Raw genomic sequence first — 55326 nt, 5'->3', positions numbered from 1 at the left:
AGACGACCGCAAGCAGTTCGACAAGGACCTGCGCCGAGGCCGCAAGCCGTTCGAGCCGGTGACCCTGATGGTCGGCCTGAACGAGGAGCAGATCGCCCTGGTGGCGGTCAACCAGTTCCGCCTGCCCGGCCTGGACGTCGAGCCGCAGTTCATCCGCGAATACCCCCTGGCCGAACACTTCGCCCACTCGGTCGGCTATGTCGGGCGCATCAACGAAAAAGAAGCCAAAACCCTCGACAGCACCGAATACCGCGGCACCCAGTCGGTCGGCAAGACCGGCATCGAACACTTCTACGAAGCCCAGCTGCACGGCCATGTGGGCTACGAAGAAGTCGAGACCAACGCCCAGGGCCGGGTGATGCGCGTGCTCAACCACCAGGCACCGATCCCCGGCAAGGACATCATCCTCAGCATCGACAGCCACCTGCAAGTGGCCGCCGAGAAGGCCCTGGGTGACCGCCGGGGTTCGGTGGTGGTGCTCGACCCGGCCAACGGCGACGTGCTGGCGATGGTCAGCAACCCCAGCTTCGACCCCAACCTGTTCGTCAAAGGCATCAGCTTCAAGCAGTACGCCGCCCTGCGCGACTCGATCGACCGGCCGCTGTTCAACCGCGTGCTGCGCGGGCTGTATGCACCGGGTTCGACAGTCAAGCCGGAAGTGGCCATCGCCGGCCTCGACAGCGGCGTGATCACCCCCGGCAACCGGGTGTTCGACCCCGGTTACTACGAGCTGCCCAACTACGACCACAAGTACCGCAACTGGAACCGCAGCGGCGATGGCTGGGTAGACATGTACACCGCCATCATGCGCTCCAACGACACCTACTTCTACGACCTGGCGCACAAGCTCGGCATCGACCGCCTGCACGACTACATGGCCGAATTCGGCCTCGGCCAGAAGGTCTCGCTGGACATGAACGAAGAGGCCGCAGGGTTGATGCCGTCGGCCCAGTGGAAACGCGCCACCCGCCGCCAGGCGTGGTTCCCCGGCGAAACGCTGATCCTCGGCATCGGCCAGGGCTACATGCAGGTCACCCCGCTGCAGCTGGCCCAAGCCACCAGCCTGCTGGCCAGTAAAGGCGTGTGGCACCGCCCGCACCTGGCCATGAGCGTGGGCGGCGAAACCCCGGTCGACCCCAACCCCATGCCCGACATCGTGCTGCACGACCGCCACGCCTGGGACCAGGTCAGCCAGGGCATGCAGATGGTCATGCACGACCCACGCGGCATCGCCCGCGCCGCCGCCGCTGGTGCTCAATACCGCATCGCCGGCAAGAGCGGCACGGCGCAGGTGGTGGCGATCAAGCAAGGCGAGCGCTACAACCGCAACAAGACCCTGGAGCGCCACCGCGACAACGCCCTGTTCGTCGGCTTCGCCCCCGCCGACCACCCCAGCGTGGTGGTGGCGGTGATGATCGAGAACGGCGAGGCCGGTGGCCGGGTGGCAGGGCCCGTGGTGCGTGAGGTGATGGATGCTTACTTGCTGGATGAGCAAGGGCACCTGAAACCGGAGTATGCCGGTGGCGCGCAGGCAAAGCCCGTTCCGCATAGTTAGGGCCTGTACAACATCCGAGGTGGGAGCTTCAGCCGCGAAGCAGGCAACGCGGTGGAGGGCACCGGCTTCGCCGGTGATCGCGGCTAAAGCCGCTCCCACAGGGATTGCATGCCGCCTGAGGCATTGCGCTGGTAGGAGCGGATTCATCCGCGAAGCAGGCACCGCGGTGCATGGCACGGGCTACCTATCGCGCAACTTTTTAAGTTTGAGCAAGACAGTTGCTCCCACGGGGATCTTGTCTCACTAATGTGAATGCGGACCCGTGCGCTCCACTGCCAATGCCAGCGCATCCGCCTGCCCCCAAGCAATCTGCATCGCCCGCAGGCCATGCATCAACAACTAACGCGCTTCTTCATCCTCGATACGCTCAAGGGCACGACGACTGTCGCTGTAAGCGAACATCAGGTAGTGGGAGACATTGAGCAGAACGTTTTCCATCGGCACGATCTTTTCGCCGATGGCGCGGGAGAGGGATTTGCCGGGAGGCAGTTCAAAGGAATGAGGTGGATCGGGGACGATTTTTTTCATAGCAATTCCTTGAAGATTAAGGAGCTGCCACCGCCGTTTCCACACGAAGGGCGGCAACTGTACGCGGGGTGGAAAACCGGTCTTCAAGGAACCCCGGTAGGCCTCACGGCCTCCCGCGCACAGCTGCCATAACGGCAGACATCTTGAAGATTGTTCGGGTTTCCACACCCGATCGCTGAACCCTCAGCGACCCGGAAAGCCTAGTGGGTGGCGTTTCCCGGAACAATCAGACGCCTGTCGATAGGTCACGTAGGGTATTTCCCGCGCCCTGATACCACCACCCCGATCTTGTAGGAAGCATCTGAATCCGGAGTAGGATTCACCATCTGACCGTCATATTTCGGTCACGCTACCGTCGTAATCTGCCGGGCAACTCTATGCCAAAGGTCGCCCGGCATGCTCCGCCTGCTGCTCTTGCTGCTTCCCCTGCTCCCCCTGACGGCCGTGGCCGAGCCGGTGCACCTGCGCGTGCAAGGCTCCAACACCATCGGCGCCGCCCTGTTGCCGGCCCTGGTGCAGGGCCAGTTGTGGGCACAGCAGGCAACGGCCATCGAACAGCTACCAGGGGCAGTGGCGAATGAAACCGTGATCAACGCCCGTGGTACGGATGGCCAGGCGCTGCGCATCGACATTGCGGCGCACGGGTCGAGCACCGGTTTTGCCGCGTTGGGCCGTGGCGAGGCCGACCTGGCCGCCGCCTCCCGCCCCATCAGCGATGCCGAAGCGCGCCAGCTCAAGGCGCTGGGTGACCTGCGGGCAGCCAGTGCCGAGCAGGTCATCGGCCTTGATGGCGTGGCGGTGATCGTCCACCCCGACAACCCTTTGCCGCAGCTCACCACCGCGCAACTGGCGCAGATCTTCTCCGGGCAGATCGAACGCTGGGAGCAACTGGGTGTGGCAGGTGGCGCGATCCATCTGTATGCCCGCGATGATCGCTCCGGCACCTTCGAAACGTTCAAGGCGCTGGTGCTCGAACCGCACCATGGCGAATTGGCCGACCGCGCCCTGCGCTACGAATCCAGCGACACCCTGGCCGAACGCGTCAGCGCCGATCGCCAGGCCATCGGTTTCAGCAGCCTGGCCGCCGTGCACGGAGCCAAGGTACTGGCGATTGCAGAAGGCGATGCACCGGCCATGCTACCGGACCGTTCGCTGGTGGCCAGCGAGGACTACCCGCTGTCACGCCGGCTGTATTTCTACCTTCCCGCCAACGCCAAACCCCAGGCCAGGGCACTGGCCGAGTTTGCCCAAAGCCCGGCTGGCCAGGCCATCGTCGCCGAGCAGGGGTTCGTTTCTCAGCAGGTCAAATCGCTGTCCGTGCCGGCCCAGGCCGACATGCCACCGCGCTACCGCAACCTGGCACAGCAGGCGCAGCGCCTGAGCGTCAACTTCCGCTTCCAGGAAGGCAGCGCCAGCCTCGACAACAAAGCGTTGCGCGATGTGCAGCGGGTCGCAGACTATCTGCGTCAGGCAGGCAAACTGCAGAGCAAGGCGGTGCTGGTGGGCTTTGGCGATCCCAAGGAAACGCCAGGGCGCGCCGCCCTGCTCTCGCGCTTAAGGGCCCAAGCTGTGCGCCGTGAGCTGGCCCGCGATGGGGTTGAAGTATTGGAAGTGACGGGCATGGGCGATGAACTGCCGGTTGCGGGCAACGATCTGGAGCAAGGGCGGTTGCGTAACCGGCGGGTGGAAGTGTGGGTTTACTGATCCGCGTCTCCCGGCAAAGAAATGTAACAGCTCACCATTCGGCATCACCCGCAAACAGGTCTAGGCTCAAGCCCATGTGATACCGGGCCCCTCTGACGGCGACCGCGCCGCCATGTCGGATCACTGTTGCCATGCAACGTCGACAATCAAGGAGGGGCTCATGACGGCTCTACACGCATTCCTCACCCAACCATTCCTCGGCACCAGCACCTGGTTGTGGCTGGTGTTCATGGCCATCGTCATCGGCTTGCTGGTCCTCGACCTTGGCGTACTCCATCGCCAGGACCGTGAAATCGAAATGCGCGAAAGCCTGCTGCTTTACTCAGGCTATTTCAGCGTGGGCGTGCTGTTCGGGGCGTGGGTCTGGTACGAGCTGGGCGCACAATCGGCGCTGGAGTTCTACACGGGGTTCCTGGTCGAGCAGTCGTTGTCGATGGACAACGTGTTCGTCATGGCGATGATTTTCGGCTTCTTCGCCATCCCCCGCCGCTACCAGCACCGCGTGCTGTTCTGGGGCATCCTCGGCGTGGTGTTCCTGCGCGCGATCATGATCGGCGTGGGTGCGACACTGGTGCAGAACTTCGAATGGGTGTTGTACATCTTTGGCGCATTCCTGCTGTTTACCGGAGTGAAGATGGCCCTGTCGAAGGAAGACAGCCATGTGGATCTGGCGAACAATCCGGTGCTGAAATTCGTCAGGCGGCACATGCGTGTGACCGACCAGATTCATGGGTCGCACTTTTTCGTTCGCCTGACTCCGCCGGGCGAGAGCAAAGCCTTGCGTTACGCCACGCCGCTATTCCTGGCGCTTGTGTTGATCGAACTGGCTGACCTGGTGTTTGCGGTCGATAGCGTGCCGGCGATCTTTGCCATCACGCAGGATCCGTTCATTGTTTATACGTCGAACATCTTTGCCATTCTGGGGCTGCGCTCGCTGTACTTTGCCTTGTCGGCGTTGATGCACCGGTTTGTGTATCTCAAGTATGCGTTGGCGCTGGTGCTCATCTTCATTGGGTGCAAGATCTTCTACCACGGCATGGTAGGCAAAGTGCCGGCGTTGCTGTCGCTGGGGGTTACGTTCGGGTTGTTGCTGGGTGGGGTGGTGGTGTCTCTGATCAAGACGCGGGGAGAAAAGCCATCGGCAGAAGAGGGGCATGTGGATGAGGCTCCCAACAGCAAACAGGCGAGCGGTAAGTAAATTGCCGAAAACTCCTACAAAATCAGTCGACTCCGCTGGCTATTCAAACCCCGGCTCCTCAACCAGCATGCGCTTTCCTCGGACAAGGAATTCCCATGCAAAAGCTCCCGATACCCGATCTCACCCAACGACGCATCAACCCCAAGTTTGTCGCCGCAGTTGCCATCCCAGTACTCCTCATAGGCGGCGTCGCAGCATTGTTCAACCAGGTCATGTTCTACAACGAAGCAGGCCAGATGACCCACGTGCGAACAATCTTCGGCGAAGAGAAAGTTGTCGAGGATGTAGGTTATGCCACCCAATGGTTTGGCCGCAGCACCGTTTGGCGCCGCACTATCGGTGTGCAGTCGTCCCTGCAGATCGACGGCCAGGACGAGGCCCGAAAAGGCCATCCTTCGATAACGTTGGAAAACCTGCCGATCGTATTTCTCGGCAATGTCGACGCTAAAGCGGAATTCAGTACTCAGTTTCGCCTGCCGTCGGGTGACGACTTCCTGAAGATCGCCCAGGAATACCGCACGCCGGACAACTTCCTGCAACGCGCACTGCTGCCGGCAGTCAAGGAAACGCTGCAGGCCACTGCGTCGTTGATGAGCGCCGATGATTACTACGCCGGTAACCGCAGCCACTTCGGCGCCGAATTCGAGAACCAGCTGCGCAATGGCCTGTACCTGACCAGCCGCAAGGAAACCCGCGTGCAGCGCGATAACTTTCCAGCACAGACGGCCATCCTTCAGGCTGGCACGGAACAGGGAAGTTTCGGCGATAACTCTGCCACCCGCTTCATCATCGAGAAGAAGCTCGACAAAAATGGCCAGGAGTTGCGTAAACAGCAACAATTCCGTTTGTTCGGTGTTGAAGTCGTTGATGCGCGGGTGACTCATATCGACCCCAATCCGCAATATCAGCAAAGGATGGTTCGGGTGCAACAGGCGTTGGCGGAGCTGGCGGTGGCCCGGCAGAATAGGCTGAAGGAAGAAGAAGAAAAGCAGCTTGTCTCAGCCCGAGGCGCCAAGGATGTCGAAGCCAAACGCCAGGAAAGCTTGCGCCAGCAGATCGAACGTACTACTGCCGCCGAGACGGAAAAGCAACTGACCTTGATCAATGCGGAGCGAGAAAAACGGCGAGCCGAAATCGATAAACAGACCGCCGAGCTACTGCGTGACAAGGCTCGGGTCAATGCCGAAGCTACCCGCATTACTGCCGACGCCGAAGCCCACGCCCGTGAAGTTTCGATCAAGGCCGACGGTGCCCTGCAAAACAAGCTCGATGCGCTAGTGAAGATCAATCGCGCTTGGGCTGAGGCGGCGGCCCGCGCCCCTGTACCCAGCGTGATGATGGGTGGTGGGGCAGAAACCGGCATCGGACGCCAGGACGAAATGAGTAGACTCATGGGCGTTCTGGCAACCAAGGCAGCCAAGGATCTGTTGGTGGACCTCAAGGCGCAGTGAATTGTTGATGGCCTTCTAGACGCGACACCATCAAGAAGGCCATCCGTTTCATCTGGAACTACGCAACATCTCCACCGGCACATACTTGCCGATTTCATACTTGCCAATCGCAGCGCGGTGCACCTCATCCGGCCCGTCGGCCAACCGCAGGGTGCGCTGCATGGCGTACATGTACGCCAGCGGGAAATCGCCGCTCACCCCTGCCCCGCCGTGTATCTGAATGGCCCGGTCGATCACCTTCAGAGCCACGTTCGGCGCGACGACCTTGATCTGTGCAATCTCGCTGCGCGCAACCTTGTTACCCACCGTGTCCATCATGTAGGCGGCCTTCAGGGTCAGCAGCCGGGCCATGTCGATTTCCATGCGCGAGTCGGCGATCTTGTCGACGTTCCCGCCCAGGCGCGCCAACGGCTTACCGAAGGCAGTGCGCTCGACAGAGCGTTTGCACATCAATTCCAGCGCCCGTTCAGCCATGCCCACCGAACGCATGCAGTGGTGGATGCGCCCTGGTCCAAGTCGCCCCTGGGCGATCTCGAAGCCGCGGCCTTCGCCGAGGATCACGTTTTCGTAGGGCACACGCACGTTCTCGAACAGCACCTCGGCATGACCATGCGGGGCGTCGTCGTAGCCGAACACCGGCAACGGCCGGACGATCTTCACCCCCGGCGCATCGGTCGGCACCAGCACCATCGAGTGCTGCTGGTGGCGCGGGCCTTGCGGGTCTGAAAGGCCCATGAAGATCATCACCTTGCAACGCGGGTCGCAGGCGCCGGAGGTCCACCATTTGCGGCCGTTGATTACCCACTCGTCACCGTCACGCACGGCGGTGGCGGCCATGTTGGTGGCGTCCGAAGAGGCCACGTCCGGTTCGGTCATAGCGAACGCCGAGCGGATCTCGCCCCGCAGCAACGGCTCCAGCCACTGGCGCTTCTGCGCCTCGCTGCCGTAGCGCACCAGCACCTCCATGTTGCCGGTGTCCGGCGCCGAGCAGTTGAACGGCTCTGGCCCCAGCAGCGAACGGCCCATGATTTCGGCCAATGGCGCGTATTCAAGGTTGGTCAGGCCGGCGCCGTATTCCGACTCCGGCAGGAAGAGATTCCACAGGCCCTCGGCGCGGGCCTTGGCCTTGAGCTCTTCCATGATCGCGGTGGGCTGCCAACGGTCGCCCTCGGCAACCTGGCGCTCGAACACCGGTTCGGCGGGATAGACATGGGCATCCATGAACGCGGTGACGCGCTCGCGCAGTGCCTGGACCTTGGGCGAATAGGCGAAATCCATCGGGGCTACCTTCACGGTTCGAAGTACATGGGCAGAGCCTAGAGCAGCGCGCCTCAATCTACCTAGTCTATTTTCCGCGTGTATAAACATTCATAACCGATATATGATCGGGCAATAATTCCAACAAAGAGCGGCGCGCATGAACCTCAGCAAGGTCGATCTCAACCTGTTCATCGTCTTCGATGCGATCTACACCGAAGCCAACCTGACCCGTGCCGGGCAGATCGTCGGCATTACTCAGCCTGCAGTGTCCAACGCGCTGTCGCGCTTGCGCGAAACCTTCAATGACCCACTGTTCGTGCGCACCGCCCAGGGCATGGTGCCCACGCCCATGGCGCAGAACATCATCGGCCCGGTGCGCAACGCCCTGGCGCTGCTGCGGACCTCGGTGCAGGAAAGCCGCATCTTCAACCCGCAGCAGGCCAACAAGACCTTTCGCATCAGCATGACCGACCTCACCGAAGCGGTCATCCTGCCGCCGCTGTTCCAGCGCCTGCGCCGCCTGGCACCGGCAGTGCTGATCGAGAGCTTCCTGTGCAAGCGCCGCGAGACCACCAAAGAACTGGCCGCCGGCCGCCTGGACTTTGCCGTCGACGCGCCGCTGAACACCGACCCGCAGGTGCGTCACGTCAAGCTGATGCAGGACCGCTACGTTTGCGCCCTACGCCAGGGTCATCCGCTGGCCGAGGCCAAACTGACCCTCGACAGCTACCTTGGCATGACCCATATCCATATCTCCAGCCGCCGCAACGGCTTGGGCTACGTCGACCTGGCGCTGGGCAAGATGGGTGTGCAACGCAAGGTCGCGCTGCGATCGCAGCATTACCTCATGGCCTCGCAAGTGCTGCAGCAGACCGACATGGCGATGACCGTGCCGGAACGCTTCGCCCGTCGCCATCAACTGCGCTACCACCCATTGCCGGTGGACGTGCCGCCGCTTGAAACGCATCTCTATTGGCACGAGAGCACCGATCAGGACCCTGCCAACCGCTGGATGCGCGAGCAGATCATCGAGTTGTGCGAACGGGTGGTGGCGGAAGAAGAACGTGCGCTGGAGTCGGCTTAGTTCAGAAAAATTTCCCACTCAACGTATTAGATCGAGAAAGTTTTACCGGATTAGCCGGGTGAATTTGAATAAAAGGGCGAAAATCTTCTTCGCCCGCACGGTTACGCTTGCTGCATCGATCGCCGAACCCACGGTGACATCCCAGGACCCGCCAGCATGCATAGCGCCCCGCTCTATTTCGACTACGCCGCCACCACACCGGTCGATGACCGAGTCATCGAAACCATGCTCACCTGCCTCGGGCGCCAGGTTAACTTCGGCAACCCCGCCTCGTCTGGCCACGCCTACGGCCAGAGCGCCCGCGAGGCCGTCGAACAGGCCCGTCAGCAAGTGGCCGAGCGTGTCGGCGCGAGCGCCGATGACATCGTGTGGACCTCGGGCGCTACCGAATCCAACAACCTCGCACTCAAAGGCATCGCCCAGGGCCTCGGTCAGCCGGGCCACCTGATCACCAGCCAGTTGGAGCACAAAGCCGTGCTCGACACCGTCAACGAACTGGAGCGCCAAGGCTGGGCGGTCACCCGCCTGGCGCCGGACGCCAATGGCCTGATTCAGCCGTACGATGTTCAGGCCGCTTTGCGCCGGGATACCCGCCTGGTGTCATTGATGGCGGTCAACAACGAGCTCGGCACTGTCACCGATTTCGCCGCCATCGGTGATCGCGTGCGCGCCCATGGTGCCCTGTTGCACGTGGATGCGGCGCAGGCAGTGGGCAAGCTGGCCATCGACTTGCGGGCCATGGCGGTCGACCTGATGTCGTTCTCGGCACACAAGGTGTATGGGCCCAAAGGCATCGGCGCGCTGTACGTCGGCGCGCGCGCCCGCGAGCTGATGCGCGCGCAGATCCACGGTGGCGGGCATGAACGCGGGCTGCGTTCCGGAACATTGCCGACCCATCAGATCGTAGGCATGGGCAGCGCCTTCGCCCTCGCCGGCCAGCCCGGTGATAGCGAACACCGGCGCATCGAGCAACTCGCCGGGCACTTGCGCGAAGGGCTGTTGGCGCTGCCCGGCGTGAGCCTGAACGGCTGCGCCACTCAGCGCATCCCGCACACCCTGAACCTGTGCATCGACGCCCCAGGCTTCAACAGCGCGGCGTTGGCCACGGAGCTTGCGTTGTCGACCACCTCGGCGTGTAACTCGGCAAGCAACGCGGCCTCGCATGTGCTGCTGGCCTTGGGACTGAATGAGCAACGGGCGCGCAAGAGCTTGCGGGTGAGTATTGGACGGTTTACCAGCGAAGCCGAGGTTGCCGAGGCGATCGAGGTGTTTGGCCGAGCGGTGGCGGCGGCATCGGTCGCGCTGTGGTGAAAACCGTCACAGGCTGCAGCTTGCTTAAAGGAAGGTAAACACCTTTGAAGCTGGCAAGCGCGACTTGTTCAGCCCGGCATTGAAGTCCGCCTCGCTGCGGTAACCCAGGCACAGCACCACCACACTGCTGTAACCCTGCTCGCGCAGGCCCAGCTCGGCGTCCATGATCTTGCTGTCAAAACCCTCGATCGGCGTAGCGTCCAGGCCATGGGCTGCGGCGCCGAGCAGCGCGGTGCCCAGGGCCAGGTAGGTTTGCTTCTCCATCCAGTGTTGCAGGTCTTTCTGGTCGAAGCGGTGCAGGTTCACATAGTGACGACGAGTTTGATTCTGCCCCGCACGGGCCTGATCATCGCGGAAACGTCCATCTGCCGCCTCCTGATCGAGCACGGCGTCCAGGTGCGCTTCGCTCATCTCGGTGCGGGTGCAAAACACGATCACATGGGAGGCATCGAGAATCTTCGGCGTGTTGTAGGCGTAGCCCTCGGCCGTACTCTTGGCCAGGCGCGCCTTACCTTCAGCGCTATCGGCAACGACAAAATGCCACGGCTGCGAGTTGACCGAGGACGGGCTGTGGCGCAACTGCTCAAGCAAGGCATCGATGGTGGCCTGGGGGATTTTGCGGGCGGCATCGTAAGCCTTGGTGGTGTAACGGCGCTTGGCCAGGGAAACGGTATCCATGCTGCAACTCCAATAGGCGGAACGGGATGTGGGGTGCATAGTATCTTTCCTGCAAACAAGAAAAACCGGCAAAATGCAGCAACACTTTCATCGTTGGAGTGAAAATGCTGCGCATCACTGACTTGGAACTCTTCGTACGCAGCAGCGCTTTGGGCAGTTTCACCGCCGCCGCCCACGAGGCCGACCTGCTACCGGGGCAGGTGGCTGCTGCGATCAAGCGCCTGGAACGCGAACTCGACGTGCGCCTGTTCGCTCGCACTACCCGCAGTTTGCGCCTGACCGCCGAAGGCGAGCTGTACCTGCCCACCGCCCAGCACGTATTGGCGACCTTGCGCCAGGGGCATGATCAGTTGCACGGCAGCCACAGCACCTTGCGCGGGGTGCTGCAGGTGTCGGCGCCCTCGGACATCGGCCGCAACCTGCTGCTGCCTTGGCTGAGCGCATTTCGTCGTCAGCACCCCGCGCTGAACCTGCGCTTCTTTCTTTCTGATCAGATGGCCGACTTCAGCCGCGACCCGGTGGACGTTGCCATCCGCTATGGCCTGAACCAGGACGCCAATTACATTGCCTTACCTCTGGCGCCCTGGAACCGGCGGGTGCTGGTGGCGTCCCCCAGCTACCTGGCCCGGCACGGCCGCCCGCGCAGCCCCGAAGAGCTGCAGCAACACGACTGCCTGCTGTACCTACAGCACAACCGGGTGTACGACAAATGGCAGCTTGGCAACCGCACCGTGCAGGTGCGCGGGCCGTTGGTCAGCGACGATGCCGACGTGGTGCGACGCTGGGCGCTGGAGGGCGAAGGCATCGTCTACAAGTCGTGGCTGGATGTCAGCGCCAACATCGCTGCCGGCGAGCTCGAAGTGCTGCTGCCGGAGCACCAGGGCGAGGCCACCCCGGTGACCCTGGTATGCCCGCATCGCAAACAGCTGTCGCCTGCCGTGACGCAGCTTCACCTGTGCCTGCGCGAGCGCTTTGCGGCGCTGCAGCCTGCACAAATGTTCTAAACCGGCGAGTGCGTCTGGGGTAAGGTGAACTGCCCTGCCCATCTGTAGCTACCTCGCCATGCCCAACTGGATCGACCTCAAGCAAGACGCCGACACCGGCATCGAGTCGGTCCGCGCGCATTTCGTCGGCCACGCCTACGACCCACACTGGCACGACAGTTTTCTGGTCGGCTACACCGAACAGGGCGTACAGCAGTTCGATTGCCGCCGGGTGCGTCACCGCAGCACGCCTGGGTATGTTTTCCTGCTCGAACCCGGTGACATTCACAACGGCCACGCGCCGACCGAAGAAGGCTTCACCTATTCCACGCTGTACCTGGAGCCATCCTGGTTGGAGGCCGAATTGCGCGAGCTGTTCGAGCAGGCACCCAGCGACAGCCTGCCGAGCATTGCCGACCCGCTGTGCCATGACCCGCGCCTGGTCGGCGCCACCGCGCGGGCGTTCCAGGCCGTGCATGGCGAAGAACTGCGCATCGTCCGGCAAACCGCGACCGACGACCTGCTCAGTTGCCTGACCGGCCACCTGCTCTGGCGCAAACGACTAAATCCCGACCCGCGCCTGCCACTGACCGCGCAGCGCGCGCGCGATTACCTGCATGCCCATCTGGACCAGGACATCGGCCTTGATGACCTGGCGCACGCCTGCGGCATCGACCGTTTCCGCCTGACCCGGGCATTCAAGGCCGCCTTCGGCCTGGCGCCGCACGCCTATCTGATCCAGCTGCGCCTGGCCCGTGCACGTCGCCTGCTTGCCCAGGGCCAGACACCGACCGAGGTGGCCATGGCTTTGGGCTTTGCCGACCAGAGCCACCTGGGGCGCTGGTTCCGCCGTGCCTACCAGCTGACGCCGGCGGACTATCGGCGCCGCTGCACAAACCTTCCAGACTGACACGCGGCGATGCTTGAGCATGGTGCTCTGTTCAATCGGAGCCATTCAGCATGTCACACGCATTGTTGCCCTTCATTCTCTTCGCCCTGGTCGCCAGCATCAGCCCGGGGCCGACCAACCTGTTGATCCTTGGCCACGGTGCACGCAACGGCATGCGCGCCTGCCTGGCGCCGATCCTGGCGGGATGTGGCGCAGCGGCGGCGGTCGTGCTGCTGGTGGGGTTGGGGCTGGGTGAGTTGCTGCTGCGTCACCCACTTGCCCAGCAGTTGATGAGCTGGACCGGAGTGCTGTGGCTGAGCTGGCTGGCATGGCGCATCCTGCGCAGCGCAGGGCAGCCATTGGATGTCAGCGCAGCCAGACCATTTGGTGCGCTCAGTGCAGCGTCGTTGCAGGTGGTGAACCCGAAAGTGTGGATGATGGCGGTGGCGGTGATTGGCGTGTTTGCCGCACCCCAGCTGCCAGTATGGCAGTTGGCGCTGGTGTTTCTGCTGATCGCCCTGCCCTGCATGGCGGCCTGGGCGCTGCTGGGGGTGGGCAGTGCGCGCTGGCTGCAGGCGCCAGGGCGGTTGCTGTGGTTCAACCGGGGCTTGGCGGGGTTGTTACTGGTGTCGGCCTGGGCGGCGCTGCTAGGTTGATGTGGGTTTGACCGGCCCCATCGCCGGCAAGCCGGCGATGGGGCGCAGGGTCAATCAATGACTAAGCGCTTCTCGAAATCGTCGTGTACTGGCCACCGCAAGCAACAAACCGACCACCGCCACGCTCCCGCCAACCATACCGATATCGGCCACACCCATCTGGCTGCTGACGATACTGCCCAGCAGCGCTCCGCCACCGATGCCGATGTTGTAGATCCCTGAGAACAGCGCCATGGCCACGTCCGTGGCATCGGAGGCCAGCTTCAGGGTCTTGGACTGCAGCGACAGGCTGAAGCTGAGGATCGCAACGCCCCAGAACATGCTCAACGCGGCGAACAGGTAGAAATTACCCGACAGCGGCAGCAGCAACAGCAAGCAAGCCGCCAGCAGGCCGATCGAGCCAACCAGGAAACCATGCGGGAAGCGGTCGCTGTAACGGCTGAACAGCAGCGAACCGAACACACCGGCGCCGCCAAACAGCAGCAGCAACAGCGTGGTGCGTTCGCCACCGATCTGCGCCACATGCAGGGCGAACGGCTCGATGTAGCTGTAGGCGGTGAACTGCGCGGTGATTACCAGCGTTACCAGTACATAGGTGATCACCAGCGCCGGGCGCTTGAACAGGATCGGCAGGCTGCGCAGCGAGCCTGAGTTCTGACTGGGCAGCAGCGGCAGCGACTTCATCAGGCACAGCATGGTGGCCAACGCCACCCCGGCAATGCTGAGGAAGGTCACGCGCCAACCCAGTGCCTCGCCCACCACCCGGCCCAGCGGGATGCCCAGGACCATCGCCAGGGTAGTACCGGTCGCCAGCAAACCCAGCGCCTTGGCCTGCTGGCCCGGCGGCGCCACGCGTACCGCCAGCGAGGCGGTGATGGCCCAGAACACGGCATGCGACAGGGCGATACCGATACGGCTCACCAGCAGCATGGCAAAGCTCTGCGACAACCACGACAGCAGGTGGCTGACAATGAACACCAGGAACACGAACAACAGCAGGCGCCGCCGCTCGATGTTACGCGTCAGCAGCATCATCGGCAGCGAAGCCAGTGCCACCACCCAGGCATAGATGGTCAGCATCAGGCCGACCTGCGCGGTGGTCATGTCGAAGCTGCTGCCAATGTCGCTGAGCAGCGCCACCGGCACGAACTCCGTGGTGTTGAAGATGAAGGCCGCCAGGGCTAAAGCGATCACGCTCAGCCAGCTGCCGCCGCCCGTAGCCGGCGGCAGGTCGGTGGGGATGGGTCCGTTCATGGGTGGTTGTCTGTTCTCCGCAGGCAAGGCGAAAGGACGCGCGTCAGGGGCCAAGTAGCGGCCGCGCTGAGGCACGGGTTTGTTATTGGAGGGAATGCCGGCATGGTACGCGTCCACATCCCGCCTCACAAGCCACGATGCCTGCTACGTCAGCGCAGCCAGCGATCAACCTTGCAGCGTGGCCATGTCGATCACGAAGCGGTACTTCACATCTCCGGCGATCATGCGCTCGTAGGCCTGGTTGATGTTGCGGATATCGAGCATCTCGATGTCGCAGCGGATGTCGTGCTCGGCGCAGAAGTCCAGCACTTCCTGGGTCTCGGCGATGCCGCCGATCAACGAACCGGCCAGCACCCGGCGCTTCATCACCAGGTTGGCGGCGTGCACGGCCGGGTCGATCGGCTCGATCAGGCCCACCAGAATGTGCACGCCATCGAACTTCAGCGTTTCCAGGTACGGATTGAGGTCGTGCTGCACCGGAATGGTGTCGAGCAAGAAGTCGAAGTGGCCGGCGGCCGCGCGCATCTGCTCGGCATCGGTGGACACGATCACGTGGTCAGCGCCCTGGCGGCGAGCTTCTTCGGCCTTGGCCTGGGAGCGGGTGAACAAGGTCACCTCGGCGCCCAGCGCCTTGGCCAACTTGATGCCCATGTGGCCCAGGCCGCCCATGCCGAGGATGCCGATCTTGTGGCCGGGGCCGACGCCATGGTGCTTGAGTGGCGAGTAGGTGGTAATGCCCGCGCAGAGGATGGGTGCTGCGCTGGGCAGGTCCATGCCGGCCGGGATGCGCACCACGAAGTGTTCGCTGACCACGATGCTGCTGGAATAACCACCCATTGTGTTGCTGCCGTCGACCCGGTCAGGGGTGGCATAGGTCATGGTCGGGCCTTCCAGGCAGTACTGCTCCAGGTCCTTGGCGCAGGCTTCGCAGTGGCGGCAGGAATCGACCATGCAACCGACACCGACCAGGTCGCCGACCTTGTGCGCCGAAACCTTGTCGCCCACCGCCGTGACACGGCCGATGATCTCGTGGCCAGGCATCAGCGGGTACACGGCAATGCCCCACTCGTTGCGGGCCTGGTGGATGTCGGAGTGGCATACGCCGCAGTAGAGGATCTCGATGGCGACATCATCCGGGCGCGGGCTGCGGCGCTCGAAAGTCATGGGGGCCAGCGGGCTGGTGGGGGTTTGGGCGGCGTAACCGATGGCGGTGTACATGCGGGACCTCTTGAATAAGTGAAACGATTCAGGCGGCGCATTCTGCGCGCGCGTGCCTGCCGTGCCCACGGCAGATTCTCCGGTATGCATGCCTGATCCTCCGGACCTTCACTGCTCCATCTAGCGCTGGATTGCCAATCTGCGATGATGCGACTGTCTGATTCTCTGCCCTGGTTCATCATGCAACTGACCCGCCACGTCGACGCCAACGCCCCGCTGTGCACGCTGATCCGCAGCCTGGCCACCCGCCCAGGCTTCGTCCCCACGCACCTGCCCCAGGTGCAGGTATTGAGCTGGGATCACTACGTGGCCAGCAGCCCGCAAATCTACGAACCGAGCCTGATGATCCTGGCCCAGGGCAGCAAGCTTGCGCGCCTGGGGCCGCGGACCCTGGAGTACGGTGCCGGGCATTACCTGGTGCAGGCACTGTCGGTGCCGTTCATGTGCGAGACCTTCGCCACGCCCGATGAACCGCTACTGGGCGTGGCAGTGGACATCGACCGTGGCGTGCTCGGTGAGCTGGTGCAGAACATGGGGTTGGCACCCGACGCAGGAGTTCAGGCGCAGACGCCGCAATCGATGACCTCGGCGGCGCTCGATGGCCCGATGCGCGATGCAGTAGAACGCCTGCTGCATTGCCTGCAGGACCCAGTCGACGCCAAGGTGTTGGGCCCTGCGCGAGTTCGCGAGGTTCTATATACCGCGCTGCGCGGCCCGCAGGCCGGCGTATTGCGGGCGCTGGTCGAACAGCAGGGGCATTTCGCCCGCATCGGCGCCGCCCTCGCCCACCTGCGCGAGCACTACACCGAACCGCTGAACGTGGAGACATTGGCCGCGTGCGCCAACATGAGCGTGTCGACCTTCCACGAACACTTCAAACGTTGTACCGACATGGCGCCGATGCAATACCTCAAGCGCCTGCGCTTGCTCAAGGCGCAACAGATGCTGATTGGCGAAGGGCTTGGCGTGGCGCAGGCGGCGCACCGGGTGGGCTACCAGAGCACTTCGCAGTTCAGCCGCGAGTACAAACGCCAGTTTGCCCGCAGTCCTGGGGATGAGTTGCCGTACCAGAGTTTGCCTGTGTGATTGCTGGGGCTGCTGCGCAGCCCAATCGCGGGGCAAGCCCGCTCCCACAGGTTTTGCGTCAAATCATTTCTTGTGGGAGCGGGCTTGCCCCGCGAATGGGCCGCAAAACGGCCCCAATCACTGCCGCCCGACCATGGCAACGATTGCAGCCTGCAACTCATCCTTGGCCTCTCCCGCCTCCAGCTCCCCCGCAGCCGCCGCCTGCGACAACGCATCAGCCGCCCCCACCAACAGGCGCATCCCCGCTGCGCCAATATCCCCGCTCGGCGCGAAACCGCCCAAAGCCGCCCGGCACTTGTCGAGAAACGGCTGCTCGTAATCACGCTTGATCGCCTCCAATTCCGGCGAACCGGCCAACGCAGCCGACACCCCTGGCATCTCCCGCCCCTGCGTCATCACACAGTCCACATAGGCCTCGGCAATCACCCTGGCACGGCTGGCCAACGTCGCCTCACAACGTCCCAGGGCCTGCTCGAGCATGAGCGACTGGCGCGCGTCGTAATCCTGATAAAGCGCCGCCAGCAACCCGGTGCGCGTCTCGAAATGGTCGTACACCACCGGTTTTGTAACCCCGGCCTGCTCGGCCAGGCGCCCGAGGCTCAAGGCTTCGGTGCCCTCTTCACGCACCAGTTGCCAGGCCACATCGAGTAGCTGGCGGCGGCGTTGCTCACGGGAAAGTCGCTTGCGGGGTTGATCTGGTTGATCGCTTGACATCGATTACCTACCAAAAGTAACTTACTAACCGTAACTTACCTTGAGTATATAGCGCTCAAGGCATCAACGCATCCTTCCCTTAGGAGAATCACCATGCACGCCTTGATCGTCGTCGGTCACCATGACCCACTTTCCCTCACCCACGCCCTCGCCGGGCAACTTGCAGAAGGCTTGGCAAGTGCCGGCCACACCAGTGAAATCGCCGACCTGGCCAGCGAAGGCTTCGACCCGCGCTTCAGCGTCGCCGACCATGCCGTGCACCGCCGCCTCGCTGCGCCACCGGCCGATGTGCTGCGCGAGCAGGCGCGCATCGAACGCGCCGATGCGCTGGTGCTGGTCTATCCGATCTACTGGTGGTCGCTGCCGGCGTTGCTCAAAGGTTGGGTCGAGCGTGTGTTCAGCAATGGCTGGGCTTTCGATTATGAAGGTGGCAAGACGGTCAAGAAACTGCGCGGCATGAAGGTGCACCTGGTCGGCATCGCCGGCGCCGATGCCGGTACCTTTGCACGCCACGGCTATGGCGAGGCCATGCGCGTGCAGATCGAGCATGGCATCTTCGACTACTGCGGCGCCGAAGTACTCAGCTCCACCTTGCTTGAAGACAGCGAAGGTCCTGCCGCGTCGTCGTTGCTTCCGGCCGCCCGTCGAGTGGGCGAACGAATGTTTAACCTCAGCCCGACAACGGCCACTGCGCCAGCGGCCAGTATCGGCCCTTGCGCGATTCATAGAGCGTAAGATGCCGGGCATTGACGATAAAGTCCGGCGCCACGCTCGCTTCCGGTGCCTGACCGCGAAAGTCTCGTGACAAGGTCAGGTGCGGCCTGTATTCACGCCCTTGCTCGGCAAAGCCCATGGGCAACATGGCCTGCTGCAGCCCATAGACCAACTGGCGTAGCGCCGCCGGCGTCTCCTGCGGCTCCAGCACCAGTGCGCTGGCACGCGGCCAAACCTTCAGTTGGTCAAGCAGCAAGCGCAACGGCGTTTCGGGCCGGAGCAGGTTGTCCACCGCTGCGCAGATCGCCGGTACCTGCGCAGTCTCCACATCACCAAGAAACAGCAAGGTCAGGTGGAAATTCTCGCTGGGCACCGGTTTACCACTGCGCAACTCAAGGCCCCGCCGCCACTGGGAAATCGCGCGGCGTTGGGCATCGCCCACGGGCAAGGCGAAAAACAGCCGTTTGAAGGGGGCGCCACTCGGGCGAATATCCTGAACCATGGGCACTCCTGAACCTGAAACGTTTGCGCGGTCTGTAGGCCATTACACCTAAGTCGCCCGGTATTCACGTAACAATATGTACAAACTACCCCGACGATTGTTTATGCTGGCGGGCTTATGCCATGGCGCATGGCCATTTTTCGACAAGTAATCGTCCATGAAAATAGCACTCGTACTGATCTTCGCCCTCTCGATCGCCTATGTTCACCTGCGCGGTCGGGTACGTCACAAGCTGACCCGTCAGCTAGGTGACCACTCCAGCTTCCTGGCTCCGGTCAACAGCTTCCTCTACCTGTTCTCCCGACACCCGGCCAAGCCCTACCTGCCGGTCGAAGCCTTCCCCGAGCTGCAGCCGCTGAAGGACCACTGGCAGGAGATCCGCGAGGAAGCCCAGCAGCTGCTGCATGTGGGCGAAATCAAAAAGTCCGATAACTACGACGACGTCGGCTTCAACTCGTTCTTCAAGACAGGGTGGAAGCGCTTCTACCTGAAGTGGTACGGCGAAAGCCACCCGTCTGCGATGAACCTGTGCCCGCGCACCACCGAACTGCTGCAGGGTATCGGTACGGTCAAGGCGGCGATGTTCGCCACACTGCCGCCAGGTGCCAAGCTGGTGCGTCACCGCGATCCGTATGCTGGCTCCTACCGCTACCACCTGGGCCTGGACACGCCGAACGACGATGGCTGCTACATCGATGTGGATGGCGAGAAGTATTCCTGGCGTGACGGTGAGGCCGTGGTATTCGATGAAACCTACATCCACTACGCTGCCAACACCACCGAGCACAACCGCATCATCCTCTTCTGCGACATCGAGCGCCCGCTGAAGTACCGCTGGGCCACCGCGTTCAACCGCTGGTTTAGCCGCAACGTGATGGCTGCGGCGGCCGCGCCGAACAATGCCAACGACAAGACCGGCGGGATCAACCGCCTGTTCACCCGCATTTACACGATTCGGGAACGTGGCAAGGCACTGAAGAAGCGCAACCGCATGCGTTACTACCTGGAGAAATGGTTGGTGGTGGCGGCGCTGGTGCTGGTGTTCATCTATATCTGAGTGTCAAGGCGTACTTCGCAGATTCGACTAGCCTGAAAGCTCCTGACGCACAACCTATCAAGGTGAAGACGATGAGCATGATGGACTGGGACGCCTACCGTAAGCAGCTAATGGCCGGCATCGGTGATCTCAAGCAGTTGTCCCCCGACACCGTGGCCGGTTACATGACCGCCAGCGGTGCCGGTGCCAAGACCAACCACCTGGACGCCAAGACCCGCGAACTGATTTCCCTGGCCGTGGCCGTCACCACCCGCTGCGACGGCTGCATCGCCGTGCATTCGCAGCAGGCGGTCAAACAAGGCGCCACCCGTGAGGAAATCGCCGAAGCCCTGGGCGTGGCCGTGGCGATGAACGCCGGTGCCGCGCTGGTCTACTCGGCCCGCGCCATGGACGCGGTCGGCAAGGCCAACGGCTGAGCCCAAGCGGCGTCGTTGCCCTTGCGCGACGGCGCCGCGCCACCCAGACTTGGCGGCCTAGCCATAGCAGGTACCGCCATGATCCACATCCGCCCCATGACGCCCGACGACTTCGAGCGTTTCTGGCCGACCTTTCAGGCCATTGTCCAGGCCCGTGAAACCTACGCCTACGACCCCGCCCTGAGCTTCGAACAGGCGCGCCAGCTGTGGCTGGAGCTGCCGCTGCGCACGCTGGTGGCCGAGGACGATGGCGCATTGCTGGGCGCTTATTACCTCAAAGCCAACGCAGCAGGCCCCGGCGCCCATGTGGGCAATTGCGGCTACATGGTGGCCGAGGCCGCCCGTGGCCGTGGCGTGGCCAGGCTGATGTGCGAGCATTCGCAGAAACTTGCACGCCAGGAAGGCTTTCTGGCGCTGCAGTTCAATTCGGTGGTGGCCAGCAATGAAGTGGCTGTGGCGCTGTGGCACAAACTGGGCTTCGAGACCGTGGGCCGCTTGCCCAAGGCTTACCGCCACGCGCGCCTGGGTCTGGTGGACTGCCTGGTGATGTACAAGTGGCTGGCGGACGAGCCGGTGGTGGAAAAACCACCACTGCTGATTGGCCGCAAGAACATCGAGGCACGGGTATCGCGGCGGCGCGGGCGTTAGGGCTATAACCACACAGCGGCTGTGCAACAACCCTAATTGCCCAGGAAGCTGTCCTCGAACGGGTAATGGGTCAACAACTCGTACCCGTTCTCGGTCACCAGCAACTGGTTCTCCAGCTTGATGCCATCGCGCCCGCCGACCTCGCCCACATAGGCCTCGACGCACAACGCCATCCCCGGCTGCAGTTCGCCTTCGTAGCCATAGGACTCAAGGTCTTCGGGGTAACGGATGCAGGGGTATTCATCGCACAGCCCTACCCCATGGAACATCACACCATAGCGCTGCGCCCGGCAGCTTTCCGGCAAGCGATGGCCATTGCGGGTGAGCTCGGTGAAGCGCACGCCAGGTTTGACCATTTCGGCGTTGTGATGGATGTGCTCATGGGCGATGCGATACAACCGCTTCTGCTCCGCTGTAGGTTCCAGGCCCCCGCAGATCCAGCTGCGTGACATGTCCACGCAGAAGCCATAAACGCCAATCAAATCGGTATCGAACGACAGCAGGTCGCCGTCGCTGAGCACGCGCGGACCGGATTCCTGAAACCACGGATTGGTGCGCGGACCGGAACTGAGAATACGCGTTTCAATCCACTCGCCACCGCGGCGGATATTGCCGGAATGCAGTGCGGCCCAGACGTCGTTCTCGGTGGCGCCCGCACGCATGGCCTGGCGCATTTCGGCGATCGAGGCTTCACACGACGCTACCGCGCAGCGCATGGCGAGTATTTCGTCAGGGCCTTTGATCAGGCGGGCGAATTCAGTGACCTCCTGGCCGTTGTGCACCTGCACGCCCAGCGCATCGAGCGCCCGCAACCCGGCGACCTCGATGCGGTCGACGGCCAGGCGGCGGTTGTCGCCGGCATGAGTGCGCAGCAGCTGATCGACCTCAGCACAGAAACGCCTGGCATGCTCGTCGGTACGGTCACCGGTCTCAAAGTAGAAGAACGAAGCGCCACTGCGCAATTCGCTCACCAGCGGCAGGTGCGCGGACAGGTGGTCGCAGCCGTGGAAGTCCCACAGCACCACATGGCCGCTGGCGGCGACGAAGCAGGCGCGGGCCGGGTTGTGGGTGGTCCACAGCTGCATGTTGGTGGTGTCGGTGGCGTAACGGATGTTCAGCGGGTCGAATAGCAGGATGCCGCCAAGGTCTCGGGCGATCAGCTGTTCGCGGATGCGCTGCAGGCGGTACTCACGCATGCTTGGCAGGTGCGGTGCCGGCAGGCCGAGTGCGGCCCATTCGGCGAAGGCCAGCGGCGTGGGGCCGATTTCGGTACGGTCGTTGTCGTCGACCGAACCATCGGCCTTGAGCGCGGCGGCGCGCTGACGGGCCGGGTCGATGCGGCGGGCATGGGCGGGAATCGAGAACGGCGAGGTCATCATGGCTGGCGGTTTTCCCTGGTTTTATTATTGGGGGAACTGCGCTTCGATGCTGCGCCATTGCTGGCCAGCCGGCATCCACGAATTCACCTTTTCACTGCCCGAACGCGACATGCCTCGCCGCACCTGGTAAGGCCTATCCGCGCAATGCAGCCTCGATTGCGGCCACGTCAATCTTGCCCATGTCCATCATTGCATCGAACGCCCGCTTGGCTGCGGCCCGGTCCGGGTCGCCGATGGCTTCGATGAGGACCCGTGGGCAAATCTGCCAGGAGATCCCCCACTTGTCCTTGCACCAGCCACAAACGCTCGCTTCGCCACCATTGCTGACGATGGCGTTCCACAGCTTGTCGGTCTCAGCCTGATCCTCGGTGCTGACCTGGAACGAAAACGCCTCGCTGTGGCTGAACGCCTTGCCGCCATTAAGGCCCACGCAAGGAATGCCCATAACGGTGAACTCTACGGTAATCACATCCCCCGCCTTGCCCGACGGGTAGTCGCTCGGGGCCTGGTGCACCGCGACCACTTTGCTGTCGGGGAAGGTTTTGGCATAGAACGTGGCGGCGTCCTCCGCGTCGTGGTCGAACCACAGGCAGATCGTGTTCTTGGCAGTCATGGCGGGGCTCCATGGACGAGCTGGGAACATTGAGTCTAGCCCCTCGATCCACCCTGGCTGTTGGGGGACATGGCGCTTCGTCGCCTGGATAAAACTGCAGATCGGGCAAGGCTGGAACAAACCAGAAAAGGACTACACATATCAGAGAATTTTCCAGCCTCCACCAACTTCCCATGGCCAACAGACTGGCACGATCATTCCCAGGGTGCGTTATTACCGACTTAACACAGGGAGATCCAGCCTTGTCGGACTTCGAAGCGAAACTGCAGCACCTCACCGCTGTACAGATCGAAGCGCTGTACAGCGAATACATCGGCGGTGAACGAATTGCGCTACTGCTCGAACGCTACGCCATCGACGTGCCCCCCAGTAGCTTGATCAAAGCCTTCCCGCCGGTGCGTTGTGCGAGCTTGAGGTGCCCTTACTGCCAGGCCAGCCTGTATGAGCGACGCAAAAGCAAGACCGCCACCAGCCGCCAGGAACACATGGCTTTCTGCAAAACCTGCGCGCATCGCCATTACTTTCCCGGGCCCTCCCGCTGGCGGCGCGATTGCGCCTGCCAACCATGCCTGGCAGCGCGTCAGCAGGCCGTGCTGGATCAGCGCGCGTTGCAGCGCACGCGCATCAAGGAACACTGGTCGTTGGCCAAGCGGGCCACTCTATCGCTTCAGAGCCTCTCGATCACCCGCAAGCTGCAACTGCTGGCCATGCTCGAAGTACGCATGGATAGCCAAGGCGAGCGTTTGATCCCGGCAGAACAGCCCACCGGGGACGCACGGGTCAGCCCTTCATCGGTCATGGATGCGGCCATTCTGCAGGCGTTGCACGAAGACCTGGTACTGTTGCCCGACCCCGATTCGCCGCAGGATGCCTTCAGCGACGACCCCACACCCAAGGCTTGGCGTGACAAGGTTTACTGGATAGCCAATATCAGCCTGGACGGCCGGCAACGCGCCAACCTGACGTCGCTGCACCGCGCGCTGCACCAGGTATTATCCAGCGGGCCGCAACCGCAATGGCGCGATGAGTTGGCCGAGGCAATCGAGACACTGTCGATCGAGGAGGTCTGCACGTGCATCGCCTCGCGATGTGCCGAGCATGGCCTGCCCTTCGAAGCCAGGAAAAAGGCCGCGGAAGTGGCCACGCAACTGCTCGGCATGCATCCGCTGCGGCATATCCGATCACTGGCCAGCACAGCGGTACGTGGCGCGCTGGCATTCATTGCGCGCAGCCAGGTCACCCGGCTTCATGCCAGCAACACCATACCCGGTAACATGCTGGCAATGGCCGAGCGAGCCGTCAGGGAGCAGTGGCAGTTCAACGCGTCCGGCTATGACAACAACGCGCCGCGATGCAGTCTCAACCACGTGCTGTTCGATGTGACACTGAAACAGGACGGTCACGGTCTTGACCGCAAGATCGCCGAGTACATCAAGCAACTGCCCCGCCCCAAACCAGTTACCTCGGCCAGCACGGGTAAGGAGGTTTGCGCACACTGCGGCTCGACCCTGGTGCATGTGCAGAGCGGCGACAAGGAAACCATCGTCAACTGCAAGGACTGCATGGCGCGCACAAATCAACCCGTTCGCTGAGGTGCTCTAGCCCGCCGCTTGCAACATTCTGCAGACAATTCCTACGCTAAGCAGTGAACCCGCTTACAAAAATGCGGTCTTTCGCTGGCGGTCAATTCACCGACCGGTTCGCCGGCCCTCCAACGACGCCGAGTCTGGAGGGCCTATTTTTCCTGTTGCAGCGAAGACCCAACATGCCTGAATCCCGCCCAGCCTCCCTTGCCCTCCCTGCCCTGCGCGGCAGCCTGATCGCCGCCCTGGTGGCCCTCGCCGCCCCTGTGCATGCCGAAGAGCCGGCCAGTGATGCGCGCTGGGTCAGTGACAGCCTGAGCACCTACGTGCGCAGCGGCCCGACCGACGGCCACCGCATCGTCGGCACCCTCAAGTCGGGGCAGAAGCTGACCCTGGTCGGCAGCCAGGGCAACTACAGCCAGGTGCGCGGGCAGAACGGCGACGTGGTGTGGATCCTCTCCAGCGATCTGCAATCGGTGCCGGGCCAGAATGAACGCCTGCCACAGCTCGATGCGCAAGTGGCCGATTTGTCGGGGCAGCTCAAGAGCATCGACGATAGTTGGAAGAACCGCGTGCAGGGCATGCAGGAAACCCTCGATTCGCGCAAGCAGCTGGTCGATGAACTGGAAGCGCGCAACAAGGCGCTGAACGAACAGCTCGACCAGACCCAGTCGACCTTGCGCGACACCCAGGCGCGTCTGGGCGATGAGAACAAGCAGGTGATGATGCGCTACATGGTTTACGGCGGCAGCATCGCCGGTGCGGGGTTGCTGATGGGGTTGATCCTGCCGGCGTTGACCCGTGGGCGGAAAAAGAACGATCGTTGGTTCTGAGGTTGGCTGTGCCGGCATTTTCGCGACGGTTCGGCGCGAAGAGGCCGGCACTCACACATCGCTACTTGCTACGCGCCTTGTTGTAGATGGTTTTAGCCTGGTCTGCTGCCTTTTGGCAGTTGGTGAAATCCCCCGCATCGCGCGCCTTCTTGGCTTCTTCCCACTTCACCTTGAAGTCATGGGCCATGCCACCGTGCATCGCCTGGCCGCTGGCCTTGTGATCATTCTCCAGCTCATTGATCTTCGCATCGCAGTTTGTCTTCGGATCAGCATGGGCAGCAACACTCAACACAGACGCTAATACCAGCAGGACTATGGATTTCATGGAGCGTTCTCCTGGGAAATCGGAAGGGTCATCGAGATACATTGGCTCGACGCAGCAACCAGCATAGTCGGCCAAGCGTCCCCGCGCCTCGGATCAAGCCGTTGAGCGTCCCACTTCGGCGAGCAGGAAGTCGATGAACACCCGCACCCGCTGCGGCATGTGCCGGGCCTGCGGGTAGATCAGCATGAACGGCCGTGAGGTGCCGCCGTATTCGCCCAGCACCTCCACCAGCTCGCCGCTGGCCAGGGCGTCCTGCACGGTGAAGCGATAGGCCTGCATCAGACCGCCACCATGACGAACCAGCGTTGTGGTGGCGAGAAAGTCGCCCAGGCAGGTGAAGTTGCCTTGCGTCTCGATTTCAACCTCGCGGCCATCCCGGCGAAAACTCCACGGCGGTCGACGGCCCGTACTGGCCAGCTCGAACTGGATGCAGTCATGCTCGGCCAGGTCTTCCGGCACTTGCGGCGTGCCCTTGCGTGCCAGGTAATCAGGGGTAGCCACCACCACCAGCGGGGCATTCTCCAGGCGCCTGGCCACAAGGCGTGAGTCACCAGGCTCGCGGCCGCGTATGGCGAGGTCGAAAGGCTCCTCAGCGAAGTCGACATTTCGATTGCTGACATGCACGTCCACCTGCACCTGCGGATAGCGCTGGCGAAACGTCGGCAGCAACGGCAGCAAGCGGTGATGGGCATAAGGCGTGGGCGCACTGATGCGCAAGCGACCGCTGGGGGCGACCTGCCCGCCCGTGACCTGGCGCTCGGCCTCGACCAATTGCCCGAGTGCCTGGCGACACTGCTGGTAATACGCCTGCCCCGCTTCGGACAGGCGCATCTGCCGGGTGGTGCGCACGAACAGGCGCACACCCAGGCGCTCTTCCAGGCGCGCCACGCTGCGGCTTACCGCAGCCGGCGTGACACCTGCCTCCGTGGCTGCAGCGGTAAAACTGCCGCTGTCGGCGGCCAGGCAGAACAGTTCCAGGCTACCCAGTTGCAAGTCATCGAAATGGCGGGTCATGGCGGCTCTATTGATTACATGATGTATGGATTGAAATGCTATACGGCTCATTTTTCAAGCCTGCGTTGCAGCCTAAAGTGGCTGTCACAACGAGCCGCCGGCTCACTTTTCGGAGAACGCAAGCATGACCCAGCCAAGAACCGTCATCATCACCGGGGCCTCCAGCGGCCTGGGCTTCGCCCTTGCCGAGGCGTTCCTCGATCGTGGCGACAACGTGGTCGGCAATGCCCGCAGCCAGGCACGCCTTGACCAGGCTGCCGCCCGCCTCGGTCAACCCCAACGCTTCATTGGCGTTGCCGGTGACATCGCCGAGGCGGACACCGCCAAGCGGCTGTTCGCCGCCGCCATCGAGAGTTTCGGGAGCGTAAACATCCTGATCAACAACGCCGGGATCTTCATTCCCAAACCGGTCATCGACTACACCGAAGCGGATGTCGACGCACTGGTCGGTACCAATCTCAAGGGCTTCTTCTACCCGGCCCAGGCGGCGGCGCGGATCATGGCCAAGCAAGGCCACGGGCACATCATCGCCATCACCGCGTCCCTCGCCCTGCAGCCGGATACCCGCGTTCCGGCGCTGCTGCCGGTGCTGGTCAAAGGTGGGCTGAACCAGGCGGTGAAAGGCCTGGCCCTGGAACTGGCCGCCAGCGGCGTGCAAGTCAATGCGGTGGCCCCGGGCATCATCGATACCCCGCTGCACAGCGGCAATGTCGAAGGCCTGGGCGCGCTGTCGCCCAGTGGCCGTACCGGCTCGCCGCAGGATGTGGTGGACGCCGTGCTGTACCTGACCGACGCGCGCTTCGTCAGCGGCGTCATCCTGCCGGTCGACGGCGGCAGCACCGCCGGCACCTGGCACTGAGCAGAGGAGCGAACAGCCATGCCTTATGTCCATATTCGCGTGACCGACGAAGGGGTCAGCGCCGAGCACAAACGCCAATTGATCGAAGGCACCACACAGTTGCTGCAGCAGGTGTTGGGCAAGCCGCCGGCCAGCACCTTCGTGGTGATCGAGGAAGTGCCGACGGATAACTGGGGGGTGGGCGGCGAGACAGTGACTGCAGTGAGGCAGCGCGAGCGAGGTTGATTCAGCATGCGACTGTGGGAGCGGCTTTAGCCGCGAACACCGGCAGAGCCGGTGCCATCCACCGCGTCGCTTGCTTCGCGGCTAAAGCCGCTCCCACAGGGTATGCGGCGCACGCAATTGCTCCAGCGCCTCCAGTACAAACCCTGTGGCCCGCTCGGTTTGCCCTTCCCTGCAGGCAATACCGAGCTGCCGCCACAACCCCGGGCGCAGCGGCCGGCGGGCGATGCGTGGGTCCAGCTCGTTTACCTCGCCTTCCTGGGGCAGCAAGGTGGCGCCATAGCCCGCGCCCACCAGGCTCTTGATGGCATCGTTGAAGTTCAATTCGATCCGCGGCTCGGGGTACAACCCGGCCGCTGCGAACCATTCACCGGTCACCCGCGACAGCTGAGTGCTGCTGTCATTGAGGATCAGCGCCCGCTGCCCGAGCCAGGCCGGAGTGACCCTGGCCGGCGGCTGCCAGTCGGCGGGCACGTAGGCGAGGATCGGGTCGCGCCGCCAGGGGGTGAGCTTGATGCCTTTGCCCGCCACCTGCGGCAAGGCCACCAGGCCGATATCCAGGGCACCTTCGCGCAACCGCGCCAGGGACGCCTGGGAGGTCAGCACCTGAACCTGCACATCGATGCCTGGGTGGGCCACGCGCAAGTGCTCCAGCGCCTTGGGCAACAGGTGGGCGATGGCCCCGGTCGAGGCGCCAAGCCGCACCCGGCCGGTCAGGCCTTCGACCTGTCGGCGTACTTCATCCAGCGCCAGGTCGGCATCGGCCAGCAGGCGTCGTGCACGCGTCAACAGGGTTTCGCCGATGGCCGTCGGACGTACCTGATTACGATTGCGGGTGAGCAGCGGTGCGCCAACCCGCGCTTCCAGTTCGGCGATGTGCAGGCTGATGGTCGGCGGCGCCAGATTGAGTTGCCGGGCGGCCTCGGCGAATGAACCCAGGTCGGTGATGACCACCAGGGTGCGGAGGCGGTCGAGGCTGATTTCGCGCATGGGGTGAGTCCAGATGTTTAGGTTCAGAAAATCTGAATAACAGCGTCATGATATTCAAATTTCCTTTACCTAGGCCACAGGCGAGCATAGGCCACCCCCTCTCATTGGATCCCGACCATGCACATCCCTGTTGTCTTCATCGATGGCGACCAAGGCACCACCGGCCTACAGATCCACGCGCGCCTGCACGGCCGCGACGACCTGCGTTTGCTGACCCTGCCCGAGGCCGATCGCAAGGACCCACAACGCCGACGCGAGGCGATCAACAGCGCCGACATCGCCCTGCTTTGCCTGCCCGACGCCGCTGCCCGGGAGGCCGTTGAGGCAATCCATAATCCGGCCGTGCGAGTAATCGATGCCAGTTCCGCACACCGCACCACACCCGGCTGGGTGTATGGCCTGCCGGAGCTGGATGAACGACAGGCTGAGCGTATCGCTCACGCCAAGCGCGTCAGCAACCCAGGCTGCTATCCAACGGGTGCCATCGCCCTGCTGCGCCCGCTGGTCCAGGCAGGCCTGGTGCCCGCCGATTATCCGCTGAGCATCCATGCCATCTCCGGTTATTCCGGTGGTGGCCGTGCGGCCGTCGAGCGGCATGAGCAACCCGGTGCGGAGCAGGCGCCAACCTTGCAGATTTATGGCCTTGAGCTTGCACACAAACATGTGCCGGAGATCCAGCTGCACGCGGGTCTGTCGGCCCGGCCGATGTTCCTGCCCGGCTATGCGGCCTATCGCCAGGGCATCGTTCTGAGCATCCCGTTGCAACTACGCCTGCTGCCAGGCCAGGTCAGCGCCGAACAGCTGCAGGCGTGCCTTGAACGGCACTATCAGGGCGCCCGTCACGTAAAGGTCATGCCACTACATCAGCACGGCCCCGCCACGCCGCTCGACCCCGAGGCGCTGAACGACAGCAACGACCTGCGCCTGGCCCTGTACGCCAACCCCGAGCACGGCCAAGTGCTGCTTACGGCCGTGTTCGACAACCTGGGCAAGGGCGCCTCGGGCGCAGCGGTGCAAAACCTCGACCTGATGCTTGCGGCGATGCAGCCACAAGGCTGACCGCGCAAAAAGGGTTTAGACTGTGCACCCCGCGCCAATCCGGCGCGGGGTGATTCCACCGCAGCCGGAGCCCGTCCACCGATGTTCATCCTGAGCCGCCTCGACAGCGTGCCGCCCGAGTCCTTCCAGAACCAGATCCGCGAACTGGTGATCCATCACGTCGGCGAACTGAGCAGCGTCGCCATTCGTACCGACAACCCTTTGTACCCGCTGTACCAGTACGGTGTCGGCATGGAGGTGCATCAATACCTGCAGGCCATGGACGGCACCCGAGGTCTGGCCGTGCAACTGACCCTGGCCCTGGACGCCGATGCGCCGGACCACATGCTCGGCTTTGCCCTGACCCTGCCGGCCCAGGACAACCCAGATGCTTGTGCGTTGGCGTTTCTCGCCGTGGTGCCCGAGCATCGCCGCGAGGGTGTCGGCCGCGCCTTGCTGACGGATGTGCAGGCGCGCTTTGCCAGTGTCGAGCTGAACGCTTCCGTCAAGCAGGTACCTTGGTTCGAAGCGATGGGTATGCAGGTGGTGGCCGCCAGTGGCCCTCAGGTGTTGATGAGCAGCACCGGGCAGGCCAGCGGTGCGTTGATCGGGCGGCTGGATATCGCGCCGATCTACCAGACCACCGAGGTGCATCAGATTCATACCTACCTGCTCAATCAGCAGGGTGAGGATGCGATGATCGATGCAGAGCAGCAGCGGGATGAGTGGCTGGATGAGTTGACGGAGTTGGCTCGGGAATGTGTGCGGCAACGCAAGACCGTGCATTGATGGGCTGGGGCTGCCTTGCAGCCCCAGCGATTTCAGCCATGCACCCAACGCCGATGCAACCCACGCGCCAGGGCATCGAGCATGAACCCCAGCACGCCGATCAGCAGCACCATCGCCATCAGTTCCGAGTACGCCAGGCGGTCACGGGTATCGAGAATGAAGTACCCAAGCCCGGCACTCACCCCCAGCATCTCGCACGGCACCAGCACGATCCACAGGATGCCGATGGCCAAGCGCACGCCGGTCAGCACATGGCCGATCACTCCGGGGATGATCACCTTGCACAAGGTTTCCCAGCGCGTGGCGCTCAGGCTGCGGCTCAGTTGCAGCCAGCGCGGGTCCAGCTGGCGTACGCCAGCGGCGGTGTTGAGCAGGATCGGCCATAGCGCCGCGAATGCCAGGAGGAAGTAGATCGGCTGGTCACCCACGCCCATCAGCATCACCACCACCGGCATCCACGACAAGGGCGAGATCATTCGCAGGAACTGGAAGGCCGGTGTGGTCGCCGCCTCCAGGTGCCGGTAGCTGCCCACCAGCAGGCCCAGTGGCACACCGATCAACAACGCCAGCAACAGGCCGATCAGAATGCGCTTGAGGCTGACCCAGATATGTCCGTAGACCTCACCCTGCCCCAGCAACTCGGCGAGGCTGGCCAAGGTCGCCTGGGGCGAGAAGCGTGCCGACAGGCCATCGACCTCGCCAAACAGCCCCACCCCGGCCCACCACAACAGCAATAACCCCAGCAGCCCAGCCATACCCAGGCCTGCATGTACGACGTGCTTGCGCATCAGACCACAAACTCCTCGCTACGCTCGAAGCTGTCGGCGATGCCGAACACCGACGGGCCGCCGACGGCGGCAATGGCATTGCGCACGAAGCGGTCGTCGACCAGGTCGCGGGCAGTCTGCGCCGGATCCAGCCCGGCTAGGAAACCACTTTCGCCTTCAATCAGCGTGCCTTTCAGGCGCTTGACCAGTTCCTCGGTGTAGCTGGGGAACGGGTACGGCTGGAAGTCGATGCGCTTCTCGTCCCACTGCTGGTGCTGGATGGCCCCGCTGGCGATGTAACCGGCTCGGTCTTCGGCGGCAGGTGCCAGGACCTTGGCCAGCACCGCCGGCTCATGCGGGGTGTACTTGTTGGGGCCGGACTTGGACAGCAGCGCCGCCGCTTCGGCGCGGTGGTCGCGGGTCCAGTGCTGCGCGTTGACGATAGCGTTGACCACCTTCTGCGACCACTCGGGGCGGTTGTTGAGGTCATGTTCGTGCATGAACACCACGCAACAGGCATGGTTGCGCCAGACATCGCCGGTAAAGCGCTGCACCCGGCCGACCTTTAGGTTCTCGGCCAGGGCGTTGAACGGCTCGGCGACGATGTAACCGGCAATGCGCTTGCTGGCCAGGGCCGGCGGCATGTCCGACGGTGGCAGCACCAGCAGGTTGACCTCGTTGGCGGCCAGCGCTGCGTTGGCCGGCTTGGACACAGGCGTGAGGCCGTTGTCGTTGAGCATCTGCTGCAGCACCACGTTGTGGATCGAGTACCAGAACGGAATGGCCACGGTCTTGCCGCCCAGCTGCTTCATGTCGGTAATGTCCGGCGCCACTGTCAGGCCCGAGCCGCCGACATGGTTCCAGGCCACCACTTTGGCTGGCACCTTGCTGCCATAACGCGCCCACACGGTCATCGGCGACAACAGGTGAATCACGTTGACCTGGCCCGAGATGAACGCCTCGATCACCTGGGCCCAGCTGCGCAGCAGCACCGGGCGCTCGGCCTTGATGCCTTCGGCCTCGAACAGGCCGTTGTTGTGCGCCACCAGCAACGGCGTGGCGTCAGTGATCGGCAGGTAGCCGATGCGCACTGGCGCGTCCGGCTCGGCGGCCGCGCGCGCCTGCAGGCTCGACAGCAGCGGCAAGGCGCCAGCGGCGGTGAGCATGGCACTGAGCTTGAGGAAATCGCGACGCGAAGAAGTGGAACAGCAGTCATCCATGCACATGGACAGCCTCCGAGGGCAACGAGGAAGAGGAAGGTTCGGCTGTGCGGCTTGCCCGCCGAAGGGTTTTGAGGATGTCGATGCGCAAAGCGCCCAGTTCTTCGACTCGCTGCGCCCGCGGCTGCGGCAGGTCGATGTGCCATCGGCCGAGAACCTGCGCGGGGTGGTTGCCCAGTAGCAGAACCCGGTCGGACAACAGCAAGGCTTCGTCAATATCGTGGGTGATCAGCACCGCGGCGGTGTTGTGCGTGGCGATCAATTGCAAGAGCAATTGCTGCATGTCGGCACGGGTCACCTCGTCCAGCGCCCCAAAGGGCTCATCGAGCAGCAGCACTTCGGGTTGGCGGGCCAGGCAACGGGCCAGCGCGGTGCGCTGGGCCATGCCGCCCGACAGCTGCGCCGGGTAGTGATCGCGCGCATGCACCAGGCCCACGGCGGCGATCGCATGGTCGATGCGCGCGCGGCGCTCAGCTGCGGCCAGCTTGGGTTGGCGGGCGAAATCCAGGCCGAAGGCGACGTTCTTTTCCAGGCTCAGCCAGGGCAGCAGGCTGGGGTCCTGAAAAGCCACCGCCAGGCGTGGGTGCGGGCCTTGCAGCGGTTCGCCGTGCAGGCTCACGCTACCACCTCGCGGTTGCTGCAGACCGGCCAGCACCCGCAACAGGCTGGACTTGCCGACACCGCTGGGGCCGAGGATGGTCACCACCTCCCCCGGCGCCAGCTGCAGGTCGAAGCGCGCCAGCACTTCCTGCCAGCCGCCGTCGCGCGGGTAGCCCAGGCTGATGTCGCGGGCTTCGAGCAACACTCGGCTCATGCGCTGGCCGCCTGCCGGTGCAGTTCGGCGCGCAGTTGCACCAGGCTCGGGGTGACGATCGGCACGAACGCCGACTCACGCCAGCGGCGCGCGAAACCGGCGCCGAATTCGTCCAGATAAGCCTTGCCACCGCTGGCCTGCAGCTCCAGTTGTACGGCGTCGGAGGCACATTCGGCCAAGGTGATGCGGAGCTTGAACAGCGCGGCCGGCTGGCCCTGAAAACGCCCTTCGAGCAACCCATGCTTGAGTTCGGCCACGGTGTTTTCCAGGCGTTCCTTGAGTACCTGGCGGTGCTCTTCGAGGAACGAAAGACGCCCATGCAGATGCTCATGCACTTCGTCCAGCGAGCGCCGTGCCAGGCCGATGGCCATGCCACACTGCAGGGCGAGAAATGCCGGGCGCACCTTGGGCAGGAACTCTCGGGCGTTTTCGTGCAGCAGCCAGTCGCGGCTTAGGTCTACCTGATGGAATGCCAATGCGGCCGTATTGCTCGATTGCAGGCCCATCAGTGCCAGGTCGTCCGAACGCTCCAGGCCGCGGGCATCGGACGGGATGGCCAGCACGAACGGCGCGCCGCCCGCATCGTCTTCGATGGCCGCTGCCACCACGAAGCCGCTCTTGCGCAGGTTGGTCACCCAGTGCAGGCGCCCTTCGAGCGCCCAGCCATCGGCTTGCGGGCGGCCGCGCACCTGCAGTGCCTCGATGCCGGAGAGAAATTTCATGGCATTGGAAAGGCCGGTGGCGCCCGCCTGTTCGCCCGTCAGCAATCCCGGCATCAGGCGTTCGCGCAGCGCCTGGTTGGGGCTTTGCAGCAGGTATTCGATAAAGGCGCGCTGGCCCCAGCACACGAACGCCGATGCCAGTGAATGGCTGGCGATGGCGGCAATGGCCTCAACCGCGTCAGTCACTTCACCGCCGCTGCCTCCCAGTGCCGGGTCGACACCCACGCGCAGCAACTGCGACTCGGCGATGTGGGCCAACACCAGCTGCGGGTCGCACTGGCCTTGGTCGATTGCTTCGGCATTGGCATCCAGCCACTGCGCAAATCCAGCATCAAGCATATCCCTACTCCTTTTGATCAGCAGGCGCCGCGGCGCTCTGTGCGGATTACGCAGGCTGCCAGCGGTACTTGCTCAGCTCGTCGTTGAGCGGCGTCTGGGCGAACACATTAGCAAAGTTGCACAGGGTTGCGAGGCTCACACCAAGAATCACTTCAAGCGCGTTGCCCTCGGTGAAACCGGCTTCGCGAAACGCCTGGTAAGTGGCTTCGCTGACATTGCCACGGGTGGCGATGACTTCGCGGGCGAATGCAGCCAGCGTCTCGTAGCGTGCGTCCGGGAGTTCGCCACGGGCGCGCAGCGCATCGACCACTTCCTGCGGCAGCTTGGCCTTGTTCAGGGCCACGGCGGTGTGGCCAGCCACGCAGAAGTCGCAGCCGTGCTGGGTAGCAGCGATCAGTTGCACCACTTCACGCTCGGCCAGGGTCAGCTCGGATTTGCCGTTCAAGGCCGAGACGGTCACGTAGGTTTCCAGGGCCGCTGGGGCATTCGCCAGCACGCCGAGCAGGTTGGGGATGAAGCCGGAATTTTTCTGGGCATTTTCAAGAAACGGACGAGCCGCTTCCGGGGCGCTCTGCAGCGTGTGTAAAGTAATGCGCGAAGACATGGAGTGGACTCCTTCGATGAGTGTCCCTACAGTCTGTTGGTTATAAGAATCACGCTCCATATTCATCAGTCGCCTTTCCTTGCTCCTGAGTCTTTGCATTAGATGATTTCATCCAGCCACCTCGTCGATTGGTTATTAGAAGGGCTTGAGCTGGACGCCAGCCTGTTCCATGTCGGCCGCTATTGCGGTGGCTGGCACGCCAGCACCCAGGGCATGGGCCGCGCCAGTTTCCACCTGGTGGTACAGGGGCACTGCTGGCTGCACATCGATGGGAAGGCCGAGGCCGTGCGCCTGGAGGCCGGGGATGCGGTGTTTCTGCTGCGTGACTTGGCTTATCGGTTGTCCAGCGACCAAGACCCGCTGAGCGCATGCGCCCAACCGCGCCAGACGATGCAGCAGTTGGATGCCAACGCCAACGACGGTGTGGGACTGGTGTGCGGTTTTTTTGATTTCCGCCCGGGGCTGTCGTCACTGATCGTCGAGGGCTTGGCCGACTGGATCGTACTGCGCGCTGATGAGCCGGACGCACATGCCGCGCGTGCGTTGTTCGAACTGATCTTGGAAGAATGCCGACGCTCGCCCTCGCAAACATTGCTGGAGCGGCTGACCCACCTACTATTCCTTTATGTACTGCGTCAGCAGGTACATGGTGGGCATGCGCTCGGCGGGCTGGTCGCCCTCGCCCGACAGCCAGCGTTCGCCGGGTTGTTGGCGCAATTGATCGAACAACCCGGGCAGGCGTGGACACTGGAAAGCATGGCGGCGTGCACGGGCCTGTCGCGCTCGGCGTTTTTCAAACGCTTCGTGGATGTGGCCGGGCAATCACCGGGGCAGGTATTGCTGGCCTTGCGCATGCGTCATGCCTGCCAGCTGCTGCAGGCGGGCAACACCGTTGAGCAAGTGGGTGCTCAGGTGGGGTATCAGTCGGTGGCGGCATTCACCCGCGCGTTTGCCAAAGCGGTGGGCTTGCAGCCAGGCGCGTACCGCAGGCAACACGAGGCGCGCTGAGGGTCACCGCCTGTTCAAGACTGGCTGGCCGGGATCCGCCGCTCGCCCATCCAGTCATTGACCTGCTGGCCAAATTCCGCTGGGGCTTTGCGCCCGAAGCGCCGCGACAGGTCGAGAATGGTCTGTTGCGCCAGCGCCTCTTCCATACGCTTCTGCGCACCCAGCATCACGGCATGAATCGCACAGGTGCCTTCGGTCGCCCAGCCCGGTGGCGAGCCGTCGAACAGCGTGCAGCGGCTGCGGATTTCACGGCAGTCGAAGATCTTCTTCGGCCCATCGATGGCATTGACGATATCCAGCACGGTGATCTCGTCCGACGGCCGGGCCAGTCGAAAGCCGCCACGCACGCCTTCAGTCGCAGCGACCAGCTTGGCACGGGCCAGCTTGGTGAAGACCTTGGCCAGGTACTCCTGCGGCACACCCTGCAGCTCCGCCAGGTCGCGCACGCTGGACTCGCGGGTGTCCCCACGCTCGTCCACCAGGTACAGCAGGCAATGGATGCCGTATTCGACACCCGCACTGTAGAGCGACATATCAATCTCCGACTAGATTTGTCGCAAATAGTACGCTGATCCCTACACATTGGCAAAGTGAAAATGCCCCGCTCGTCGCCACGCAAACCTAGCAAAAACACCTCTTAAACCGCCAAATATGCGCTTTTCAGCGATTTCCTCTGAGGCAGTGACAAGCCCCGAACGCAAAAAAAGCTTGCGGCTCTTAACTACGATCAATACAGTCGCAGTTATTCGAGAGACACACAAACCCTCGAAGCCCCATTACCCAAGGAGCACCTTCATGAAATCGAACATCCTGATCATCGGTGCCGGCTTTGCCGGTGTATGGAGCGCCCTCAGCGCCGCCCGCCTGCTCGACCAGGCCCAGCGCGACGACCTGAGCATCAGCGTGCTGGCCCCTCAGCCGGAACTGCGCATCCGCCCGCGCTTCTATGAAGCCGACGTGCATGGCATGAAGGCGCCGCTGAGTGAGTTGTTCGAAGCCGTGGGCGTCCACTTCATCGAAGGCCATGCCCAGGCCATCGACAGCGAAGCGCGGAGCGTCAGCTTCACCGACGCCAATGGCCAACCCCAGCAGATCGCCTACGACCGCCTGATCCTCGCCGCCGGTAGCCAGGTGGCACGCCCGGCAGTCCCAGGCCTTGCCGAACACACCTTCGATGTCGACCAGATGGAGTCGGCCGTACACCTTGAGCAGCACCTGGCGGGCCTGGCTGCCCTGCCCGCCTCGCCGGCACGCAACACCGTGGTGGTGTGCGGCGGTGGCTTTACCGGTATCGAGACCGCGACTGAAATGCCGGACCGCTTGCGTGCCGTGCTCGGCGACGCCGCCGTGCGCGTGCTGGTGGTCGACCGTGGCGCGAAAGTTGGGGAAGCGCTGGGCGCGGGCATCACGCCAGCAATCGTCTCCGCCTGCGAACATGCCGGTGTTGAGTGGCTGGCCGGTACCTCGGTGGTCGCGGTCGATGCCGGTGGCGTGACCCTGGACAACGGCGAGTACATCGCCAGCAAGACCGTGATCTGGACCGTGGGCGTCAAAGCCAGCCCGCTGACCGCGCAAGTGGCCGGCGAGCGTGACAACTTTGGCCGCCTCAAGGTCGACGACCACCTCAAGGTCATCGGCCAGGCACACATCTACGCCACCGGCGACACCGCCTGGGCCGCCGTCGATGAACTGGGCAACCATGCCCTGATGACCTGCCAGCACGCCATCCCCATGGGCCGCCACTCGGGCAACAACGCCATGGCCGACCTGCTCGGCGAACAGCCGGTGATCTACCGCCAGCCCAAGTACGTAACGTGCCTGGACCTCGGTGGCTGGGGCGCGGCGTTCAGCGAAGGCTGGGAGCGCGAGCTGAAACTCGAGGGCCAGGAAGGCAAGAATCTCAAGCGCCAGATCAACGGGATCTGGATCTACCCGCCAGCCGCTGATCGCGCCTTGGCCCTGGCTGCCGCAGACCCGGCAATCGCCATCGTTTAACGGCAACTTCCTGACAAAACCGTCAACAAATGACGGTTTTGTCAGTTCTGGTCGTTACATTGAATGACTGGTCAATAATGCTGGCCATATGGCATCATTGAAATCAAAAACTATTCAAGAGGGTGAGGCACACACTTAAATCCGCAGCGCATCGAGAGCTTGGCATCACCCCGGTGACCCGGCCTTCCGTCCATGCTCTTGACGCCTGCACGCCACCGTCAAGGAGCATTCCATGCAGTTACGGAATATGAAGATCGGCACTCGCGCGGCAAGCGCATTCGCCCTGTTGGGCGTTCTGGTCATGGCCATGGGCCTTACCGCACTCTACGAAACCCGGCAGATGGACAAGGCCACGGATGAAATCCGTGTGACCTGGATGCCCGCCGTGGTCGCCCTCAGTGAAATCAGCACCAACCTCGGCCGCGCCCGCGCCGTCACACTGCGCGCCGCGCTGGATGACAGCCCCAGCGAGCGCCTGCGCAACATCGACCTGCTCAAAGGCATCAACCAACAGCTCAACGATGGCCTGAAGGACTATGAGGCCACGATCATCGCCGCCGATGACCGTGCCCTGTTCAACACCTTCAATGCCGCCCACCAACAGTACCTCGACCTCCAGGCCCGGGTGCTGCAGGACATCGCTGGCGGACGTATGGACGAGGCCAAGCAACAGATCGCCGGCCCCCTTACCCAGTACGCCGACAGCATGATGAAAGCCATGACGGCGTTGATCAGCTATAACGGAAGCGGTGCCGATCAGGCCTCGCAGCGCAGCAGCGATGTGGCCGACGAAGCTTTTACTGCCGTCATTGGCGCGCTGTTGGTGATCATGCTCGCCCTGGCCGCCATTGCCACTGCCCTCACCCGCAGCATCGTCGTGCCGCTGGCCGATGCCGTGGCCGTGGCCGAACGCGTGGCCACCGGCGACCTGACCCAGGACATCAAGGTCACCGGCCGCGATGAGCCAGCCCTGCTGCTGCGTGCCCTGAGCCGCATGCAGGCCAGCCTGCGCGACACCCTGCGCAAGATCGCCGCCTCGTCCGACCAACTTGCATCGGCCTCGGAAGAACTGCACACCGTGACGGAAGACACCAGCCGCGGCCTGCATCAGCAAAGCGCGGAAATCGACCAGGCGGCCACAGCCGTGAATCAGATGACCGCTGCCGTCGAGGAAGTAGCGAATAATGCGGTGAGCACCGCCGACGCCTCCCAGGGCGCCGACCGCACTACCCGCGATGGCCGCGAACAGGTCAATCAGGCGCTGGCCTCAATCCAGCACCTGGTCGATGACGTCACCGGCACCTCTGCCGAGATCGAGCAGTTGGCTAACAATGCCAACGAGATCAGCCGCGTGCTCGATGTGATCGGGGCGATCGCCGGGCAGACCAATCTGCTGGCACTCAATGCCGCCATCGAAGCCGCGCGTGCCGGTGAGGCCGGCCGGGGTTTTGCCGTGGTCGCCGACGAGGTACGCGCCCTCGCCCACCGCACCCAGCAGTCCACTGCGGAGATTGAGCAGATGATCGCCGGGATCCAGAACGGTACCGAGCGGGCGGTGACGGCCATGCACAGCAGCCAAGGCCGGGCGACCGGTACACTGGAAGTGGCACAGGGTGCCGGGCAAGCGCTGGAGGTAATTGCCGAGGCCATCGCGTCGATCAACCAGCGCAATCTGGTGATCGCCAGTGCTTCGGAGGAACAGGCACAGGTGGCGCGGGAGGTGGATCGCAACCTGGTGAACATTCGCGATCTGGCGATGCAGACCTCGGCGGGGGCCAACCAGACCAGTGCGGCGGCGCAGGATCTGTCGCGCTTGGCGGTGGATTTGAACGGCATGGTGGCGCAGTTCAAGGTTTGATCTGAAACAGCTGGGGCCGCGTTGCGGCCCCAGTCACTGCCCTCAATCGTTGACGCTGAGGGCCCGCACAACTTTCTCAGCCTTGCCTCGCGTAGCCAGGCAATAGTAAAGCGGCACCGTCACGATCAACCCAAACAGCCACGACAAATCCGCCCCTTCGACAATATTCGAATACGGCCCCACATACAGCGCCGTATTGGCAAACGGCAGCTGCACCAGGATCCCGCACGCATAGGCAATGATCGCGTGATGGTTGAAACGCCCGTAGATCCCGCCATCAGCGCGGAAGATCGAGGCAATGTCGTACTCGCCCTTCTTGATCAGGTAGAAGTCGATCAGGTTGATCGAAGCCCACGGCACCAGCACCAGCAGCAGCGCCAGAATCAAGCCGATGAACTGGCCGATGAAGTCCGCCGAAGCGTTCAGCGCAACCAGGCCACACGCCACCAGAATCACTGCCGCCAAGATCACCCGCACCTTGATGCTGGGCGTCCACTGCGCCGCAAAGGTCTGGATCGCGGTGACGATCGACAGCACCGCGCCATACAGGTTGAGGGCGTTGTGGCTGATGATGTTGAGCAGGAACAGCACCATCAGGATCGGGCCCAGCCAGCCGGTGGCCTGCTTGACCGCGTCCATCGCGTCAGTGCCTTGCGGCACGCACAGCACCGCCACGGCACCAAAGCTGAAGCACAGGATGGTGCCCAGGGTGGCGCCGAAATAGGTCGCCCAGAACGGCTTGGCAATCCCCACTTCCTTGGGCAGGTAGCGCGAGTAGTCAGAGGTGTACGGCGAGAAGCTGATCTGCCAGATGGTGCCCAGCGACACGGTGGCGATGAAGCCCGACAGGTTGAACGCGCCACGGCTGAAGAAGTCGCCCGGCAAGTCCTGGATGAACATCATGATGAAGCCGGCCAGCAGCGCCGAGCCCATCACCCAGGTGCCGATACGGTTGAGGATATGGATGAAGCGGTAGCCAATCACACCGATGGCCGTCGCGCTCAGGGCACCGATCACGATCGCCCCCGACATCGGCACGCTGGGGGCGATGCCGTGGATGGTTTTGCCGGCCAGGACGATGTTGGAAATGAAGAAGCCGACGTAGATCAGCGCGGTGAAGAACACGATCAGCAAGGCGCCGTAACGGCCGAACTGGCCGCGGCTCTGCACCATCTGTGGAATGCCCAGCTGCGGTCCCTGCGCAGACGCCAGGGCGATGACCACGCCCCCGATCAGATGGCCCAGCACGATGGCGACCAGCCCCCACAACAGGTTCAGGTGGAACACCTGGACCACCATGGCGCCGGTGACGATGGGCAGTGGCGCAATGTTGGTGCTGAACCAGAGGGTGAACAGGTCGCGCGCCTTCCCATGGCGCTCGGCAGGTGGAACGTAATCGACCGTGTGATTCTCGACAAACTGGTGTTGCGATGACGGTTGGGACATGGTTTTCAGCTCGAAAGGTCGTTTTTATCTTTGTAAGGAAACCGCGTCTAGGCGGCCTCTCAGCTGCGGACCATATTATGGTATTCCAAGCTTTTGACAACACTGATTCGGCTTAAAAAACTGTAACTGATCCGGTTCAGCAACCGTAGCCAAGCCGCTACAGTTTGTTAGAGCCCTCTATTCATGCGGGTTTGCGCCATTCATCGTGATTCTGCCGCGTTGGAAAATTCCGCTTGCAAATCGAGTATTACGGTATACCATCAGACACATCAACGATAAAAAGCGGTCCACCGCTGCCCCATTCGAGGTACACGCCATGATCGACTCAACCGTCTACAAGAACGTCCTGGGCTCCTTCCCGTCGGGCGTCACCGTCATCACCACCCTGGACGACGACGGCTCGATCGTCGGCCTCACCGCCAGCGCCTTCTCTTCCCTGTCGATGGACCCGCCGTTGGTGCTGTTCTGCCCCAACTACAGCTCCGATTCCTACCCTGTGCTGATCAAGAACAAGCGCTTTGCCATTCACCTGCTCTCCGGTGAACAGCAGGCCGAAGCCTACGCCTTCGCGAAAAAGGGCAAGGACAAGGCCGCCGGCATCGAGTGGACCCTGAGCGAGTTGGGCAACCCTATCCTGGCCGGTGCGACCGCCGTGATCGAATGCGAGCTGTGGCGTGAATACGAGGGCGGCGACCACGCCATCATGGTGGGCAAGGTGCACAACCTGATCGTCCCCGAGCAAGCCCCACGGCCGATGGTGTACTGCCGCGGCAAGATGGCCAGCCTGCCCGCCTTCGCCTGAAGCGCCTAGCCTTAATTACTGACGCCTGGCGCGCCAGGCGAGACTTTCAAGCTCCGAGGAATGCCCCATGAAATTTTCGTTGTTCGTACACATGGAACGTTGGGATGAACAGGTCAGCCACCGCCAGCTGTTCGAAGACCTGACCGAACTGACCCTGATGGCCGAGCACGGCGGTTTCAGCACCGTGTGGATCGGCGAACACCACGCCATGGAATACACCATCTCGCCAAGCCCGATGCCGCTGCTGGCCTACCTCGCCGCACGCACCGAGAAGATCCGCCTGGGCGCCGGCACCATCATTGCACCGTTCTGGAACCCGATCCGCGTGGCCGGCGAATGCGCCTTGCTTGACGTGATCAGCAATGGCCGCATGGAAGTGGGCCTGGCGCGCGGCGCCTACCAGTTCGAATTCGACCGTATGGCAGGCGGCATGCCGGCCACCGACGGCGGCAAGGCCCTGCGTGAAATGGTCCCGGTGGTGCGCAAGCTGTGGGAAGGCGACTACGCCCATGAAGGCGAGGTCTACAAGTTCCCCACCTCCACCAGCGTACCGAAGCCGTTCAACGCCACGCCGCCGATGTGGATCGCCGCCCGTGACCCGGACTCGCACAACTTCGCCGTGGCCAATGGCTGCAACGTGATGGTCACCCCGCTGATGAAGGGCGACGAAGAAGTACTGGACCTGAAAAACAAGTTCCAGGCCGCACTCGACAACAACCCGGACGTCCCGCGCCCGCAACTGATGGTGCTGCGCCACACCCACGTGCACAGCCCGTCCGAGCCGGAGGGTTGGAAGGTCGGCGCCCAGGCCATCTCGCGCTTCTACCGCACCTTCGATGCCTGGTTCGGCAACAAGACCGTACCGGTCAATGGCTTCCTGGAGCCGAGCCCGGAGTCCAAGTTCGCCGAAGTGCCGGCGTTCCAGCTGGAGAACATCCGCAAGAACACCATGATCGGCACCCCGGAAGAAATCATCGCGCGCATCAAGTACTACCAGGAACTGGGCGTCGACGAGTTCAGCTTCTGGTGCGACAACAGCCTGCCCCACGCCGAGAAGAAGAAGTCGCTCGAGCTGTTCATCAAGGAAGTGGTACCGGCGTTCGCCTGAATTCCCATTGCCTGAAGCAGTTGCGGGATCAGCCCGCTCCCGGCGGCCCGTGTGGCCCTCGCGAGCGGGCATTTTTTTGCCGGCATGACTTGATTGTTGTGGCGCCCATGAGATCGAGCGCCGCAAATCCCAATGCAGGCCATTACTCACCAACGCCGCCTTTCGTCCCCCAGCAAGAGATTTTTCCACCACCCTCTTGCACAACAAATATTATGGTATACCATCAGACAACAAGAGCTGATAACCCTCACCAGGAGCCACCCATGAGTTTCGAAATCCGCAAGATCGTCACCTACTCCGAAGAGACCCGCATCGAAGGCGGCAAGGCCACCGACAAGCCGGTGACCATGGTCGGCCTGGCCGTGGTCATCAAGAACCCATGGGCCGGTCGCGGTTTCGTTGAAGATCTGAAGCCGGAAATCCGCGCCAACTGCTCCGAGCTGGGTGCGCTGATGGTCGAGCGCCTGACCGCCGCCATCGGCGGTGCCGACAAGATCGAAGCCTACGGTAAAGCTGCCGTAGTCGGCGCTGACGGCGAAATCGAACACGCCTCGGCGGTCATTCACACCCTGCGCTTCGGCAACCACTACCGCGAAGCCGTGCAGGCCAAGAGCTACCTGAGCTTCACCAACAAGCGTGGCGGCCCGGGTACCTCGATCCAGATCCCGATGATGCAGAAGGACGACGAAGGCCTGCGTTCGCACTACATCACCCTGGAAATGCAAATCGAAGATGCCCCGCGTGCCGACGAAATCGTCGTGGTGCTGGGCGCCGCCGACGGTGGCCGCCTGCACCCGCGCATCGGCAACCGCTACATCGACCTGGAAGAACTGGCTGCCGAAAAAGCCAACGCTCAATAACAACAACCAAGACGGGCCTGGGCGTGGCGTGAATACCCGCCGCGCCCGACCTTCAAGGAGCGCCCTCCATGATTCAGCCTGTCGCTGAACGTACACCGGCCGGCACCAGCTACCTGGTCCAAGGCCAGGGCCAACCCGTGGTGCTGATCCACGGCGTGGGCCTGAACAAGGAAATGTGGGGCGGGCAGTTCGTCGGCCTGGCCAACGACTACCGCGTCATCGCCTACGATATGCTCGGCCACGGCCAGAGCGCGCTGCCTGCCGCCGACACCGGCCTGGAAGGCTACGCCGCGCAGCTGGCCGAACTGCTCGACCACCTGCAGATTACCCAGGCGACCGTGATCGGTTTCTCCATGGGTGGCCTGGTCGCCCGCGCCTTTGCACTCAACTACCCGCAGCGCCTGTCTGCACTGGTGGTGCTCAACAGCGTGTTCAACCGCACCCCGGAACAGAGCGCCGGCGTCATCGCCCGCGCCGCCCAGGCTGCCGAACAAGGCCCCGACGCCAATGTCGATGCCGCCCTCGACCGCTGGTTCAGCCGTGAATACAAGGCCGCCAACCCGGCGCAGGTCGCCGCGATTCGCCAAGTGCTGGCGAGCAACGACCCGCAGGGCTATCACACCACTTACTCGCTGTTCGCCACCCAGGACATGTATCGCGCAGGCGACCTGGGCAGTATCCAGGTGCCAACGCTGATCGCCACCGGCGAACTCGACTCGGGTTCCACCCCGGCCATGACCCGCCAGCTCGCCGCCAGCATCCCCGGCGCGCAGAGCGTGGTCCTCGCCGAGCAACGGCATATGATGCCGGTGGAAGCCCCGCGCGAAGTCAACAAGATGCTGCTGGACTTCCTTAAACAAGCCCGCACCCTCACCGAATCCGCCAAGGGGATTGTTGCATGACCCTCGTTCGTTTCCAGATGTGCATCGACGGCCAATGGCTCGATGCCCAGAGCGGCAAGACCTTCGACAGCCTCAACCCGGCCACCGCCCAAGCCTGGGCGCAACTGCCCGACGCCGACGAAGCCGATGTGGAACTGGCCGTGCAGGCCGCCCAGCGTGCTTTCGACAGCAAGGCCTGGCGCAGCATCACCGCCACCGCGCGGGGCAAACTGTTGCGTCGCCTGGGCGATCTGATTGCCGAAAACAAAGAGCATCTGGCCCAGCTGGAAAGCCGTGACAACGGCAAGCTGATCCGCGAAACCCGCGGCCAGGTCGGCTACCTGCCGGAGTTCTTCCACTACACGGCGGGCCTGGCCGACAAGCTCGAAGGTGGCACGCTGCCGCTGGACAAGCCGGACCTGTTCGCCTACACCGTGCACGAGCCGATCGGCGTGGTGGCCGGGATCATCCCGTGGAACAGCCCGCTGTACCTGACCGCAATCAAGCTCGCCCCGGCTCTGGCCGCCGGCAACACCATCGTGCTCAAGCCGTCCGAGCATGCCTCGGCGACCATCCTCGAACTGGCCCGCCTGGCCCTGGAAGCCGGCTTCCCGCCAGGCGTGGTCAACGTGGTCACCGGCTACGGCCCAAGCACCGGCGCGGCGCTGACCCGCCACCCGCTGGTACGCAAGATCGCCTTCACCGGCGGCGCCGCCACTGCCCGCCATGTGGTGCGCAGCAGCGCCGAAAACTTCGCCAAGCTGTCGCTGGAGCTGGGCGGCAAGTCGCCGAACATCATCTTTGCCGACGCCGACCTGGACAGCGCCATCAACGGCGCCGTCGCCGGCATTTATGCCGCCTCCGGGCAAAGCTGCGTAGCCGGTTCGCGCCTGCTGGTGCAGGACGAGATCTTTGACGAATTCGTCGCCCGCCTGGTCGAGCGCGCCAAGCGCATCAAGATCGGCAACCCGCAAGATGACGCCAGCGAAATGGGCCCGATGGCCACCGCCCAGCAACTGGCCGTGGTCGAAGGGCTGGTCGCCGCCGCCAAGGCCGAAGGGGCCAAGCTGCACCTGGGCGGCAAGCGTGCCGAGGTCGAGGGTGACGGCTGGTTCTACGAGCCGACCCTGTTCGAGTGCGACAGCAACTCGATGACCATCATGCAGGAAGAAGTGTTCGGCCCGGTCGCAGCGGTGATCCGCTTCAAGACCGAGGAAGAAGCCCTGGAGATTGCCAACGACTCGCAGTTCGGCCTGGCCGCCGGCATCTGGACCCGCGACCTGGGCCGTGCCCACCGCCTGGCCCGCGACGTGCGTTCGGGGATCATCTGGGTCAACACCTACCGCGCGGTGTCGGCCATGGCGCCGATCGGCGGCTTCAAGAACAGCGGCTACGGCCGTGAAAGCGGCATCGATTCGGTGCTCGCCTATACCGAGCTGAAGACCGTGTGGATCAACCTGTCCACCGCACCGATGCCCGACCCGTTCGTGATGCGCTAAGAGGTAATACAAGATGATCGAACCTGGCATCTACAAAGACGTGATGGGCTCCTTCCCGTCCGGGGTCACGGTGGTCACCACCCTGGACGCCGACGGCGGTATCGTCGGCATCACCGCCAGCGCCTTCAGCGCGCTGTCGATCGACCCGGCGCTGGTGCTGTTCTGCCCCAATTACGCCTCCGACACCTACCCGATCCTGCGTGACAGCAAGCAGTTCGCGATCCACCTGCTGTCCGCTGACCAGACCGCCGAGGCCTATGCCTTCGCCGGCAAGGGCAAGGACAAGGCCAACGGCATCGACTGGCACCTGAGCGAGCTGGGCAACCCGTTGCTGGCCAAGGCCACGGCGATCATCGAGTGCGAACTGTGGCGCGAGTACGACGGCGGTGACCACGCGATCATCGTCGGCGCGGTGAAGAACCTGGTGCTGCCGGCCGACCCCGCCACGCCGATGGTCTACCACAAAGGCAAGCTGGGCGCCCTGCCCCCGCTTGGCTGAAACCCTTTTAGGGGCCGCGCGACCTTCTCACCCTTGGTTGCGGCCCCTGTTTTGATTCGGAGCTAGGCAATGAGCAACGAAAAGTACGAGAAAGGCCTGCAGATCCGCACCCAGGTGCTGGGCGAAGAGTATGTGAACCGCTCGATCCAGAATGCAGATGAGTTCACCAAGCCGTTGCAGGAGTTGGTCACCGAGTATTGCTGGGGCCACGTCTGGGGCCGTGATGGCTTGTCGCTGAAAGAGCGCAGCATGATAAACTTGGCCATGATTTCCGCGCTCAACCGGCCCCACGAGCTCAAGCTGCACATTCGCGGCGCATTGCGTAATGGCCTGAGCCGTGAACAGATTCGCGAGATCCTGCTCCAGGTCGGCATTTATTGCGGCGTGCCCGCGGCGGTGGACAGTTTCCGCCTGGCCCGCGAGGCGTTCGCCGAAGCCGATGCGGAGTCAACCCGTTAACAACGGGCTGTTCGAACCACTGCAAGGAGTGCCTCGGTTCAGGGGGCTCCGCGATGTTGGCGCAACAGCCTCATAAAGAGCGCACCTGATGAAACGCCAGCCACTCGACGACAGCTTCAAGGTCAACCGCAACCCCGTTACCCTGCGTGAAATCGTGCTCGACAAGCTGCGCGGCGCGATCATGAACTTCCACCTGCTCCCGGGCGACCGCCTGGTCGAGCGCGACCTCTGCGACCGCCTTGGCGTCAGCCGCACCTCGGTGCGCGAAGCGTTGCGCCACCTGGAGTCCGAAGGCCTGGTGGAATTCGCCGACGCCAAGGGCCCACGCGTGGCCATCATCACCCTGGAAGACGCCCGCGACATCTACGAGCTGCGTTGCGTGCTCGAAGGCCTGATCGTGCAGCTGTTCACCCTCAACGCCAAGGCCAAGGACATTCGTGCCCTGGAGCGGGCGCTGGAGGTCAACCGCGAGGCGCTGGAAGAAGGCGAACTGCAGCAGGTGCTGGATTCGGTGCAAGGCTTCTACGACGTGCTGCTGGAAGGCTCCGGCAACCAGGTCGCGGCCCAGCAACTGCGCCAGCTGCAGGCACGCATCAGCTACCTGCGCGCCACTTCGGTGTCGCAGGAAAACCGCCGTGGTGCCAGCAACCGTGAGATGGAAAAGATCGTCGAGGCGATCAAGGGCGGCGACCCGCTGGTGGCCCACCAGGCCTCGGTCGATCACGTCCGCGCCGCTGCGAAAGTGGCCCTGGACTACCTGCGCCAGAAGCAGGACGACAACACCAAGGTGCGCGACATCGTCGAGCCCCTGGCCCTCAAGGAACCTCGCATAGGCCGCTGACCATGCCCAACGCCCCGCGCTACTGCCCGCACTGCACCACGGAACTGGCCCGGGGCGTTCCCACTGGCGACACCCACGAACGCCTGCACTGCACCGGTTGCGGTTACATCCATTACATCAACCCGAAGATCATCGCCGGCTGCATCATCGAGCGTGACGGCAAGTACCTGCTGTGCCAGCGTGCGATACCGCCACGCCCCGGCACCTGGACCTTGCCGGCCGGTTTCATGGAAGCCGGCGAAACCACCGAGCAGGCGGCGCTGCGCGAGGTGTGGGAAGAAAGCGGCGTGCGCGGTGAAATCGTCTCGCCCTACTCCATTTTCAGCGTGGCGAAGATCAGCGAGGTGTACATTATCTTCCGCGCCATCGCCACTGAAGAAACCGGGCAGTTCGGGGCGGAAACGCTGGATTACAAGTTTTTCGCGCCGGACGAGATCCCCTGGGAAGAGATCTACTACCCGGCGATTCGACAGATTCTCGAGCGCTACATCCTTGAGCGCCAGGCTGGGGTCTACGGGATCTACATGGGCAATGACGATACCGGTAAGGTCCATTTCATTCGCTGAGCCTGCTCGGGCCTCTTCGCGGATTCACCCGCGAAGAGGCCCGCCCAGACGAAACAAACCCCTCGCCAATTCACCATTCTCAGTGCACCCTTATCCTCCCAGGCAAAGGATCGGCGAAAACACATGGCAAAGTGGCTAGACGGCGGCGGGCTCATGGCCGAGCGCATCCGCCAGCACGACTGGAGCAGCACCCCGCTTGGCCCGCTGGAGGCCTGGCCAGCCGCACTCAAGACAACGGTTGCCCTGTGCCTGGCCTCGCGCTTTCCGCAAGCAGTGCTCTGGGGTGATGAACTGATTACCCTGTACAACGATGCCTTCGCGCCGATCCTGGGTAACAAACCGCTGGCACTGGGCCACCCATTCAGCGAAGTATGGCAAGAAGCCTGGTCCGACATCGGCGCCATGGCCGACCGCGCCCTGGCCGGCGAAGCGGTGTACATCGAAGATTTCCCGCTGATCATCAACCGCAATGGCGGCCCCGAGCGTGCCTACTTCACGTTCTGCTACAGCCCGATCCGTGGCGAGGACGGCAGCGTGCTGGGCATGCTCGACACGGTGACCGAAACCACCACCAGCGTGGTCAACAGCCAGCGCCTGAACTTCCTCGACAACCTGGGCCGCGAAGTGGCCAACGCCACCGACCCGGAACGGATCATGGCCATCACCACACGCATGCTGGTGGAGCATCTGCAACTGTCCAGCTGCGCCTATGCGGTGATGGACGCCGACCAAGATGGCTTCAATATCTGTGGCGACGCGGTGGCACCCGGCTCACCCCGGCTGATCGGGCAGTACCGGCTGGCCGATTTCGGCCGTCTGGCCGTCAGCCGCCTGCAGGCGGGCGAGCCGCTGGTGATCAATGACAACCTCAATGAGCTGGCCATTGATGAAGCCGCCACGTTCCAGGCCATTGGCATCACCGCGACCATCTGCATGCCGCTGATCAAGGACGGTCGCCTTACCGCGCTGATGGCGATCCACGACAACGTACCGCGCGTCTGGACCGGCTATGAACTGCGCTTGATCAGCGAAGTGACCGAACGTTGCTGGTCGCACATCCAGCGGGTCCAGGCCCATGCCGAAGTGCGCGAGGCGATGGCGGCACTCGAGGCGCTCAATGCCACGCTGGAGCACCGTGTCGAAGAACGCACCACCCAGCTGCTGCACACCGAGGCTATCCTGCGCCAAACGCAGAAGCTCGAAGCCATCGGACAGCTCACTGGCGGCGTCGCCCATGACTTCAACAACCTGCTGACCATCATCCGCTCGTCACTGCACTTCCTGCAGCGCCCGAACCTCGACGAAGCCCGCCGCGAGCGTTACCTGAAGACCATGGCCGACACCGTCGACCGTGGTGCCAAGCTGACCGGCCAACTGCTCGCCTTCGCCCGTCGGCAGGCCTTGAGCCCGCAAGTGTTCGAGGCCGGGCCACGGCTGCAGGCCATGGCCGACATGCTCGATACGGCCACCGGGGCGCGTATTCAGGTGCAGCTGGAACTACCAGAAACCCCTTGCCACATCCGTGCCGACCTCAGCCAGCTCGAGACCGCAGTGATCAACCTGATGCTCAATGGCCGCGATGCAATGGCCGGCGAAGGGATTCTGCGGCTGCGCCTGCAAGCTGACCAGCTCATGCCGGGCTTACGTGGGCAGCCTGGTCAAGATGGGCCATTCGCGGCCATTTCGGTGATGGACAGTGGCGTCGGCATCGCGGCAGCGTTGCTCGATCGCATCTTCGACCCCTTCTTCACCACCAAGGCACCCGGTGAAGGCACCGGCCTTGGCCTGTCTCAGGTGTTCGGTTTTGCCAAGCAGTCCGGTGGCGATGTCGAGGTGACCAGCGTCGAGGGCCAGGGCACGACTTTTACTCTTTACCTGCCACAAGAGGCGCCACCCACCGACCTGGCAGATGCGACCGTCAGCCCCAGCCAACCCGAGATTAGCGGTGGGCGACGGCGAATACTGGTGGTGGAGGACAACCCCGACCTCGGCACCTTTACCGCGCAAATTCTTGAGGATCACGGCTACCAGATCAGTTGGGCAAAATCGGCCGAAGACGCCTTGGCCCAGTTGGCCGGCGAGGCTGGTGATTTCGATGCCGTTTTTTCTGACGTCGTCATGCCCGGCATGGGCGGCCTGGCGCTGGCCCGCGAGCTGCGGCACCAGCGCCCGCAACTGCCGGTGATCCTGACATCGGGCTATAGCGACGCGATTGCCGAAGGCGGACACCAAGGATTTCCCTTCCTGGCCAAGCCGTACTCGGCCGAACAGGTGTGCCAGATGCTTGGCAAAGTCCTGGGTACCTGAATAGCCGTTTAACGCGGGTTCGCCAGCAAGCTCGCCACACTCTGCGCCAGCTCGGCGCGACGGTAGGGCTTGCGCAACACCTCGAAGCCCTTGAGCTCCCGGGGTGTCAGGTTGGCGTAGCCGGTGATGATCAACACCGGCAGGTCAGCCTGGCGCTCGCGCATAAGCTGGGCGAAACGAACGCCGGTCATCTCGGCCATGACGTGGTCGGTCACCAGAACGTCCGGCAGCCAGCCCTGCTCCACCAGCTGCAGCGCTGCCGCGGCGCTGGCGGCCTCGGTCACCTCGTAGCCCAGATCGCGCAATTGCAGCGCTGTGGCATGGCGCACGATGGCTTCGTCATCCACCAGCAATACCCGGCTGGCACGGTCGGCCAGCGGCACGTCGGCCATCCCACAGTCGCGGCAGACCGCCGGGACATCGCTGGCTGGCAGCCACAAGGTGGCGATAGTTCCCTCGCCCTGATGCGAACTGATCTCGAAACCACCGCCCGACTGCACGGCCAGGCCCTGCACCATTGGCAAACCAAGGCCGGTGCCTTTGCCTACGCCCTTGGTGGAGTAGAACGGCTCGATGCAGCGGCGCAGTTGTTCCTCGCTCATGCCGCTACCACTGTCGCGCACCTGCAGCCAGACCATCCGCCCCGCAGCCAACCCCACCGGTCGGGGAGGCCCATCGGCATCGAGACCGGCGGCAATGCTCAGCGCACCGCCGTCGACCATGGCGTCACGGGCATTGACCACCAGGTTGAGCACCGCCAGCTCCAGTTGGTGCGGGTCGACCACCACCGCGGGTAACGCCGGGTCGATCTGCACCTGCACGGCGAGGGTCGGGCCAAGCGAGCGCGCCATCAACTCGCGCATGTCCTCCACCAAAGCGGCCAGCGCCACGGCCTGGGGCTTCAGGGTCTGACGGCGGGCGAAACTAAGCAAGCGCCCGACCAGGTTGCGCGCCCGTTCGGCGGCCTGCAGACCGCCGTCGATCAGGCGCGGGGCGCGCTCGGACTGGGGGTGCCTGCGCATCAGCTCGAATGACGCGATGATCGGCGTGAGCATGTTGTTGAGGTCATGGGCAATACCACCGGTCAACTGCCCGATCATCTCCAGTTTGTGCGCTTCGTGCAGTTGCAGCAGCGCCGCCTCACGTTCGGCCAATGCGGCCGCCACGCGCTCCTCCAAGCTTTCGTTGAGCAGGTGCAAGGCACGCTCCGCGCGGGCGTGGGTAATGGCGGCCCATGCTTGCTTGGCAGCGTCTTCCACCAGCGTGCTTTCGTCTTCGACGCACGGATGCGGCGTGTGAAAGTGCACAGCAAGCATCGCTTCCAGCCGACCTGCGCGCAGTACCGGCACATGCAGCGTGGTGCGCTGGCCGCTGCCTGAAACCTGCTGTACCACCTGCCCCACTGCCAGCTGCTCACGCAGGGAGGGTCCGTAAGTCGCATAACGGTGCAGGCCAACCATCGAAGGCACGCGCTCGGCCCATTCGCACGCCACCTTGAAGCCTAAGCCGTCGCCCTGGTCTTCACCGAAATACACCTGCGCCGCGCCAAGATGCTGGGCCAGGCGACATACCGCATAGGCCTCTATGCGGTCTGCCTCCCCCAGCCCCGGCAAGGTCCGGCCGAGCTCCAGCAGAAACGCCTGACGCCGCTGGAAGCGCACTCGCTCCGTGGTTTCGGTGACCAGGCAGAGCACGCCACCGACGCTGCCATCAGCCTCGCGCACGGCGGAATAGGACACGTCGAAGTATACGGTCTCACCCACGCCGCGACGTTCTATGTAAAAGGGGCGATCCTTGGCCGAGAACGTCTGGCCAGTCTCGCGCACACCACGCAGCAAGGGCTCCAGGTCGTCCCACAGCTCACGCCAGTTTTCCTTGCCGGGGCGGCCCAGGGCCTGGGGATGCTTGGTACCGATGGTCGGCGCATAGGCATCATTATAAAGCGCCACATAATCCGCCCCCCAGAACAGCACGAACTGCGCCTGGGCCGGCAGCAAGGTGGCCATCACCGCCTGCAGGTGCGGCGACCAGGCCGCGGGCGGGCCGAGCGGCGAATCGTGCCAGTCCATCGATTGCAGCAGGCTGCCGATGGCGCCACCGTTGAGCAGAAAGTGCAGTGGCGGATTCTGGTTATCGGGTTGCTGAAACACGTTCATGTCTGGGAAGTCCCGGCCACATTGCCATCCATCTGAGGATAGGAGATGTGCAATCAACGGTTCGTTCCACAGGATTTCAGCGGTCGATCAACGGCGTCCTTCGGCCAGCATGCGCAGGGCCAGGCCGGCTAGCACGGTGCCCATCAGCCAGCGCTGAACCTGCTGCCATACGGGGCGCCCGGCGAGGAACACGGCAATGGACCCCGCCATCACCGCGATCAGTGCATTGACCGTGACACTGATCGCGATCTGCGTCGAACCCAGCACCAGCGACTGGGTCAGCACACTGCCGTGTCCTGGCACGATGAACTGGGGCATCAGCGAGAGGTACATGACGGCGATCTTGGGGTTGAGCAGACTGGTGGCCAGTCCCATGCCGAACAGCCGTCGCGGGCTGTCCGCTGGCAGGTCGCGCAGCTGAAACGGCGAACGGCCGCCGGGGCGCAGGGCTTGCCAGGCCAGGTACAGCAAGTACAGCGCGCCGCCGATACGCAGCGCGTCATAGGCGAACGGCACCGCCATCATCAGTGCCGTGATGCCCAACGCGGCACTGCACATGTAGATGACGAACCCCAGGGCCACACCGCCGAGCGAAATCAACCCGGCCTGGCGGCCCTGGCAGATCGAGCGGGAGATCAGGTAGATCATGTTCGGGCCGGGAGTCAGGACCATGCCCAGGCAGATCAGGGCGAAGGTCAACAGCTGGGTGGTTTCGGGCATGTGGCAGTTCGCTGTCAGGGGGTGAGGAACGCCAAGTGTATCCGCGAATGAGCCCTATGCATCAAGCAAACTGCTCGGCGATCAATACTCCAGCCACCACGATCATCGCCAGCCCCGACACCCGCCCGACCACCTTCGCCGCCCCCGGCCGGGTACTCAACACGGCTTTGGCGCCGTAGCCCACCAGCGAATAGATCACCAGCGAACTGCACAGGTGCACCAACCCCAGCAGCAGGATCTGCAGCGGCACCGGCCAGCTCGACTGCGGGTCGGTGAACTGCGGCAGCAAGGCCAGGAACAGCAGAAACACTTTGGGGTTGAGCCCACTCACGCAAAAGCCCTTGAATGCCCAGCGCGAGCCGCTATCGCCCGCACCGCCCTGCCCGACTTCCGGCACCGCCGGGCTGAGCAACAGGTTGCCGCCCAGCCACAGCAGGTAAATGCAGCCCGCCAGGGTCAGCAGCATCAGCGCCAGCGGATGCCCGGCCAGCAGGCTGCCTACCCCCGCCGCCACCACCAGGGTGGCCAGGAAATGCCCGGACAACATGCCCGCCACCGCCGGCATCACCCAGCGCCCGCGCATGCCGGCTGAGATGGCATAAGCCCAATCGGCACCGGGGGTGATCACGAACAGCAACGACACGGCCCAGAACGCCGTCAGCACACTGATTGCCACTTGAGTCTTCCTTCACACGATTTCGGGATGAAGAAAGCGTACGGATTCCAACGGGGGATTATCTTTCGTATATTTCCCAATTATCATCGAATATTAGAAGATTCTTCCCAATGGACAGAACCGACCGCAAGATCCTTGCCGAACTGCAAAAAGATGGTCGCCTCTCGGTCACCGAACTCGCCGACCGCGTGGGCCTCAGCCTGTCGCCCTGCCATCGGCGACTGAAGGCGCTGGAAGAGGCCGGCGCCATCCTCGGTTACCACGCGCGCCTGGCTCCAGCGGCGCTGGGGCTGAACTTCGCCGCGCTGGTGTTCGTCACCCTGCGTGAAGTCACCCGCCAGCCGGTGGCGGATTTCGAGGCGGCGCTGGGCGAGATACCGCAGATCGTTGAAGCGCAGCGGCTGTTCGGCGACCCGGACTACCTGCTGCATGTGGTGGCAAAGGACTTGCCGGCGTTCCAGAAGCTGTATGACGAGCAACTGACCAGCATTCCCAATGTGAAACGCCTGAGCTCGACGCTGGTGATGAAAGAGGTGATCCAGGACCGCCTGTTGCCCATGTAAGCCTGCACTTCAATCGAGCACCCCGCACCATCACGACACATCCGTTCGGCGGGGTACCCACTCGA

Annotated in this window: 55 protein-coding genes and 2 pseudogenes (1 of these 57 cut by a window edge); 35 read left to right on the top strand and 22 right to left on the bottom strand. The window is 63.4% G+C overall.

Annotated features, from left to right (window positions below):
• A protein-coding gene (gene mrdA, locus ACIQUF_RS02015) for a penicillin-binding protein 2 (protein ID WP_403127670.1) crosses the window boundary here: on the top strand, positions 1-1555 show its 3' portion. 338 nt of this gene lie to the left of the window's left edge; only the last 1555 of its 1893 coding nucleotides appear in the window; its start codon lies off the left edge, out of view; it ends in the stop codon at positions 1553-1555.
• 243 nt (positions 1556-1798) lie between these two features.
• Here mrdA and ACIQUF_RS02010 read toward each other — a convergent pair.
• Positions 1799-2083, bottom strand: a pseudogene (locus ACIQUF_RS02010) (hypothetical protein).
• 396 nt (positions 2084-2479) lie between these two features.
• On the opposite strand from ACIQUF_RS02010, the gene ACIQUF_RS02005 reads away from it, so the two are divergent.
• From ACIQUF_RS02005 to ACIQUF_RS01995, 3 genes are all read left to right on the top strand, one after another.
• A complete protein-coding gene (locus tag ACIQUF_RS02005; protein WP_403127668.1) occupies positions 2480-3787 on the top strand; it encodes a substrate-binding domain-containing protein in 1308 nt (435 codons plus the stop codon).
• Positions 3788-3947: 160 nt separating this feature from the next.
• Positions 3948-4985, top strand: coding sequence for a TerC family protein (locus ACIQUF_RS02000; RefSeq protein WP_403127665.1), 1038 nt, complete (start codon positions 3948-3950; stop codon positions 4983-4985).
• Positions 4986-5080: 95 nt separating this feature from the next.
• Positions 5081-6436, top strand: coding sequence for an SPFH domain-containing protein (locus ACIQUF_RS01995; protein ID WP_403127662.1), 1356 nt, complete (start codon positions 5081-5083; stop codon positions 6434-6436).
• Between the two features lie 48 nt (positions 6437-6484).
• On the opposite strand, the gene ACIQUF_RS01990 is transcribed toward ACIQUF_RS01995, so the two are convergent.
• Positions 6485-7714 (bottom strand): acyl-CoA dehydrogenase, encoded by a 1230-nt coding sequence (locus ACIQUF_RS01990; RefSeq protein ID WP_403127660.1) that lies wholly within the window; start codon positions 7712-7714, stop codon positions 6485-6487.
• 139 nt (positions 7715-7853) lie between these two features.
• Between ACIQUF_RS01990 and ACIQUF_RS01985 the strand changes: the two genes are divergently transcribed.
• Positions 7854-8780 carry a LysR family transcriptional regulator gene (locus ACIQUF_RS01985; protein WP_403127657.1) on the top strand — a complete coding sequence of 309 codons (927 nt, stop codon included), beginning with the start codon at positions 7854-7856 and terminating at the stop codon, positions 8778-8780.
• Between the two features lie 156 nt (positions 8781-8936).
• The gene (locus ACIQUF_RS01980) at positions 8937-10091 is read left to right on the top strand and encodes a cysteine desulfurase family protein (RefSeq protein WP_403127647.1); all 1155 of its coding nucleotides are present in this window, start codon (positions 8937-8939) and stop codon (positions 10089-10091) included.
• A 24-nt stretch (positions 10092-10115) separates the two neighbouring features.
• Here ACIQUF_RS01980 and nfsB read toward each other — a convergent pair whose 3' ends face one another.
• Positions 10116-10769: an oxygen-insensitive NAD(P)H nitroreductase gene (gene nfsB, locus ACIQUF_RS01975; RefSeq protein WP_403127644.1), complete on the bottom strand. Its 654-nt coding sequence runs from the start codon at positions 10767-10769 to the stop codon at positions 10116-10118.
• A gap of 104 nt (positions 10770-10873) precedes the next feature.
• On the opposite strand from nfsB, the gene ACIQUF_RS01970 reads away from it, so the two are divergent.
• From ACIQUF_RS01970 to ACIQUF_RS01960, 3 genes are read left to right on the top strand one after another with little or no spacing between them, the layout of a single operon-like run.
• Positions 10874-11773, top strand: a complete 900-nt coding sequence (locus ACIQUF_RS01970; RefSeq protein WP_403127633.1) for a LysR substrate-binding domain-containing protein — start codon at positions 10874-10876, stop codon at positions 11771-11773.
• A gap of 58 nt (positions 11774-11831) precedes the next feature.
• Positions 11832-12662 (top strand): AraC family ligand binding domain-containing protein, encoded by an 831-nt coding sequence (locus ACIQUF_RS01965; RefSeq protein WP_403127612.1) that lies wholly within the window; start codon positions 11832-11834, stop codon positions 12660-12662.
• A 50-nt stretch (positions 12663-12712) separates the two neighbouring features.
• Positions 12713-13297, top strand: coding sequence for a LysE family translocator (locus ACIQUF_RS01960; protein ID WP_403127609.1), 585 nt, complete (start codon positions 12713-12715; stop codon positions 13295-13297).
• Between the two features lie 54 nt (positions 13298-13351).
• Here the strand turns inward: ACIQUF_RS01960 and ACIQUF_RS01955 are convergent, their stop codons facing one another.
• Entirely contained in the window at positions 13352-14551 is a 1200-nt protein-coding gene (locus ACIQUF_RS01955) for a sugar transporter (RefSeq protein ID WP_403127604.1), read from the bottom strand.
• Between the two features lie 165 nt (positions 14552-14716).
• A complete protein-coding gene (gene calA / locus ACIQUF_RS01950; RefSeq protein WP_403127600.1) occupies positions 14717-15769 on the bottom strand; it encodes a vanillin reductase in 1053 nt (350 codons plus the stop codon).
• 180 nt (positions 15770-15949) lie between these two features.
• Between calA and ACIQUF_RS01945 the strand changes: the two genes are divergently transcribed.
• A complete protein-coding gene (locus ACIQUF_RS01945; protein WP_403128864.1) occupies positions 15950-16855 on the top strand; it encodes an AraC family transcriptional regulator N-terminal domain-containing protein in 906 nt (301 codons plus the stop codon).
• 117 nt (positions 16856-16972) lie between these two features.
• Here the strand turns inward: ACIQUF_RS01945 and ACIQUF_RS01940 are convergent, their stop codons facing one another.
• Positions 16973-17569 (bottom strand): TetR/AcrR family transcriptional regulator, encoded by a 597-nt coding sequence (locus tag ACIQUF_RS01940; RefSeq protein WP_403127598.1) that lies wholly within the window; start codon positions 17567-17569, stop codon positions 16973-16975.
• Between the two features lie 93 nt (positions 17570-17662).
• Here ACIQUF_RS01940 and ACIQUF_RS01935 point away from each other — a divergent pair, with 93 nt between their 5' ends.
• A complete protein-coding gene (locus ACIQUF_RS01935) occupies positions 17663-18304 on the top strand; it encodes an NAD(P)H-dependent oxidoreductase (RefSeq protein ID WP_403127588.1) in 642 nt (213 codons plus the stop codon).
• Here ACIQUF_RS01935 and thpR read toward each other — a convergent pair.
• Positions 18240-18785, bottom strand: a complete 546-nt coding sequence (thpR, locus tag ACIQUF_RS01930) for an RNA 2',3'-cyclic phosphodiesterase (RefSeq protein ID WP_403127585.1) — start codon at positions 18783-18785, stop codon at positions 18240-18242. The genes ACIQUF_RS01935 and thpR overlap by 65 nt on opposite strands.
• Before the next feature lie 157 nt (positions 18786-18942).
• On the opposite strand from thpR, the gene lpxO reads away from it, so the two are divergent.
• The 3 genes from lpxO (at position 18943) to ACIQUF_RS01915 (ending at position 20906) form a co-directional block, all read left to right on the top strand.
• Entirely contained in the window at positions 18943-19842 is a 900-nt protein-coding gene (gene lpxO, locus ACIQUF_RS01925) for a lipid A hydroxylase LpxO (protein ID WP_403127582.1), read from the top strand.
• Between the two features lie 71 nt (positions 19843-19913).
• A complete protein-coding gene (locus tag ACIQUF_RS01920) occupies positions 19914-20258 on the top strand; it encodes a carboxymuconolactone decarboxylase family protein (RefSeq protein WP_400658582.1) in 345 nt (114 codons plus the stop codon).
• A 78-nt stretch (positions 20259-20336) separates the two neighbouring features.
• Positions 20337-20906, top strand: coding sequence for a GNAT family N-acetyltransferase (locus tag ACIQUF_RS01915; protein WP_403127578.1), 570 nt, complete (start codon positions 20337-20339; stop codon positions 20904-20906).
• 32 nt (positions 20907-20938) lie between these two features.
• Here the strand turns inward: ACIQUF_RS01915 and dddP are convergent, their stop codons facing one another.
• Both dddP and ACIQUF_RS01905 read right to left on the bottom strand, forming a co-directional pair.
• Positions 20939-22285: a dimethylsulfonioproprionate lyase DddP gene (gene dddP, locus ACIQUF_RS01910; protein WP_403127575.1), complete on the bottom strand. Its 1347-nt coding sequence runs from the start codon at positions 22283-22285 to the stop codon at positions 20939-20941.
• A gap of 133 nt (positions 22286-22418) precedes the next feature.
• Positions 22419-22898 carry a VOC family protein gene (locus ACIQUF_RS01905; RefSeq protein WP_403127572.1) on the bottom strand — a complete coding sequence of 160 codons (480 nt, stop codon included), beginning with the start codon at positions 22896-22898 and terminating at the stop codon, positions 22419-22421.
• 242 nt (positions 22899-23140) lie between these two features.
• Between ACIQUF_RS01905 and ACIQUF_RS01900 the strand changes: the two genes are divergently transcribed.
• Together ACIQUF_RS01900 and ACIQUF_RS01895 are read left to right on the top strand one after the other, a co-directional pair.
• On the top strand, positions 23141-24490 hold the full coding sequence (locus tag ACIQUF_RS01900) for a hypothetical protein (RefSeq protein ID WP_403127569.1): 1350 nt from the start codon (positions 23141-23143) through the stop codon (positions 24488-24490).
• Between the two features lie 173 nt (positions 24491-24663).
• Entirely contained in the window at positions 24664-25314 is a 651-nt protein-coding gene (locus tag ACIQUF_RS01895) for a TIGR04211 family SH3 domain-containing protein (RefSeq protein WP_403127565.1), read from the top strand.
• Positions 25315-25375: 61 nt separating this feature from the next.
• On the opposite strand, the gene ACIQUF_RS01890 is transcribed toward ACIQUF_RS01895, so the two are convergent.
• Positions 25376-25639, bottom strand: a complete 264-nt coding sequence (locus tag ACIQUF_RS01890; RefSeq protein ID WP_403127554.1) for a hypothetical protein — start codon at positions 25637-25639, stop codon at positions 25376-25378.
• A 93-nt stretch (positions 25640-25732) separates the two neighbouring features.
• Positions 25733-26653, bottom strand: a complete 921-nt coding sequence (locus ACIQUF_RS01885; RefSeq protein ID WP_403127551.1) for a LysR family transcriptional regulator — start codon at positions 26651-26653, stop codon at positions 25733-25735.
• Positions 26654-26777: 124 nt separating this feature from the next.
• On the opposite strand from ACIQUF_RS01885, the gene ACIQUF_RS01880 reads away from it, so the two are divergent.
• Positions 26778-27512, top strand: coding sequence for an SDR family NAD(P)-dependent oxidoreductase (locus ACIQUF_RS01880; RefSeq protein ID WP_403127548.1), 735 nt, complete (start codon positions 26778-26780; stop codon positions 27510-27512).
• An 18-nt stretch (positions 27513-27530) separates the two neighbouring features.
• The gene (locus ACIQUF_RS01875) at positions 27531-27737 is read left to right on the top strand and encodes a 4-oxalocrotonate tautomerase family protein (RefSeq protein WP_403127545.1); all 207 of its coding nucleotides are present in this window, start codon (positions 27531-27533) and stop codon (positions 27735-27737) included.
• A gap of 81 nt (positions 27738-27818) precedes the next feature.
• On the opposite strand, the gene ACIQUF_RS01870 is transcribed toward ACIQUF_RS01875, so the two are convergent.
• The gene (locus ACIQUF_RS01870; protein ID WP_403127542.1) at positions 27819-28724 is read right to left on the bottom strand and encodes a LysR family transcriptional regulator; all 906 of its coding nucleotides are present in this window, start codon (positions 28722-28724) and stop codon (positions 27819-27821) included.
• Between the two features lie 117 nt (positions 28725-28841).
• Between ACIQUF_RS01870 and argC the strand changes: the two genes are divergently transcribed.
• Both argC and ACIQUF_RS01860 read left to right on the top strand, forming a co-directional pair.
• The gene (gene argC / locus ACIQUF_RS01865; protein WP_403127539.1) at positions 28842-29783 is read left to right on the top strand and encodes an N-acetyl-gamma-glutamyl-phosphate reductase; all 942 of its coding nucleotides are present in this window, start codon (positions 28842-28844) and stop codon (positions 29781-29783) included.
• Positions 29784-29864: 81 nt separating this feature from the next.
• Positions 29865-30551 carry a GNAT family N-acetyltransferase gene (locus tag ACIQUF_RS01860; RefSeq protein ID WP_403127536.1) on the top strand — a complete coding sequence of 229 codons (687 nt, stop codon included), beginning with the start codon at positions 29865-29867 and terminating at the stop codon, positions 30549-30551.
• A gap of 32 nt (positions 30552-30583) precedes the next feature.
• Here the strand turns inward: ACIQUF_RS01860 and ACIQUF_RS01855 are convergent, their stop codons facing one another.
• Genes ACIQUF_RS01855 through ACIQUF_RS01835 form a run of 5 tightly spaced genes read right to left on the bottom strand, consistent with a single transcriptional unit; the run spans position 30584 to position 35017 of the window.
• Positions 30584-31339, bottom strand: a complete 756-nt coding sequence (locus tag ACIQUF_RS01855; protein WP_403127522.1) for an ABC transporter permease — start codon at positions 31337-31339, stop codon at positions 30584-30586.
• Positions 31339-32544 carry an ABC transporter substrate-binding protein gene (locus tag ACIQUF_RS01850; RefSeq protein ID WP_403127519.1) on the bottom strand — a complete coding sequence of 402 codons (1206 nt, stop codon included), beginning with the start codon at positions 32542-32544 and terminating at the stop codon, positions 31339-31341. Before ACIQUF_RS01850 ends, ACIQUF_RS01855 begins: the two co-directional genes overlap by 1 nt.
• Positions 32531-33352 carry an ABC transporter ATP-binding protein gene (locus ACIQUF_RS01845; RefSeq protein WP_403127516.1) on the bottom strand — a complete coding sequence of 274 codons (822 nt, stop codon included), beginning with the start codon at positions 33350-33352 and terminating at the stop codon, positions 32531-32533. The genes ACIQUF_RS01850 and ACIQUF_RS01845 overlap by 14 nt, the downstream gene beginning before the upstream one ends.
• Positions 33349-34413 (bottom strand): acyl-CoA dehydrogenase family protein, encoded by a 1065-nt coding sequence (locus ACIQUF_RS01840; RefSeq protein WP_403127513.1) that lies wholly within the window; start codon positions 34411-34413, stop codon positions 33349-33351. Before ACIQUF_RS01840 ends, ACIQUF_RS01845 begins: the two co-directional genes overlap by 4 nt.
• Positions 34414-34459: 46 nt before the next feature.
• Complete coding sequence (locus tag ACIQUF_RS01835; protein ID WP_403127510.1) at positions 34460-35017, bottom strand: carboxymuconolactone decarboxylase family protein; 558 nt, start codon at positions 35015-35017, stop codon at positions 34460-34462.
• A gap of 102 nt (positions 35018-35119) precedes the next feature.
• Here ACIQUF_RS01835 and ACIQUF_RS01830 point away from each other — a divergent pair, with 102 nt between their 5' ends.
• Entirely contained in the window at positions 35120-36025 is a 906-nt protein-coding gene (locus ACIQUF_RS01830; protein ID WP_403127507.1) for an AraC family transcriptional regulator, read from the top strand.
• Positions 36026-36039: 14 nt separating this feature from the next.
• Here ACIQUF_RS01830 and ACIQUF_RS01825 read toward each other — a convergent pair whose 3' ends face one another.
• Positions 36040-36558 (bottom strand): RrF2 family transcriptional regulator, encoded by a 519-nt coding sequence (locus ACIQUF_RS01825; protein WP_403127504.1) that lies wholly within the window; start codon positions 36556-36558, stop codon positions 36040-36042.
• Positions 36559-36820: 262 nt separating this feature from the next.
• Between ACIQUF_RS01825 and ACIQUF_RS01820 the strand changes: the two genes are divergently transcribed.
• The 3 genes and pseudogenes from ACIQUF_RS01820 (at position 36821) to ACIQUF_RS01810 (ending at position 39878) form a co-directional block, all read left to right on the top strand.
• Positions 36821-38020, top strand: coding sequence for an NAD(P)/FAD-dependent oxidoreductase (locus ACIQUF_RS01820; protein WP_403127501.1), 1200 nt, complete (start codon positions 36821-36823; stop codon positions 38018-38020).
• Between the two features lie 232 nt (positions 38021-38252).
• Positions 38253-39023, top strand: a pseudogene (locus tag ACIQUF_RS01815) (MCP four helix bundle domain-containing protein); the annotation flags it as partial.
• Positions 39015-39878, top strand: coding sequence for a methyl-accepting chemotaxis protein (locus tag ACIQUF_RS01810; protein ID WP_403128862.1), 864 nt, complete (start codon positions 39015-39017; stop codon positions 39876-39878). The pseudogene ACIQUF_RS01815 and the gene ACIQUF_RS01810, both read left to right, overlap by 9 nt.
• A gap of 42 nt (positions 39879-39920) precedes the next feature.
• On the opposite strand, the gene ACIQUF_RS01805 is transcribed toward ACIQUF_RS01810, so the two are convergent.
• Positions 39921-41324, bottom strand: coding sequence for a purine-cytosine permease family protein (locus tag ACIQUF_RS01805; protein WP_403127499.1), 1404 nt, complete (start codon positions 41322-41324; stop codon positions 39921-39923).
• Positions 41325-41640: 316 nt separating this feature from the next.
• Here ACIQUF_RS01805 and ACIQUF_RS01800 point away from each other — a divergent pair, with 316 nt between their 5' ends.
• The 10 genes from ACIQUF_RS01800 (at position 41641) to ACIQUF_RS01755 (ending at position 51146) form a co-directional block, all read left to right on the top strand.
• The gene (locus ACIQUF_RS01800) at positions 41641-42126 is read left to right on the top strand and encodes a flavin reductase family protein (protein WP_403127496.1); all 486 of its coding nucleotides are present in this window, start codon (positions 41641-41643) and stop codon (positions 42124-42126) included.
• A 67-nt stretch (positions 42127-42193) separates the two neighbouring features.
• Positions 42194-43234, top strand: coding sequence for an LLM class flavin-dependent oxidoreductase (locus ACIQUF_RS01795; RefSeq protein WP_403127474.1), 1041 nt, complete (start codon positions 42194-42196; stop codon positions 43232-43234).
• A 263-nt stretch (positions 43235-43497) separates the two neighbouring features.
• Positions 43498-44094 carry an amino acid synthesis family protein gene (locus tag ACIQUF_RS01790; RefSeq protein ID WP_003256068.1) on the top strand — a complete coding sequence of 199 codons (597 nt, stop codon included), beginning with the start codon at positions 43498-43500 and terminating at the stop codon, positions 44092-44094.
• 68 nt (positions 44095-44162) lie between these two features.
• Positions 44163-44996, top strand: coding sequence for an alpha/beta fold hydrolase (locus ACIQUF_RS01785; protein ID WP_403127468.1), 834 nt, complete (start codon positions 44163-44165; stop codon positions 44994-44996).
• On the top strand, positions 44993-46474 hold the full coding sequence (locus ACIQUF_RS01780) for an aldehyde dehydrogenase (RefSeq protein ID WP_403127460.1): 1482 nt from the start codon (positions 44993-44995) through the stop codon (positions 46472-46474). The genes ACIQUF_RS01785 and ACIQUF_RS01780 overlap by 4 nt, the downstream gene beginning before the upstream one ends.
• A 13-nt stretch (positions 46475-46487) precedes the next feature.
• Positions 46488-46973 carry a flavin reductase family protein gene (locus ACIQUF_RS01775; RefSeq protein WP_400794819.1) on the top strand — a complete coding sequence of 162 codons (486 nt, stop codon included), beginning with the start codon at positions 46488-46490 and terminating at the stop codon, positions 46971-46973.
• 69 nt (positions 46974-47042) lie between these two features.
• Positions 47043-47432: a carboxymuconolactone decarboxylase family protein gene (locus tag ACIQUF_RS01770; RefSeq protein WP_033697320.1), complete on the top strand. Its 390-nt coding sequence runs from the start codon at positions 47043-47045 to the stop codon at positions 47430-47432.
• An 88-nt stretch (positions 47433-47520) separates the two neighbouring features.
• Positions 47521-48273 (top strand): GntR family transcriptional regulator, encoded by a 753-nt coding sequence (locus tag ACIQUF_RS01765; protein ID WP_167062359.1) that lies wholly within the window; start codon positions 47521-47523, stop codon positions 48271-48273.
• A gap of 2 nt (positions 48274-48275) precedes the next feature.
• Complete coding sequence (locus ACIQUF_RS01760; RefSeq protein ID WP_403127456.1) at positions 48276-48839, top strand: NUDIX hydrolase; 564 nt, start codon at positions 48276-48278, stop codon at positions 48837-48839.
• A 123-nt stretch (positions 48840-48962) separates the two neighbouring features.
• Complete coding sequence (locus ACIQUF_RS01755) at positions 48963-51146, top strand: response regulator (RefSeq protein ID WP_403127453.1); 2184 nt, start codon at positions 48963-48965, stop codon at positions 51144-51146.
• A gap of 8 nt (positions 51147-51154) precedes the next feature.
• On the opposite strand, the gene ACIQUF_RS01750 is transcribed toward ACIQUF_RS01755, so the two are convergent.
• From ACIQUF_RS01750 to ACIQUF_RS01740, 3 genes are all read right to left on the bottom strand, one after another.
• A complete protein-coding gene (locus tag ACIQUF_RS01750) occupies positions 51155-53302 on the bottom strand; it encodes a response regulator (protein ID WP_403127450.1) in 2148 nt (715 codons plus the stop codon).
• Positions 53303-53389: 87 nt separating this feature from the next.
• On the bottom strand, positions 53390-54022 hold the full coding sequence (locus ACIQUF_RS01745; protein WP_403127448.1) for a LysE family translocator: 633 nt from the start codon (positions 54020-54022) through the stop codon (positions 53390-53392).
• 61 nt (positions 54023-54083) lie between these two features.
• Positions 54084-54698 (bottom strand): LysE family translocator, encoded by a 615-nt coding sequence (locus ACIQUF_RS01740; protein ID WP_403127447.1) that lies wholly within the window; start codon positions 54696-54698, stop codon positions 54084-54086.
• Between the two features lie 110 nt (positions 54699-54808).
• Here ACIQUF_RS01740 and ACIQUF_RS01735 point away from each other — a divergent pair, with 110 nt between their 5' ends.
• Positions 54809-55261 (top strand): Lrp/AsnC family transcriptional regulator, encoded by a 453-nt coding sequence (locus tag ACIQUF_RS01735; protein WP_403127445.1) that lies wholly within the window; start codon positions 54809-54811, stop codon positions 55259-55261.
• The last annotated feature ends 65 nt before the right edge of the window (positions 55262-55326 follow it).

Origin of the sequence: Pseudomonas sp. NPDC090233 (assembly GCF_044772285.1) — a bacterium.
Lineage (GTDB): Bacteria > Pseudomonadota > Gammaproteobacteria > Pseudomonadales > Pseudomonadaceae > Aquipseudomonas.
Note: the sequence above shows the minus strand (reverse complement) of the source record. Positions and strands in the feature narration are given on the sequence as shown.

Excerpts from the sequence above, each read along its gene's own strand:
- ACIQUF_RS01835 (WP_403127510.1), bottom strand. The coding sequence starts at position 35,017 with ATGTCTTCGCGCATTACTTTACACACGCTGCAGAGCGCCCCGGAAGCG.
- ACIQUF_RS02005 (WP_403127668.1), top strand. The coding sequence starts at position 2,480 with ATGCTCCGCCTGCTGCTCTTGCTGCTTCCCCTGCTCCCCCTGACGGCC.
- ACIQUF_RS01775 (WP_400794819.1), top strand. The coding sequence starts at position 46,488 with ATGATCGAACCTGGCATCTACAAAGACGTGATGGGCTCCTTCCCGTCC.
- ACIQUF_RS01985 (WP_403127657.1), top strand. The coding sequence starts at position 7,854 with ATGAACCTCAGCAAGGTCGATCTCAACCTGTTCATCGTCTTCGATGCG.
- ACIQUF_RS01965 (WP_403127612.1), top strand. The coding sequence starts at position 11,832 with ATGCCCAACTGGATCGACCTCAAGCAAGACGCCGACACCGGCATCGAG.
- ACIQUF_RS01995 (WP_403127662.1), top strand. The coding sequence starts at position 5,081 with ATGCAAAAGCTCCCGATACCCGATCTCACCCAACGACGCATCAACCCC.
- nfsB (WP_403127644.1), bottom strand. The coding sequence starts at position 10,769 with ATGGATACCGTTTCCCTGGCCAAGCGCCGTTACACCACCAAGGCTTAC.
- ACIQUF_RS01945 (WP_403128864.1), top strand. The coding sequence starts at position 15,950 with ATGCAACTGACCCGCCACGTCGACGCCAACGCCCCGCTGTGCACGCTG.
- ACIQUF_RS01735 (WP_403127445.1), top strand. The coding sequence starts at position 54,809 with ATGGACAGAACCGACCGCAAGATCCTTGCCGAACTGCAAAAAGATGGT.
- ACIQUF_RS01845 (WP_403127516.1), bottom strand. The coding sequence starts at position 33,352 with ATGAGCCGAGTGTTGCTCGAAGCCCGCGACATCAGCCTGGGCTACCCG.
- ACIQUF_RS01885 (WP_403127551.1), bottom strand. The coding sequence starts at position 26,653 with ATGACCCGCCATTTCGATGACTTGCAACTGGGTAGCCTGGAACTGTTC.
- ACIQUF_RS01795 (WP_403127474.1), top strand. The coding sequence starts at position 42,194 with ATGAAATTTTCGTTGTTCGTACACATGGAACGTTGGGATGAACAGGTC.
- ACIQUF_RS01800 (WP_403127496.1), top strand. The coding sequence starts at position 41,641 with ATGATCGACTCAACCGTCTACAAGAACGTCCTGGGCTCCTTCCCGTCG.
- ACIQUF_RS01890 (WP_403127554.1), bottom strand. The coding sequence starts at position 25,639 with ATGAAATCCATAGTCCTGCTGGTATTAGCGTCTGTGTTGAGTGTTGCT.
- ACIQUF_RS01980 (WP_403127647.1), top strand. The coding sequence starts at position 8,937 with ATGCATAGCGCCCCGCTCTATTTCGACTACGCCGCCACCACACCGGTC.
- dddP (WP_403127575.1), bottom strand. The coding sequence starts at position 22,285 with ATGATGACCTCGCCGTTCTCGATTCCCGCCCATGCCCGCCGCATCGAC.
- calA (WP_403127600.1), bottom strand. The coding sequence starts at position 15,769 with ATGTACACCGCCATCGGTTACGCCGCCCAAACCCCCACCAGCCCGCTG.
- ACIQUF_RS01805 (WP_403127499.1), bottom strand. The coding sequence starts at position 41,324 with ATGTCCCAACCGTCATCGCAACACCAGTTTGTCGAGAATCACACGGTC.
- ACIQUF_RS01920 (WP_400658582.1), top strand. The coding sequence starts at position 19,914 with ATGAGCATGATGGACTGGGACGCCTACCGTAAGCAGCTAATGGCCGGC.
- argC (WP_403127539.1), top strand. The coding sequence starts at position 28,842 with ATGCACATCCCTGTTGTCTTCATCGATGGCGACCAAGGCACCACCGGC.
- ACIQUF_RS01840 (WP_403127513.1), bottom strand. The coding sequence starts at position 34,413 with ATGCTTGATGCTGGATTTGCGCAGTGGCTGGATGCCAATGCCGAAGCA.
- ACIQUF_RS01855 (WP_403127522.1), bottom strand. The coding sequence starts at position 31,339 with ATGCGCAAGCACGTCGTACATGCAGGCCTGGGTATGGCTGGGCTGCTG.
- ACIQUF_RS01935 (WP_403127588.1), top strand. The coding sequence starts at position 17,663 with ATGCACGCCTTGATCGTCGTCGGTCACCATGACCCACTTTCCCTCACC.
- ACIQUF_RS01810 (WP_403128862.1), top strand. The coding sequence starts at position 39,015 with ATGCAGGCCAGCCTGCGCGACACCCTGCGCAAGATCGCCGCCTCGTCC.
- ACIQUF_RS01770 (WP_033697320.1), top strand. The coding sequence starts at position 47,043 with ATGAGCAACGAAAAGTACGAGAAAGGCCTGCAGATCCGCACCCAGGTG.
- lpxO (WP_403127582.1), top strand. The coding sequence starts at position 18,943 with ATGAAAATAGCACTCGTACTGATCTTCGCCCTCTCGATCGCCTATGTT.
- ACIQUF_RS01960 (WP_403127609.1), top strand. The coding sequence starts at position 12,713 with ATGTCACACGCATTGTTGCCCTTCATTCTCTTCGCCCTGGTCGCCAGC.
- ACIQUF_RS01790 (WP_003256068.1), top strand. The coding sequence starts at position 43,498 with ATGAGTTTCGAAATCCGCAAGATCGTCACCTACTCCGAAGAGACCCGC.
- ACIQUF_RS01785 (WP_403127468.1), top strand. The coding sequence starts at position 44,163 with ATGATTCAGCCTGTCGCTGAACGTACACCGGCCGGCACCAGCTACCTG.
- ACIQUF_RS01820 (WP_403127501.1), top strand. The coding sequence starts at position 36,821 with ATGAAATCGAACATCCTGATCATCGGTGCCGGCTTTGCCGGTGTATGG.
- ACIQUF_RS01780 (WP_403127460.1), top strand. The coding sequence starts at position 44,993 with ATGACCCTCGTTCGTTTCCAGATGTGCATCGACGGCCAATGGCTCGAT.
- ACIQUF_RS01915 (WP_403127578.1), top strand. The coding sequence starts at position 20,337 with ATGATCCACATCCGCCCCATGACGCCCGACGACTTCGAGCGTTTCTGG.
- thpR (WP_403127585.1), bottom strand. The coding sequence starts at position 18,785 with ATGGTTCAGGATATTCGCCCGAGTGGCGCCCCCTTCAAACGGCTGTTT.
- ACIQUF_RS01745 (WP_403127448.1), bottom strand. The coding sequence starts at position 54,022 with ATGCCCGAAACCACCCAGCTGTTGACCTTCGCCCTGATCTGCCTGGGC.
- ACIQUF_RS01860 (WP_403127536.1), top strand. The coding sequence starts at position 29,865 with ATGTTCATCCTGAGCCGCCTCGACAGCGTGCCGCCCGAGTCCTTCCAG.
- ACIQUF_RS01940 (WP_403127598.1), bottom strand. The coding sequence starts at position 17,569 with ATGTCAAGCGATCAACCAGATCAACCCCGCAAGCGACTTTCCCGTGAG.
- ACIQUF_RS01760 (WP_403127456.1), top strand. The coding sequence starts at position 48,276 with ATGCCCAACGCCCCGCGCTACTGCCCGCACTGCACCACGGAACTGGCC.
- ACIQUF_RS01880 (WP_403127548.1), top strand. The coding sequence starts at position 26,778 with ATGACCCAGCCAAGAACCGTCATCATCACCGGGGCCTCCAGCGGCCTG.
- ACIQUF_RS01750 (WP_403127450.1), bottom strand. The coding sequence starts at position 53,302 with ATGAACGTGTTTCAGCAACCCGATAACCAGAATCCGCCACTGCACTTT.
- ACIQUF_RS01825 (WP_403127504.1), bottom strand. The coding sequence starts at position 36,558 with ATGTCGCTCTACAGTGCGGGTGTCGAATACGGCATCCATTGCCTGCTG.
- ACIQUF_RS01755 (WP_403127453.1), top strand. The coding sequence starts at position 48,963 with ATGGCAAAGTGGCTAGACGGCGGCGGGCTCATGGCCGAGCGCATCCGC.
- ACIQUF_RS01905 (WP_403127572.1), bottom strand. The coding sequence starts at position 22,898 with ATGACTGCCAAGAACACGATCTGCCTGTGGTTCGACCACGACGCGGAG.
- ACIQUF_RS01870 (WP_403127542.1), bottom strand. The coding sequence starts at position 28,724 with ATGCGCGAAATCAGCCTCGACCGCCTCCGCACCCTGGTGGTCATCACC.
- ACIQUF_RS01875 (WP_403127545.1), top strand. The coding sequence starts at position 27,531 with ATGCCTTATGTCCATATTCGCGTGACCGACGAAGGGGTCAGCGCCGAG.
- ACIQUF_RS01895 (WP_403127565.1), top strand. The coding sequence starts at position 24,664 with ATGCCTGAATCCCGCCCAGCCTCCCTTGCCCTCCCTGCCCTGCGCGGC.
- ACIQUF_RS01970 (WP_403127633.1), top strand. The coding sequence starts at position 10,874 with ATGCTGCGCATCACTGACTTGGAACTCTTCGTACGCAGCAGCGCTTTG.
- ACIQUF_RS01830 (WP_403127507.1), top strand. The coding sequence starts at position 35,120 with ATGATTTCATCCAGCCACCTCGTCGATTGGTTATTAGAAGGGCTTGAG.
- ACIQUF_RS02000 (WP_403127665.1), top strand. The coding sequence starts at position 3,948 with ATGACGGCTCTACACGCATTCCTCACCCAACCATTCCTCGGCACCAGC.
- ACIQUF_RS01955 (WP_403127604.1), bottom strand. The coding sequence starts at position 14,551 with ATGAACGGACCCATCCCCACCGACCTGCCGCCGGCTACGGGCGGCGGC.
- ACIQUF_RS01990 (WP_403127660.1), bottom strand. The coding sequence starts at position 7,714 with ATGGATTTCGCCTATTCGCCCAAGGTCCAGGCACTGCGCGAGCGCGTC.
- ACIQUF_RS01850 (WP_403127519.1), bottom strand. The coding sequence starts at position 32,544 with ATGTGCATGGATGACTGCTGTTCCACTTCTTCGCGTCGCGATTTCCTC.
- ACIQUF_RS01765 (WP_167062359.1), top strand. The coding sequence starts at position 47,521 with ATGAAACGCCAGCCACTCGACGACAGCTTCAAGGTCAACCGCAACCCC.